This window comes from Enorma timonensis, assembly GCF_000321165.1.
Classification (GTDB): Bacteria; Actinomycetota; Coriobacteriia; order Coriobacteriales; family Coriobacteriaceae; genus Enorma.
In genome coordinates this window covers 1-52,933 of the sequence record NZ_CAPF01000053.1, presented here as the reverse complement: position 1 = coordinate 52,933, position 52,933 = coordinate 1, and the positions used below count along the sequence as shown (strand labels likewise).

The 52,933-nt window shown below is 66.8% G+C and carries 36 protein-coding genes and 1 tRNA gene; 30 read left to right on the top strand and 7 right to left on the bottom strand.

What is annotated here, in order from left to right; all coding sequences use genetic code 11:
• Window positions 1–85: 85 nt before the first annotated feature.
• Window positions 86–1,024, bottom strand: a complete 939-nt coding sequence (locus BN423_RS06365) for an alpha/beta hydrolase (protein ID WP_019239427.1) — start codon at window positions 1,022–1,024, stop codon at window positions 86–88.
• 2 nt (window positions 1,025–1,026) lie between these two features.
• On the bottom strand, window positions 1,027–2,622 hold the full coding sequence (locus BN423_RS06360; protein WP_019239426.1) for a PucR family transcriptional regulator: 1,596 nt from the start codon (window positions 2,620–2,622) through the stop codon (window positions 1,027–1,029).
• A 354-nt stretch (window positions 2,623–2,976) separates the two neighbouring features.
• On the opposite strand from BN423_RS06360, the gene fdrA reads away from it, so the two are divergent.
• From fdrA to BN423_RS11420, 10 genes are all read left to right on the top strand, one after another.
• Window positions 2,977–5,982, top strand: coding sequence for a bifunctional FdrA/YlbE family protein (gene fdrA, locus BN423_RS11220; RefSeq protein WP_019239425.1), 3,006 nt, complete (start codon window positions 2,977–2,979; stop codon window positions 5,980–5,982).
• Between the two features lie 18 nt (window positions 5,983–6,000).
• Window positions 6,001–6,891: a DUF2877 domain-containing protein gene (locus BN423_RS06345; protein WP_019239424.1), complete on the top strand. Its 891-nt coding sequence runs from the start codon at window positions 6,001–6,003 to the stop codon at window positions 6,889–6,891.
• A 30-nt stretch (window positions 6,892–6,921) separates the two neighbouring features.
• Window positions 6,922–8,193 (top strand): dicarboxylate/amino acid:cation symporter, encoded by a 1,272-nt coding sequence (locus BN423_RS06340; RefSeq protein WP_019239423.1) that lies wholly within the window; start codon window positions 6,922–6,924, stop codon window positions 8,191–8,193.
• Between the two features lie 264 nt (window positions 8,194–8,457).
• Window positions 8,458–9,738 carry a dicarboxylate/amino acid:cation symporter gene (locus BN423_RS06335; protein WP_019239422.1) on the top strand — a complete coding sequence of 427 codons (1,281 nt, stop codon included), beginning with the start codon at window positions 8,458–8,460 and terminating at the stop codon, window positions 9,736–9,738.
• 30 nt (window positions 9,739–9,768) lie between these two features.
• Complete coding sequence (gene allD / locus BN423_RS06330; RefSeq protein WP_019239421.1) at window positions 9,769–10,821, top strand: ureidoglycolate dehydrogenase; 1,053 nt, start codon at window positions 9,769–9,771, stop codon at window positions 10,819–10,821.
• Between the two features lie 78 nt (window positions 10,822–10,899).
• Window positions 10,900–11,862 (top strand): carbamate kinase, encoded by a 963-nt coding sequence (gene arcC, locus BN423_RS06325; RefSeq protein ID WP_019239420.1) that lies wholly within the window; start codon window positions 10,900–10,902, stop codon window positions 11,860–11,862.
• 457 nt (window positions 11,863–12,319) lie between these two features.
• Window positions 12,320–13,285, top strand: a complete 966-nt coding sequence (arcC, locus tag BN423_RS06320; RefSeq protein ID WP_019239419.1) for a carbamate kinase — start codon at window positions 12,320–12,322, stop codon at window positions 13,283–13,285.
• Between the two features lie 422 nt (window positions 13,286–13,707).
• Window positions 13,708–14,511: a zinc-ribbon domain-containing protein gene (locus BN423_RS06315; protein ID WP_019239418.1), complete on the top strand. Its 804-nt coding sequence runs from the start codon at window positions 13,708–13,710 to the stop codon at window positions 14,509–14,511.
• Between the two features lie 6 nt (window positions 14,512–14,517).
• The gene (locus tag BN423_RS06310) at window positions 14,518–17,925 is read left to right on the top strand and encodes a VWA domain-containing protein (RefSeq protein WP_019239417.1); all 3,408 of its coding nucleotides are present in this window, start codon (window positions 14,518–14,520) and stop codon (window positions 17,923–17,925) included.
• A 163-nt stretch (window positions 17,926–18,088) separates the two neighbouring features.
• On the top strand, window positions 18,089–19,006 hold the full coding sequence (locus tag BN423_RS11420; protein ID WP_187367785.1) for a zinc ribbon domain-containing protein: 918 nt from the start codon (window positions 18,089–18,091) through the stop codon (window positions 19,004–19,006).
• Window positions 19,007–19,249: 243 nt separating this feature from the next.
• On the opposite strand, the gene BN423_RS06295 is transcribed toward BN423_RS11420, so the two are convergent.
• Window positions 19,250–20,098 (bottom strand): C39 family peptidase, encoded by an 849-nt coding sequence (locus BN423_RS06295; RefSeq protein ID WP_019239414.1) that lies wholly within the window; start codon window positions 20,096–20,098, stop codon window positions 19,250–19,252.
• A 587-nt stretch (window positions 20,099–20,685) separates the two neighbouring features.
• Here BN423_RS06295 and BN423_RS06290 point away from each other — a divergent pair.
• From BN423_RS06290 to BN423_RS06220, 14 genes are all read left to right on the top strand, one after another.
• Window positions 20,686–21,630, top strand: a complete 945-nt coding sequence (locus BN423_RS06290) for a zinc dependent phospholipase C family protein (RefSeq protein ID WP_019239413.1) — start codon at window positions 20,686–20,688, stop codon at window positions 21,628–21,630.
• Between the two features lie 195 nt (window positions 21,631–21,825).
• Window positions 21,826–23,769 carry a hypothetical protein gene (locus BN423_RS11685; RefSeq protein WP_187367784.1) on the top strand — a complete coding sequence of 648 codons (1,944 nt, stop codon included), beginning with the start codon at window positions 21,826–21,828 and terminating at the stop codon, window positions 23,767–23,769.
• Between the two features lie 118 nt (window positions 23,770–23,887).
• Window positions 23,888–25,138, top strand: coding sequence for an MFS transporter (locus tag BN423_RS06280; RefSeq protein ID WP_019239412.1), 1,251 nt, complete (start codon window positions 23,888–23,890; stop codon window positions 25,136–25,138).
• Window positions 25,139–25,320: 182 nt separating this feature from the next.
• Window positions 25,321–25,914 carry a QueT transporter family protein gene (locus BN423_RS06275; RefSeq protein ID WP_019239411.1) on the top strand — a complete coding sequence of 198 codons (594 nt, stop codon included), beginning with the start codon at window positions 25,321–25,323 and terminating at the stop codon, window positions 25,912–25,914.
• Between the two features lie 89 nt (window positions 25,915–26,003).
• Entirely contained in the window at window positions 26,004–27,200 is a 1,197-nt protein-coding gene (locus tag BN423_RS06270; protein WP_019239410.1) for a glycosyltransferase, read from the top strand.
• Window positions 27,197–28,540 (top strand): histidine kinase, encoded by a 1,344-nt coding sequence (locus tag BN423_RS06265; RefSeq protein ID WP_019239409.1) that lies wholly within the window; start codon window positions 27,197–27,199, stop codon window positions 28,538–28,540. Before BN423_RS06270 ends, BN423_RS06265 begins: the two co-directional genes overlap by 4 nt.
• A 120-nt stretch (window positions 28,541–28,660) precedes the next feature.
• Entirely contained in the window at window positions 28,661–29,377 is a 717-nt protein-coding gene (locus BN423_RS06260; RefSeq protein ID WP_026089025.1) for a LytR/AlgR family response regulator transcription factor, read from the top strand.
• An 8-nt stretch (window positions 29,378–29,385) separates the two neighbouring features.
• On the top strand, window positions 29,386–29,844 hold the full coding sequence (locus tag BN423_RS06255) for a metallophosphoesterase family protein (protein WP_019239407.1): 459 nt from the start codon (window positions 29,386–29,388) through the stop codon (window positions 29,842–29,844).
• Between the two features lie 200 nt (window positions 29,845–30,044).
• Window positions 30,045–30,803 (top strand): SDR family NAD(P)-dependent oxidoreductase, encoded by a 759-nt coding sequence (locus BN423_RS06250; RefSeq protein WP_019239406.1) that lies wholly within the window; start codon window positions 30,045–30,047, stop codon window positions 30,801–30,803.
• A gap of 134 nt (window positions 30,804–30,937) precedes the next feature.
• Window positions 30,938–31,015 (top strand) — tRNA-Asp (locus tag BN423_RS06245).
• A 228-nt stretch (window positions 31,016–31,243) separates the two neighbouring features.
• Entirely contained in the window at window positions 31,244–31,735 is a 492-nt protein-coding gene (locus tag BN423_RS06240) for an RrF2 family transcriptional regulator (RefSeq protein WP_019239405.1), read from the top strand.
• A gap of 47 nt (window positions 31,736–31,782) precedes the next feature.
• The gene (locus BN423_RS06235; RefSeq protein ID WP_019239404.1) at window positions 31,783–32,745 is read left to right on the top strand and encodes an HhH-GPD family protein; all 963 of its coding nucleotides are present in this window, start codon (window positions 31,783–31,785) and stop codon (window positions 32,743–32,745) included.
• A 235-nt stretch (window positions 32,746–32,980) separates the two neighbouring features.
• Window positions 32,981–33,520, top strand: coding sequence for a rubrerythrin (gene rbr, locus BN423_RS06225; RefSeq protein ID WP_019239403.1), 540 nt, complete (start codon window positions 32,981–32,983; stop codon window positions 33,518–33,520).
• Window positions 33,521–33,871: 351 nt separating this feature from the next.
• The gene (locus tag BN423_RS06220; protein ID WP_019239402.1) at window positions 33,872–34,384 is read left to right on the top strand and encodes a hypothetical protein; all 513 of its coding nucleotides are present in this window, start codon (window positions 33,872–33,874) and stop codon (window positions 34,382–34,384) included.
• Between the two features lies 1 nt (window position 34,385).
• Here BN423_RS06220 and nth read toward each other — a convergent pair whose 3' ends face one another.
• A complete protein-coding gene (gene nth / locus BN423_RS06215; RefSeq protein WP_019239401.1) occupies window positions 34,386–35,048 on the bottom strand; it encodes an endonuclease III in 663 nt (220 codons plus the stop codon).
• Window positions 35,049–35,579: 531 nt separating this feature from the next.
• On the opposite strand from nth, the gene mfd reads away from it, so the two are divergent.
• Window positions 35,580–39,275: a transcription-repair coupling factor gene (mfd, locus tag BN423_RS06210; RefSeq protein ID WP_019239400.1), complete on the top strand. Its 3,696-nt coding sequence runs from the start codon at window positions 35,580–35,582 to the stop codon at window positions 39,273–39,275.
• A gap of 226 nt (window positions 39,276–39,501) precedes the next feature.
• On the opposite strand, the gene BN423_RS06205 is transcribed toward mfd, so the two are convergent.
• On the bottom strand, window positions 39,502–40,500 hold the full coding sequence (locus BN423_RS06205; RefSeq protein WP_019239399.1) for a YitT family protein: 999 nt from the start codon (window positions 40,498–40,500) through the stop codon (window positions 39,502–39,504).
• Window positions 40,501–40,675: 175 nt separating this feature from the next.
• On the opposite strand from BN423_RS06205, the gene BN423_RS06200 reads away from it, so the two are divergent.
• The 4 genes from BN423_RS06200 (at window position 40,676) to BN423_RS06185 (ending at window position 46,564) form a co-directional block, all read left to right on the top strand.
• A complete protein-coding gene (locus tag BN423_RS06200) occupies window positions 40,676–42,736 on the top strand; it encodes a RecQ family ATP-dependent DNA helicase (RefSeq protein WP_187367786.1) in 2,061 nt (686 codons plus the stop codon).
• Between the two features lie 82 nt (window positions 42,737–42,818).
• Window positions 42,819–43,943, top strand: a complete 1,125-nt coding sequence (locus tag BN423_RS06195; RefSeq protein WP_019239397.1) for a Gfo/Idh/MocA family protein — start codon at window positions 42,819–42,821, stop codon at window positions 43,941–43,943.
• Window positions 43,944–44,103: 160 nt separating this feature from the next.
• Window positions 44,104–45,051 (top strand): homoserine O-acetyltransferase MetA, encoded by a 948-nt coding sequence (metA, locus tag BN423_RS06190; RefSeq protein ID WP_019239396.1) that lies wholly within the window; start codon window positions 44,104–44,106, stop codon window positions 45,049–45,051.
• 163 nt (window positions 45,052–45,214) lie between these two features.
• Window positions 45,215–46,564, top strand: coding sequence for an ATP-binding protein (locus BN423_RS06185; protein WP_019239395.1), 1,350 nt, complete (start codon window positions 45,215–45,217; stop codon window positions 46,562–46,564).
• 94 nt (window positions 46,565–46,658) lie between these two features.
• Here BN423_RS06185 and BN423_RS06180 read toward each other — a convergent pair whose 3' ends face one another.
• The gene (locus BN423_RS06180) at window positions 46,659–49,721 is read right to left on the bottom strand and encodes an insulinase family protein (protein WP_019239394.1); all 3,063 of its coding nucleotides are present in this window, start codon (window positions 49,719–49,721) and stop codon (window positions 46,659–46,661) included.
• A 513-nt stretch (window positions 49,722–50,234) separates the two neighbouring features.
• Between BN423_RS06180 and BN423_RS06175 the strand changes: the two genes are divergently transcribed.
• Window positions 50,235–51,227 carry a DMT family transporter gene (locus tag BN423_RS06175; RefSeq protein WP_019239393.1) on the top strand — a complete coding sequence of 331 codons (993 nt, stop codon included), beginning with the start codon at window positions 50,235–50,237 and terminating at the stop codon, window positions 51,225–51,227.
• 220 nt (window positions 51,228–51,447) lie between these two features.
• Here the strand turns inward: BN423_RS06175 and BN423_RS06170 are convergent, their stop codons facing one another.
• Window positions 51,448–52,698, bottom strand: coding sequence for a Fic family protein (locus BN423_RS06170; RefSeq protein WP_019239392.1), 1,251 nt, complete (start codon window positions 52,696–52,698; stop codon window positions 51,448–51,450).
• Window positions 52,699–52,933: the final 235 nt, after the last annotated feature.

Here is a 52,933-nt window from a genome sequence, read left to right as displayed (position 1 = left end):
TTTCGCTCACTTTGGGCTTGAGGGGCTTAAACGGCTTGCGAATGGGTTGGTTGGGGACGTGTTCCTTTCAACCCATCTAAGGCGTTTAAGAAAAATGGGTTGAAAGGAACACGTCCCCAACCAACCCATCCATCCAGGAGAGGGCGGAGCGGTAGGCTTCCATGCCGGCGGGGTTGGTGAGGTCGCGGTCGAAATCGTGCGGCAGGTAGTACACCGTCTTCATGGTCGCGCGCGGCGCGGTGCGCGCGAGGGTCTTTGAGGCGCGCAGCGGCACATCCTCGTCGCCCGTGCTCGCCGCGATGAAGAGCGGGGGCAGCTGGGCGATGTCCTCGGCGGAAAGCGACCAGGCCTCCGCCGTACGCTCGGCCGCGCTCCCGTCGAGGCCCATGAGCTCGAGCCAGGCACCCTCGTGCTGGCGGGCGTACACGTAGAGGCTGTAGCGCAGCGGCTTCGGGCCCGAGGTGAGTGGCGCGGGCCGCACCATGGCCTCCGCCGTCGCGCGCGTGACCTCGGGCAGCGCGGTATAGGCGCGCGCGGGCTCGCGAAACGCGCGGTCAGTGAGGTCGTAATACCCATAGAAGTCGAGGATGCCGAGGGGTTGCGGCAGCGCGCGGACATTGGGGGCGCCGTCGTCGCCCGTCCCGCGCTCAATCCCACCCCGGCGCAGCTCGCGCGCGAGCACGAGCGAGAGGTACGCCCCCGCGGACCGGCCGAAGAGGAAGTACCCCGTAAGCTCGCCCGCCTCGACGCGCCTGCCCACGGCCTCGTACCAGGTGCGCGCGATCGCATCGACCACCTCGGGCAACGCGGCCTCGGGGCAGAGCGGGTAGTCGGCGCACACGAGGGTGTAGCCTGCGTCGGTGATCGCGCGGACGTACGGCGCGGGGAGGTCGTCGCGCTCGCCGTAGAGGAGCCCGCCGCCGTGCAGGTAGAAGACCGCGATATGGCGGTCGCGCCCTGCGGCGGGTTCGTGGATGGTGACGAGGTCCGCGAGCGTGCTCGCGGCGTCTGCGGCCGTGGCCATGGCTACCCCTTCCGGCTCAGCGCGATGATCTTGTCCGCGAGGATCACCTGCAGGAAATCGTCGGAGTTGCGCACGTCGACGCCGTAGACCTCGCGGACGCGGTCGATGCGGTAGCGCACGGTCTTGGGATGCAGGAAGAGCTCCTCGGCGGTCTCGTGGAAGTTCAGGCTGTGCTCGCAGAGCGTCACGGCGGTGCGGAAGAGGTCCGGGTTCTCGTCGTGCAGCCGCTGCAGCCGCGGGTCGATGAGGCCGTTCAGGCGCGAGGGGTCGTCCGCCGCGAGCAGCAGCTTGTAGATGCCCAGGTCATCGAAGCGCAGCGTCACGTTCTCGAAGCTCGAGTCATCGAAGAACCGGTAGGCGTTCATGATCTCGTTGTTGGTCACGGGGAGGTTGTAGCGGTCCACCGTGCTCGAGAGCACCGCGAAGTGCTTGAAGAGCGGCAGCGTGGAAGAGGCGTGCAGGTCCTCGAGGATGCGCTGCACCTCGTTCACGTCGATGCCCGAGAGCTCGCTGCGGAAGTTGTGCAGGATCACGAGGCGGTCGCCGTTGACGTACCACACGATGCCGGGGTAGGCCGAGCGCAGCCGCCGGCGGATCGCCTGGTGCAGCTCGTCTTGGCGGTCGGTGTCGCTCGGGTCCTCGAGCATGGCGCGCACGAGCAGCAGCTGGTAGCAGGGGCAACGGTCGACGCCGAGCAGCGTGAGGGCGCTGTCGATGCGCTCGCGCGTGGTGAAGCGTCCCAGCAGCAGGTCGTGCACCGTGTTGTTGTTCTGGTAGAACAGCTTCTGCTTCACGGCGTTCTGCTTCAGGATCTCGATCTGCAGAAGGCTCACGATGTTCTCGACGAACATGGTGTCGACGAGCGAGAGCTGCGAGGCGCTGCCGTGGATGATGAGGTAGTAGTCCACCCCGTCCGAGCTGGGGATGCGGATGGCGAGCGCGTCGCGGGTCTCCTCGGTATACAGGAGCTTCGCGTCGAAGTAGGCGTGCGTCTGGTAGGGGCTCGGGTCGCGCCGCGTGAACGAGTAACCCGTGAACTCCGCGAGCGCGGCGTCCGTGCCGATGCGCCGGTCGCGCCGGGCGTCGAGGTAGGTGGCCTCGGTGTGCAGCGAGTTCTTGATGGTGTTCAGGATGTAGGGGATGGACGGCTGCTTGAGCGCGAGCGCCATGACGTGCTGGTGCGATTCGTAGAAGCGGTTGAGCAGCGTGAGGTTCGAATCGAGCACGTGCCCGAGCACGTCTGAGAGGATCGCCTCGTACTTCACGGAGGGCGAGAGCCGTATGAGCGGCAGGTCGAAGTCGTCGCAGAGCTCCACGATCTTGTGCGGCACCTCGTCAACGGCGCGGCCCGGCTTGATGGCGAAGGCGCCGATGCCGATGGTGCTCATGGTGCGGAAGAACTTCCCCAAGCCGTTCTCGTCGAGGTTCATGAGGGCGAAGTAGCTCGAGATGATGAGCTGGCCGCGCTTGCCCCAGTTCTGGATGTCGGCGCCCTCGAGGATCATGGCGCTCGAGATCTCGTTATCGAGATAGCCCTCGCCGGCTAAGACATCGGAGCCGGCGAACGAGGGAAGCGTGAGCATCTCCTTGACGTTCACCGGAGCCTCCTGTCATGCACGCGTGCGGTCGGGTCAACGGTATCCAGCCTAGCGGGAGCGCGCGGCGCCCGGCGAGCCGTCGCGTTTCGAAACGCGATAGATGCCGGCCGGTTACCGCGAGGATACCGTCTCGTTATCCATTCGATACATAAATAAGTATATCGACGCCGTTGACGTGCTCATTTCCCGTTTGGACAAAGTGTTCCGACAAATCCTAGCCTGCCAGCGCATTATGCCCCGCCGACAGAATGGTTCAATTCGAGGCAATCGCACGGTGCGGCTGCGTCCCGGGATCGCCGCACGAGCGCCCCGCAGCGGCGTGTCTGTATCCAACGCACGAACAGGAGGAACGCGATGCTGCAAACGGTAATCAAGCCGAATTCCTACCAGGATTCCATCAACTTGATGCTCCTCACCAACAAGATCAACACCCTCGACGGCGTCATCCAGAGCCAGATCATGATGGGCACGGATGCCAACAAGGACATCTACAAGGCGGCCGGCCTCCTCACCGACGAGGCCGCGGCCGCGAACCCGTCCGACATGGTCATCGTCGTGGAGAGCGACGACGCGGCCATCCTGGACACCGTTCTCGCCGAGACCGAGGCCTTCCTCGCGGACCTCTCGGTGAAGAAGGAGGCCGCCGGCGGCCCCGCCGAGGCCACGAGCTGGGAAGAGGCCATCGCGCAGCTCCCCGACGCCAACATGGCGCTCTTCTCCATCCCCGGCGAGTACGCCGCACCCGAGCTCGAGCGCGCCCTCGATCTGGGCCTCAACGTCTTCTCCTTCACGGATAACGTGCCGCTCGAGGACGAGGTGCGCCTGAAGCAGAAGGCGCACGAGAAGGGCCTCCTCTTCATGGGCCCGGACTGCGGCACCGGCGTCATCTCGAGCGTGCCCATCGCCTTCACGAACGTCATCAACCCCGGCAACATCGGCATCGTGGGCGCCTCCGGCACGGGCATCCAGGAGGTCACGTGCATGATCGACCGCCTGGGCGGCGGCTGCGTGCACGCCATCGGCACCGGCGGCCGCGACCTCAACGAGAAGGTCGGCGCCGTGACGGTGAAGGACGCCATCGTGGCGCTCGAGAACCATGAGCCCACCGACGTCATCTGCGTCATCTCCAAGCCGCCCGCGCCCGAGGTCCGCGACGAGGTCGTCGACCTGCTCGAGAAGTGCACCAAGCCCGTCGTCGCCATCTTCATCGGCGAGAAGCCCGAGGCGCACCAGGGCAAGGTCTACCTCGCGCACACGCTCGAGGAGACCGCGCGCATCGCCGTCGACCTCGCGAACGGCAACCCCGTCAAGAAGAACTACCTCGAGCCGCTCGACTTCACCTGCGACGAGCCGCTGCCCGAGGACAAGACCGTCATCGGCCTGTACTCCGGCGGCACGCTGGCCGGCGAGGCCGCGATGATGATCACCGAGGCGCTCAACCTCGGCTCCATCATCAAGGAGGACGGCTACATGCTGCGCCACGGCGGCTACGACGTCATCGACCTCGGTGACGACGTGTACACCCAGGGCCGCCCGCACCCCATGATCGACCCGGAGGTCCGCATCAAGATGATGCGCGACTACTGCGACATGGACACCACCGGCGTCATCGTGTTCGACTGCGTGCTCGGCTACGGCTGCCATCCCGACATGGCCTCCGCGCTCGCGCCCGTCATCGCCGAGTGCAAGGCGAAGGCTGCCGCCGAGGGCCGCACGATCCAGTTCGTGGGCACCGTCGTGGGCACGAGCCACGACCCGCAGGACTACGAGCGCTCCATCAAGATCCTCGAGGACGCCGGCGCCATCATGGAGCCGTCAAACGCCATGGCCGTGCGCGCCGCGCTCGAGTTCAAGGGCGTCCACTTCACCGAGGAGGACCGCAAGGCCGTGCCGTACGAGGTGAAGGACACCTCGCCCCTGCCCGAGCCGAGCGAGGCCGTCATGGAGCTCCTCACCACCAAGCCGCGCGTGATCAACGTGGGCGTCGAGAGCTTCAACGACCCACTGCGCGCCTACGGCGCCGAGAGCGTCCAGTACACCTGGAAGCCCATGGCCGGCGGTAACAAGCGCATGATCCACCTGCTCACCGAGCTCGCCAAGGTCGAGGGCATCGACGAGGCCAACGAGCGCATCTGCCAGCGCTTCAAGGAGAGCCAGCCGCAGCTCGTGGACGTCGTGGTGGCCAAGGACGTCATCCCCGAGCTCAACCGCGAGAAGAAGACCCTCCTGCATGCCGGCCCGCCCATCACCTGGGAGAACATGCAGGGCCCCATGCGCGGCTCGTGCATCGGCGCGGCGCTCTTCGAGGGCTGGGCTGAGACGGAGGAAGAGGCCGTCAAGATGCTCGAGGCCGGCGAGGTCGAGTTCATCCCCTGCCACCACTGCCACGCCGTGGGCCCCATGGGCGGCATCACCTCGGCGAACATGGCCGTGCTCAAGGTCGTGAACCAGGCCGACGGCACCACCGCCTACTGCACCATGAACGAGGGCATCGGCAAGGTGCTGCGCTTCGGCGCCTACAGCCAGGAGGTCGTCGACCGCCTGCACTGGATGGCCGACGAGCTCGGCCCGGTGCTCTCCAAGGCGCTCAAGCTCTCCGACGGCGGCATCAACCTCAACGTGCTCATCGCGCGCGCCATCACCCAGGGCGACGAGTTCCACCAGCGCAACATGGCCGCAACGCTCAACTTCCTGAAGGAGGTCGCGCCGCTCATCGTGAAGACCGACGTGCCCGAGGACGCCAAGGAGCGCGTGATCCAGTTCCTCGCCGACACCGACCAGTTCTTCCTGAACATCATGATGGCCATGGGCAAGTCCATCGTGGACTACGTGCGCAAGGACGAGGAGGGCTGCGTGGTCTCCACCATGACCCGCAACGGCTACGAGTTCGGCGTGCGCGTCACGGGTCTCGGCGACCAGTGGTTCTGCGCGCCCGTGAACACGCCCATCGGCCTGTACTTCACCGGCTTCACCGCCGAGGACGGCTGCCCGGACAACGGCGACTCCGCGATCTGCGAGACCGTGGGCGTGGGCGGCATGGCCATGGTGGCCGCACCCGGCGTGACCCGCTTCGTGGGCGCCGGCGGCTTCGAGGACGCGCTCAACATCTCCAACGAGATGGAGAAGATCTGCGTCGAGCACAACCCCAACTGGTCCATCCCCACGTGGGACTTCAAGGGCACGTGCCTGGGCATCGACATCCGCAAGGTCGTCGCCACGGGCATCACCCCGCTCATCAACACCGGCATCGCGCACAAGAACGCCGGCGTGGGCCAGGTGGGCGCCGGCACCGTCCGCGCACCGCTCGCCTGCTTCGAGCAGGCGCTCGAGGCCTACTGCGCCAAGCTCGGCATCGAGTAGGAAGCGGGGCGTGACCGCATGAACGTCTCCTCCGTCAGCGACTATGCGCTCAAGCTCCTGGGCGAGCGCGCCCAGGGGGGCGTGCACAGCGTCTTTGCCACGAGCTTCAACGTGGAGCTCGCGGGCGAGCTGATCCACATCGGCTCCGAGGACGCGCCGCTCTCGTGCCTGGGCGCCACGGTCGCGGCGGGGGAGGCTTCGCTTGCCGTGCGCGCGATCGAGGCGGGCGATTCCGCGGAGTGGGACGGCCGGAGCCTCGTGGTGCACGGCCGCGCCCGCACGCTCGCGTTCGACCTCGCGCACGCGCCGCGGCGCGGCATGCGCGTCCCGCACGCGCTCGCGGCGGAGGGCATGGGCCTCGACGCCGAGCTCTACCGCGCGCTCGACAGCCTGCACCTGGCGGAGCGCATCGGGCTGCCCTGGGAGGGGGAGGAGCGCTCGCACACGGCGCTCATGAGCCTCGCCCGGTTCTCCTCGATGTGCCTCGCCCACGCGCTGGGCTACGAGAACCCCGTGCGCGTCGAGGCGGCGAGCCGCGCCATGAGCGGGGCCGTGGGCTACCTCGTGGGACGGGGGCTCGGCCTCACGCCCTCGGGGGACGACGTGCTCTGCGGCTTCGGCTGCGGCCTGCGCTTCCTCTACGGGGTGGACCCGCTCGCGCAGCGCTTCTTCGACGACGTGGCCGCCGCGGTGCTCGGTCGGGGGAAGACCACGGCGGTCTCGGAGGCCTACCTCGCGGCGATATGCGAGGGGTATGCCAACGCGGACTACCTCGAGCTCTGCGAGACCCTGCGAAGCCATGAGGTGGCGATGCTGCCCACCCGGCTTTCCCGCGTGCTCGAGGTCGGCCACACCTCGGGCGCGGACGGGCTCTTCGGGTTCGCGGCGGCATTCTGCTGCCTTATGTAATGTCCCAGAACACAGAAAGGAAAAGGGCACATGGCAACTGCTGAAGTAACAAAGAAGAAGGGGCCGGATATTACCATCCTGCTGCTCGTCTCGATGGTGCTCGCCGTCATCGTCGGCCTCATCGCCGGCCCCGTGATGTCGAACATCCAGTTCATCGGCGACATCTTCTTCGCGCTCATCCAGATGTGCATCCCGGTCTTCGTGCTGTGCACCGTGGTGAAGTCGGTGGGCGGCCTCACGCCGCAGATGCTCACGGGCATCGGCCTCAAGGGCCTCGTCGTCTTCATGGTGACCACCGGCCTCGCCGCCGCGCTGGGCATCTCGCTCGGCGTGCTGCTCCAGCCGGGCGCCGGCCTCGAGGGCTCCTCGATCGTGGCGAACGCCACCTACGAGGGCGAGGCCACGGCCATGATGAGCATCACCGAGACCATCAAGGGCTTCTTCGGCACGAACATCATGAACTCGCTCGCCAACGGCACCATGATCCAGATCATCATCTTCGCCGTGGCGTTCGGCCTGGTCATCAGCTACTGGCGCCACAGCCACAACGGTGAGTGCCTCGTCTACGACGTGTGCTGCGAGGTCTCCGAGCTGCTGCTCAACATCATCCGCGGCGTCATGCAGATCGCGCCCATCGGCATCTTCTGCTACGTTTCCGCCATGGTGGGCACCCTCGGCATCCCCGTGCTCGTGCCGCTGGCCAAGTACTTCGGCGTCATGATCCTCGGCATGGTCATCATGTTCGTGGCGTACTTCATCGTGTGCGGCGCGTACTGCCGCGTGAGCCCCTTCAAGCTCGCCGCCAAGCTCGCCCGCACGTTCGTGACCGCCTTCACCACCATCTCCTCTGCGGTGACGCTGCCCACCGCCATGGAGGACGCCAAGGGCAAGATCGGCATCCGCGAGGACGTCGTGGACGTGCTCCTGCCGCTCGGCATGCCGCTCAACTCCAACGGCGTGGCCATCCACATGACCGTCGACGCCCTGTGCATCTCCCAGATGTTCGGCGTGCACTTCGGCATGAACGAGCTGCTCACCGTGTGGGTCATCTGCACCATGATCTCGTTCGTGAACGCCGCCACCCCGGGCGCCTCGCTCGTGTCCCTCACCATGATGGTCCCGGCGCTCGGCCTGCCCATGTCCGCCATCGGCATCTTCGGCGGCCTCGAGTATCCCACCGGCGCCTCCCGCACCCCGCTCAACGTGTGCGGTGACGTGTTCGCGGCCATGCTCGTCGCAGGCCCCAACGGCATCGACCACGACATCTTCGACGGTAAGAAGCAATACCAGGAAGCTGTCTAACCGCATGGCGCGGGCCGTGCGCCCGTCGCCGTAGCATCTCCCTTCGGGAGCCGCCGCTTGCAACCATCTGTCTCCTCTTGGGCGGCGGCTCCCCTCATATCGCGAGCTCGCGCTCGCAACCAGTTCGCTCTCAGGCGGGTCCCCACTCGGACCTAAAAGCCTTGTGCTGCGCGCCCACGGGCCGCAGCCGCCCCGCCGCGCGGGGTGTGTCTCATCCACCTACGAGGGGAAGAGTGGTTTCCCCGGGGGAATCAGTGATCAATCATGAGCAATGAAGGTACGCTACGCACCCGTAAGTTCACGTACAACGCGACGCTCGCCATCGTGATCGCGATGGTGGCAGGCTATATCGTCGGCGCCATCGGCGGCAAGCCGCTCGCCCAGATCCAGTTCATCGGCGACATCTTCTTCCGCCTGGTGCAGATGGGCATCGTGCCCTTCGTGATGTGCACCATCATCGAGGCCGTGGGCGGGCTCACGGCGCGCGACCTCTCGGGCATCGGGCTCAAGGGCATCGCCTGGTTCGCGGGCTCGTCGGTCCTGGCCTCGGCCTGCGGCGTCGCGGCGGCGACGATCTTCCAGCCGGGCGCCGGCCTTGCGGGGACCGCCCTCGTCCAGGAGGCCGCCTACGACGCCACCGGGACCACGGCCGTGACCGTCCAGGACACGCTCACCAACTTCTTCAGCAGCAACATCGTCTCGTCCATGGCGGCGGGCGCCATGGTGCCCTGCATCGTGTTCTCCATCGCGCTCGGCCTGGCCATCAGCTTCTGGCGCACCACGCACGAGGGCGAGCCCTGCCCCGTGCTCGACGTGACGAAGCATCTCGGCGAGCTGCTGCTCATCGTGATCCGCGGCGTCATGACCGTCGCGCCCATCGGCATCTTCTGCTACGTCTCGTCGATGGTGGGCCAGCTCGGCCCCGAGGTGCTCATCCCGCTCCTCAAGTACTTGCTCGTGCTCGGCGGCACGGTGTTCGCGTTCCTCGTGCTGTGGATCGTCGTGGTGTGCGTGCGCTGCGCGCTCAGCCCGATCGTGCTCATCCGGCACATCTGGCGCATGTCGTTCATGGCGATCGCGACCATCTCCTCGGCGGTGACGCTGCCCGTCGAGATGGACGACGCCAAGAACAAGATCGGCGTGCGCGACGACATCGCCGACCTCGTGCTGCCGCTCGGCATGCCGCTCAACTCCAACGGCGCATCCATCCACCTCGCCGTGACGGCCATCACGATCGCCCAGATCTACGGCATGTCGTTCGGTGGATTCGATTTCGTGTACCTGACCGTCATCTCGACGCTGCTGTCGCTGGCGAACGCGGTGGCGCCGGGCGCGGACATCGTGTCGCTCACGATGATCGTGCCCCAGCTGGGGCTGCCGCTCTCGAGCATCGGCATCTTCGCGGGGCTCACGTACCCGGTGGGCGCCATCCGCACCATCCTGAACGTGGATTCCGATGTGTTCTGCGCCATGATGGTCGCCGCGGGCGAGAAGGACGGCATCGACCGCGATGTGTTCTATGGGAAGAAGGCGCTCGACGCATAGTGCGCCGGCGCTTGGTAGAAGGAGGTTTTCATGCTCGTTTCACGTGACGAACTCAAGCAGCTCATGAAGAAGAAGTTCATGGCCGCCGGCATGCACGAGGACCATGCCGACGACATGGCCGAGGTGCTTGCCTGGTCGAGCGAGCGCGGCCTGCACAGCCACGGCGAGGTGCGCGTGGAATACTACACCGAGCGCATCTCCAAGGGCGGCATGACCATCGACCCCAAGGTCACCTGGACGCAGACCGGCCCGTGCTCCGGCATCCTCGACGCCGATAACGGCTGCGGCTACCCGTTCGCCATCCAGGGCATGCAGAAGGCTATCGACATGGCCAAGGAGAACGGCATCGGCTTCGTGGGCGTGGCGAACGTCTCGCACACGGGCGCCATCGGCTACTACACCGAGATGGCGGCCAAGCAGGGCATGATCGGCCTCTCCTGCACCCAGTCCGACCCCATGGTCATCCCCTACGGCGGCGCCGAGCCCTTCTACGGCACGAACCCCATCGCGCTCGCCGCGCCCACGGCCGACGGCCGCATCGTGAGCTTCGACATGGCCACGACCGTGCAGGCCTGGGGCAAGATCCTCGACGCGAAGAGCGCCGGCCGCTCCATCCCCGAGGGCTGGGCGGTCGACGAGGAGGGGCGTCCCGTCACCGACCCGCACAAGGTGAACGCGCTCGTGGCCATCGCCGGCCCCAAGGGCTACGGCCTCATGATGATGGTCGACATCCTCTCCGGCGTGCTGCTAGGCGTGCCCGCGGGCAAGCATGTGTCCTCCATGTACCACGACCTCTCCGAGGGCCGTCGCCTGGGGCACCTGAACGTGGCCATTAACCCCGAGTTCTTCTGCGGCGCCGACGCCTTCCGCGCGCACATGTCCGAGGTGCTCGACGAGCTCAACGCCGTGAAGCCGGGCGTTGGCTTCGATAAGGTGTACTGGCCGGGCGAGCGCGCGCAGCTGCGCATCCAGGCCTCGCGGGACGCCGGCGGCATCGAGATCGTGGACGACATCTACGACTACCTCGTCTCCGACGACCTGTATCGCAACAGCTGGGATCACAAGAACCGCTTCGCGGAGTAAGACGCGACCATCCCGCGGCGCCGTGCGCTCCGGTGCCGGCGCCGCGGACGCAAACGTATCGGAAAGGAAACCACACCCATGTCCAAGCCCCTTGGCAAGCCCGAGCGCATCGTCGTCGCGCTGGGCGGCAACGCCCTCGGCAACACCCCCGAAGAGCAGATCGAGCGCGTGAACAACGCGGCCCATGCGCTCCTCGGCCTCATCGAGCAGGGCAACGAGATCATCATCACCCACGGCAACGGCCCGCAGGTCGGCATGATCCAGAACGCGTTCGCGGCGGCGCACGACGCGATCGGGACCCCGGCGATGGACCTGCCCGAGTGCGGCGCCATGAGCCAGGGCTACATCGGCTACCACCTGCAGCAGGGAATCGGCCGCGAGATGCACAAGCGCTACAAGCGCTGGCACGTCGCCACCGTGGTGACCCAGATCGAGGTCGACCCGGACGACCCGAGCTTCCAGAACCCCACGAAGCCCATCGGGTCGTTCTACACCGAGGAGCAGGCCAAGGAGATCATGGCCGCCGAGCCCGACAAGGTGTTCGTGGACGATTCCGGCCGCGGCTGGCGTCGCGTGGTGGCGAGCCCCGAGCCCAAGAAGATCGTCGAGGCGCCCTCGATCCTGAACCTGCTCGACAACGAGTTCATCGTCATCGCCTGCGGCGGCGGCGGGATCCCCGTGGTGCGCGACTATGACGACAAGGGTTGCTACAAGGGCGTCGCTGCCGTGATCGACAAGGACGCCGGCGGCGAGCTTCTGGCCGAGGACTGCCAGGCGGACGTGCTGTTCCTGCTCACCGCGGTGGAGCACGTGGCCATCAACTTCGGCAAGCCCGACCAGAAGGATCTCGAGGAGATCACCGCCGACGAGGCCGAGCGCCTGGCCGACGAGGGCCAGTTCGGCAAGGGCTCCATGGAGCCGAAGGTGCGCGCCGCCATCAAGTTCGCCCGCAGCCGCAAGGGCCGCGTGTGCATCATCGGCGCGCTCGACAAGGCGGCCGAGACCATGGCCGGCCTCTCCGGCACGCGCATCCACTGCTAGGGCGTCCGTGCGCCGAAGCGGCGGAACGGAGATGAACGCGGAAGGGGTTTCGGGCACAGCCCGGAGCCCCTTCTCACTCAAATGGGTTGGTTGGGGACGTGTTCCTTTCAACCCATTTGCAGCGCTCCGGAAAATGGGTTGAAAGGAACACGTCCCCAACGAACCCATTGCTCAAATTGCATAAATCGTTTTGTGATGTTCTATTATTTGCATGAGGGCAGCCCGACGGCGAATTGCCGGGCGAGCGTGGCTACTTTACCGCGATGACGTGCGATACAAGAAACATTCACAGTGCATCGCGCTGGGCGGCGAGAATCGACCGTTCGCCCGATTAGCCGAAATCCACGGGCTAAAAATGAATGAAATCGCCTTAATAGAGAATATAATCACTAGCCTACTCACGCGATGGCGCGTGGGAAGCTTCCAGTTTCCGCACCAGATATAGAAAGGAACCGCCATGTCCAAGCCCCTTGGCAAGCCCGACCGCATCGTCGTCGCCCTGGGCGGCAACGCCCTCGGCAACACCCCCGAAGAGCAGATCGAGCGCGTGAACAACACCGCGAAGGCGCTCCTCGGCCTCATCGAGCAGGGCAACGAGATCATCATCACCCACGGCAACGGCCCGCAGGTCGGCATGATCCAGAACGCGTTCGCCGCCGCCCACGAGGCCATCGGCACCCCCGCCATGGACCTGCCCGAGTGCGGCGCCATGAGCCAGGGCTACATCGGCTACCACCTGCAGCAGGGCATCGGCCGCGAGATGCACCGCCGTTACAAGCGCTGGCACGCCGCCACGGTCGTGACCCAGATCGAGTGCGACCCGGACGACCCGGCGTTCCAGAACCCCACGAAGCCCATCGGCCCCTTCCTCACCAAGGAGCAGGCCGACGAGCAGAAGGCCGAGCACCCCGAGATGACCTTCGTCGAGGACTCCGGCCGCGGCTGGCGTCGCGTCGTCGCCTCGCCCGAGCCCAAGAAGATCGTCGAGGCCGACTCGATCCTGAACCTGCTCGACAACGAGTTCATCGTCATCGCCTGCGGCGGCGGCGGTATCCCGGTCGTCCGCGACTACAGCGACAAGGGTTGCTACAAGGGCGTCGCGGCCGTCATCGACAAGGACCTGGGCGGCGAGCTGCTCGCCGAGGACTGCGACGCTGACGTGCTGTTCCTGCTCACCGCCGTTGAGCACGTGGCCATCAACTTCGGCAAGCCCGATCAGAAGGACCTTGAGGAGATCACCGCCGACGAGGCCGAGAAGCTCGCCGACGAGGGCCAGTTCGGCAAGGGCTCCATGGAGCCGAAGGTGCGCGCCGCGATCAAGTTCGCCCGCAGCCGCAAGGGCCGCGTGTGCATCATCGGCGCCCTCGACAAGGCCGCCGAGACCATGGCCGGCCTCTCCGGCACGCGCATCGTCGACGCGTAAGGTTCTCGCGCAACACATTGTCTGCTGAGTAGGCGGCCCTCTGCATCCAAGGCGGAGGGTCGCCGTTTCATGTAAAAATACCCCTGGGGTAAATGTACGCGATCCCAAATGAAGCGAAACGAGCGGTTTATGAGGGGGCGCCCGAGTAGCGAGGGGTTGCGCGCTAACGAATGCGCAGGTAGCAGGGTTGCCGATTTCCCGGCTACTTTGCCTATCCCCTATAAACCGTTCGTTTCGCGCACTTTGGGATGAGGAGAGCCCCAAATCGGCCGCGGCGGGCATGCTGGATGGGGTTTGAGCCGGGCGCCGCGTTAATCTTTCGCTTACCGGAGCGTTCTTGAGGCATGCGTCCTTTCGCGATACAACAGAATAGTGCTGGTTGGCGTCATTAGGGATGGGCGCTGTCGGGGGATGGTGGTTCTATGGCTGGAGATGTGCTGTTCTGCAGGGCATGCGGCAAGCAATTGAAGCCCGATGCCGCATTCTGCCCGTACTGCGGCGAGCGCGTCGCGATGCCGACGCCCGCCGACCAGCCTCCTGCGAAAGAGGCGCCTACCGTTTCCTCGGGCACGCGCACGCGCGTGTTCGACCCGGCGCGGACGCCCGTGCGCGCGTCGCAGCGCCTCGGCTCCTCGTCGTTCGCCTCACTCGGCGTGTGGGTCGTCGCGGGCGTGGGGATTGTCTGCGCCGCCGTCGCGCTCGTCAGCTTTCTGGGCTCGCTCTCGCAAGCGGCGGCCGAGCTCTCGGTCTACGCGCTTCCGCAGGCGGCGCTCGGCGCGGGCATCTACGCCCTGGTCTCGCTCGCGCTCATCTACCTCATCGGCAGCCTGGGCACGGGGCTCCTCCGCCGCCATCTTGCGGGGCGCCCGCTCAGGTTGGGCTCATTCGTCGTCCCGCTCGTCCGCGCGGTGCTTGTCATCGCCATCATCGCTGCGGGGATGCTCCTCGTCGCGCCCGCGCTCGACGACCCCACGCTGCGGCATCCGCTCGCGGGCTTCCTCTTGGGCACCTCATCGGGTGCTGGGAAGGGCTGCTACCTGCTCGTTACCTATATGTGGCCGATACTGTCCGGCATGCTGCCGGCGCTCGCGGCCGAAGCCGCGCTGCTCATGGGGCTCCGCGTCCTCGTCGCGCGCGATCAGAAGCCGAGTGCTTCCGCCGCGCCCACGGCGCCGGCTCCTGCTACGGGCGCTTCCGCTCCCCGCCCGACCGACCCGACGAAATGAGGCCCCATGAAACGCTGCCGGAATTGCAAGGCCAAGCTCGACAAGCACGCGCGCGTGTGCCCGCAGTGCGGAACTCCTGTGCGCCGCATGCGCCTGCGCCATAAGCTGCTCATCGCGCTCGCGGCGTTCGCCCTGGTCGTGGGCGGAGCCGTGGGCGCGCTCTTCGCCATGGGGCACGGCGACCTCATCACGGGGCTGCCCGCGCGCCTCGGGCTCGTGCCGGGTAGCGAACAGGAGGACGCATCCGGCTCGGGCGGCACGCCTTCCGGCGGAGACGGCTCCGGGCAGGACGCAGACTTCCTGCTGCTCGGCAGCGCGTTCACCGACCGCACCATCACGGGCGAGGACGACGCGCGCGCCGCGGCGGCGGATGCGGCGCGCGCCCTCGGCATGGACGATCCCGCCTCCGAGCTGGGGGAATGCGCCGCAAACGAGGTGCTCGGCAACAGCTACTACCGCTTCGCCCAGCAGTACGACGGCATTCCCGTCTACGGCCGCAGCGTCGTGGTGAGCGCCGACGGCACGGGCGCCCCGCTCAGTCTCACGAGCAACTACGCCGCCGTGGGCGACATCGAGACGGAGCCTACGATCGATGCGGCGTCGGCAGAAGATGCTGCCATGGCAGAAGTCGATGGAGCGCTCTGGACGCTGCCCGAGGGGCTTACCATCTACTCACTGTACGACACTGACCCGACGACCGCGTGGCAGGTGCTCGTGGTCGCGGACGACGGGGCGTACCGCTGCTTCGTTGCTTCGGATACGGGTAAGGTTGTTGCGACCGAGACCGCGCTCAACACCGCTTCGGGCAAGGGGCTCGATGGCAAGACGTACACCTTTGAGACCACGCCGAACGTTGGTGGCGGGTATGCGATGGTCGACGAAGGCCGCAGCATCACCGTCTTCGATGCGGAAGGCGACGACCGCGCGGAGATCATCTCGCATATCGAGCTCATGGGGGACCGCGGTACGACTCTGCGCTTCATTCCGAACCCTGATAAGGACGAAGGGGGCTATGTGTGGTCTGCTGACGGAAGCACCCGGGCGGATGTGACCAACGAGGGCGCGGTGAGCTCGTGGTACATCACGCATGACGACGGCAGCACCGAGCGCATTCTGGGTTCGAATTATGGCTACTTCGATCACTTGGTTACGAGCGACGACAACGAGACATGGGACAACCGCGCAGCGGTTTCGGCCATGGATTCAGTCGTGAACGTGTACGACTACTACAACGAGGTACTGGGCTGGAAGAGCTATGACGGGGCGGGAGGCCCTGTCTACGTCGTCGCGGATTTGCCGGAGAACAACGCGTTCGCATGGGCGCCCACAGGCGAGTTCGCGCACGTAGCGGCGGGCGGATCCGAGTACTTCTCGAGCCGCGTCGTGGTCGGGCATGAGTACACGCATGCGGTGGTCAGGGCGACGTGCAACCTATCGGGCGATAAAACGGAGGACTCCGACGCCCTCAATGAGGCTGTTTCCGATCTCATGGGCATCGCGGCGACCGATATGGGTGATGATGGCCTCGCCAACAACTCGGCGACGTGGAACTTGGACGAGATCAGCCGAAACCTGGAAGACCCAGTAAAGTCGAAAAGCCCTAATCGCGTTGATGGAACCTACTGGTGGGACGAGAACCGCAGCCCGGAGAAGGACTCCGAGGGCAACGACCAGTACGACGAGCACCACAACGCGACGGTCATCGGGCACGCGGGCTACCTCATGTGCGCGGAGGGCTCCGAGGCGGCGACGGTCGACGGCGACGCGCTCAGCACCGAGGAGCTCGCGAAGCTCGTGTTCGTCTCGTTCTTCACGATGCCGAGCGACTGCACGTTCAACGAGTTCGCGACCATCATGCAGAACGTCGCGGAGACCTTCGCCTCGCAGGGCACGCTCACGGAGGCCCAGGTCGAGCGCGTGGAATCGGCATTCGTCGGCGTCGGGCTGTACGGGTACGACCGAGGGATCGACCTCACGCGCGATGCTACGCTCACGGTGCTCGACGTGAACGGCGAGCCGTACGACAACTTCACCGTCACGCTCGAGGCCGTTGTCATGCGCACGCCCGGCGACCCCGTCGCGTTCAACGAGAGCGGGGACACCATGCGCACCGCGACCTCGACGGAGCCGCTCGCGCTCGCGTTCCCCGCTGACGGCATCTACCGCATGACCGTGACCGACGCCGCGAATCCGTCGCGGTCGGAGGAGTTCAGCGTGGGCGTGTCCGACAAGGGCGATGCCACGTGCGAGATCCAGACGAACTTCGGCGGCGTCGACCAGGGTTCCGAGCAGGCGGAGCACACGCGCGTCGTGACGGGCGAGCAGGACATCTCGCTCGTGCTCGACGTGTCGAGCAGCATGAGCGGCAGCCGCATCGAGCAGCTGCGGAGCGCGGCGCAGGGCTTCGTGGACACGGCGTTCGAGGACGCGACGAGCCAGGTGCGCGTGGGCATGGTCGCCTACAACCACGAGGTGAGCGTGCGCGTGCCGCTCGCGGTGGAGCCGGGGAGCCTCGAGAGCGAGATCGCGTCGCTCGGCGCGAGCGGCAGCACGAACATCGAGCTCGCCCTGCAGACGGCGCGCTCGCAGCTCGAGACCGGGACAGCCGACCGCAAGATCATCGTGCTCATGTCCGACGGCGAGCCCACGGACGGCGCGCAGGGTGACGACCTCATCGCCATCGCGGACGAGCTCAAGGACGCCGGCTTCAAGATCTATACGGTGGGCGTCGAGCAGGGCGCGTCGGGCGAGGCGCTGCTGCGCGCCATGGCGAGCGAGGGCTGCTACTACTCGGTGGACGCCGACAGCCTGAACGCGTTCTTCGCCCAGATCGCCACCGAGATCAGCGGCGTGCCCTACATGTACGTGCGCGTGGCGTGCCCGGTCGAGGTGACGGTGAGCTACAACGGCGAGACGCTGTCGAGCGCCGGCGAGGACCCGAGCACGCTGGCATCCTTCGGCTCGCTCGCGTTCGAGGAGGTCGAGGACGCGGACGACGCGTCGGCGGCGTCGGCCGAGGAGGCGGACACCATCAAGATCCTGCGTCTGCGCGAGGGTGTGCCGTACACGGTCGAGATCGAGGGCACCGGGTCGGGCACGATGGACTACACCATCGCCTTCGTGGACGAGCACGGCGATTACGCGGATTTCCGCACATTCAGCGGGATCGACGTCGCCGATGGCACGAAGGTCGAGACGGTGGCCGAATATGCACCCGAGACGCTGCTCGAGGTGGACGAGGACGGCGACGGCGTGGTGGACGCGGCGTACCGCGCGGGCGTGAACGAGGAGGCGAAACCCGTGGACAACGGCTGGGCGCCCCTGGCGGTGTTCGGTGCGTGCCTCGTCGCGTTCGCCGCGCTGGTCGTCCTGCGCGCCCGCTCCCTCGTGCGCGTCGCCGCGCGCCGCAGATAGGTTTCTTCTCGGGCGCTAGCGGAAATGACCCGCGTGATGTGCGCGGACGTCGCTACACTGTAGGCATCGCAGGTCGCAAGCGATTCGCGCGGCGGCGGTCGCATGGATGCCCGTCGGTTCGGGCTCTGCTTTGGCCGCGTCGAGCGAGGACGAGGAGGTTCTCATGTTTTGCCCGTATTGCGGCACCAAGTTGCCGGACGGCGCCGCCTTCTGCGGCAGTTGCGGAAGGCCGCTGACCCAGCAGCCCGCGGCGGAGCCGAAGGCCGCGGCCGATGTCTCGCCCGCGGCTACGGCTGCACCGACGACCCCGGCGCCTGCCCCGACCGCCCCGACCCCTGCGCCCGCAGCCGCCCCGACGACGCCCGCTCCTGCACCGGCGCCCGCGCCGCAGGCCACCGGTGTTCCCCCGGCGCCGCCCACCACGCCGCCGGACTTCAACCAGGCCCCGTTCGACGGGAAGCAGCCTAAGAAGCCGTTCCACGTGTCGCGCGGCATGACCATCGGCATCCTCGCCCTGGCCGTGATCGCCGTCGTGGTCATCGTGCTCTCGTTGACGGGCGTCTTCGGCGGTGGTTCCACCAACAGCCCCGAGGGCATCGCCGATCGCACCGAGACGCTGTACAACGACCTCATGAACAGCGATTTCGACGCCGATGCGTTCACCCAGTTCGGCACGGGGCTCCTCGACATGATGCCGAGCGAGGTCGTCGATGAGATGGTGGATGTCCAGGGGTACAGCAGCCGGCAGGAGCTTGCCGAGTACGTTGGAGACACCATCGGCGGGACGCTTTCCTCGTACGGCTCGATGATCTCGGCGTACCTCGACTACTTCACGATCTCGGTCGACGTCAGCCTGGGAGACCAGCTCGATTCGTCCGAGATCGATGACTTGAACAGCGAGTTCTCGTACAACGGCTTCGACCTGACCGTGACCGAGGGCTATGAGCTCGACGGCTCGGTCACCGTCACGCTGAACGAGGACATCGCGGGTTACAGCGCGGGCGAGGAGATCAGCCAGGATATGGGCTCGCTGGGCATGTACGCCGTCAAGATCGGCAACAGCTGGTACATCTGGGGCTAGCGGCACCATTTGATAAAAGCCAGACAGGCTGGTTTTTTATCATTTCGCGGCGGGGTGGGGACGCGTTCCCTGCCCCGCTTTCGCGTGCTGTGTCCTCGTTCGCGTGCAAACCCGTCAGTTTTATGCACGAAGGCTCTTCTGAAGACGCCTTCGCGTGTAAATCCGTCAACTCTATGCTCGAACGTGCGCCCCTATCAGCGCAGGCGGCATGTGATAAAAACCAGCCTGTCTGCTTTTTATCATTTAGAGGCTGAACGTCCAGCACACGGCGGTCTGGCTGAGCACGCGTTGCAGGCCCCACTTCTGCGCGCTGCGATAGCTGCTGTTGGGGTCGTGGACGGAGACCATGTTTGCATCGTCGATGCCGTAGAGGATGATGAAGTGGCCGTTGGGGGTGAAGTCCCCGGGTCGCACAGCGCACACGACCGGTTCGCCCGCGCGCAGGGCGGATGCGACCTCGGAGGTCTGCTGCGGGTTGACGGCGGTCCCCGTGATGCCCAGGAGCGCCGCGCCGTCGGTCATGAACGCGTGCTCGGTGGCGCCCGTGGGGGCGAAGCCGTGCGCGTCGGCGAGGGCGCACATGTCTGCCGGGGTCATGTCGGTGTTGCCGGTGAGGTAGACGTAGATCATGGCGAGGCAGGTGGGGCCGCAGCCGTTGCGGGCGACGGTTCCGCCCGCGTAGGGCTCGGACGACCACGCCGGATCGGTCTGGTACAGGTACGGTAGGCTGCCTGCGTCCCATTCCTCGCACGGGGTGGAGACGGGAACCTGTCCGGCGGCTTTGACGGGCATGTTGAGCAGCGACGCTTCCGCCGCGGTCCCCACGCCGATGCCGTCCACGAAGAAGATGCTTGAGAGCAGGGTGAGCACGACGGCTCCAACCGCGGCGGTCCTGAGCACCACGGCGGGGCGCACCGCGGGTTGCAGCCCATAGCTGTGCATGCTCCCGCGCGCGCCATAGCGCGAGCGCAGGGTATAGCCCGTCCCGCGCCGGTGCCCCCGGTGCCCGGAGCGGGAGAAGACGGCGTCGTTCCGCCATCCGCCGAAGAGCCTGCCGAAGACGCCGCCGATGGCCGAGGCGATGGCGAGCACGATGGCGACGACCGCGCCCGCGATGCGCAGCGCTGCATCGGCCGCGCGCCGGGGCTTGGCCGGGCGGGTTCCCGCGGCGCCCCGTCCCGCGTGACCGTCTCGTCCGACGCTGGCTGGCCGCCCGTTCGCCGCTTGCCGCCCGCGGTCTGCCGGCGCACGGCCCGTCGGCCCTGCTGTCCCAGTCGGCGCGCTCGTCCGCCTCCTCGGATGCGGCCGGGAGGTCTCGGTTCGCGGCGCCTGCTCGCGCCGCCGGGACTGGGGTGGTGGCTCCTGCCTCGGCGCCTCCTGTCCGGGTTGCGCATGGATCGAGGCGAGCCGTGCGGAGCGCGGCACGGGCTGCCCGGCGCCGGTGTAGCTACCGCGTCCTGTGGGAGGGTTGACATAACGCCTACCCCGAGCAACGTCCTGCGATGTGCCCCACTCCCGAGCCACGACGGATCCCTTCGCCTGCATGTAGCATATTGGTATAATCCTACCGCATTTCCCTGGTGCTGACGCACGCCGCCGCGCTCGTTTCGCGGCGGATGATTCGCAGGGTGACGGTAGGGGCATAATGAACCCGGCACACGCGACGCGAAGGGAGCATCATGCCCGCTCTGATCACGCATCATCTATTCGGCGAGGAAAGCATCGACCGCCTTCCCGCAGGCATCATCGGCACCGACGAGGAGCGCACGGCGTTCCTCATCGCGAACCAAGGCCCCGACCCCTACTTCTTCCGCGTGCGCACGCCGCGCGCGGCCTCGTGCATGAGCCTGGCGCGCTCGCTGCACCGCTGCCGCATCTCCCGGCAGTTCGAGGCGCTGCGCACCGGCGTCGAGCACCTGTACCCGCGCGACGCGCACGTGGGGCGGGCGTTCGTGCTCGGCTTGTTCTCGCACTACGCGCTCGACCGCGCGGCGCATCCGTTCGTCTACGCCCAGCAGTGGGGCGCGCAGGAGGTCGACCCGAGCCTCGATGCGGCTGCGAGCCAGGTGCACGCCATCATCGAGTCCGACATCGACGTGCTCATGCTGCAGCTCAAGCGCCGCGGCGCCACGGTGGAGGACTGCCCGCCGGAGCACGAGCTCGTCACGTCGGAGCGCATCGACAAGGTCGCGGGCGCGCTCATGAGCTACGTCGGATCGAGCGTGTACGACATCGAGGTCGGCGCCCAGGAGTACGGCGGCGCCGTCGCGGACATGAAGCTCGCGTACCGCGTGATCGAGCCGGCGGACTCGCCTGCCTGCCAGCTGCTGGGCATGCTGGAGGGCGCCGTGCGCGGCAACTCCATCCTGGCCGCCCTCGCGCACCGCATGACCGCGGAACCGCCGCTGCGCGCGGGGAACATGGGGCACCTCGCCTGGAAGAACCCCTTCACGGGGGTCGAGAGCCATGAGAGCTTCCCGGAGCTGTTCGACCGCGCGCTCGATGAGTACGAGTGTGACATCGCGTGCCTGATCGCCGGTGACCCGCTCGAGCAGGCCACGCACCATCTGAACTACTCCGGCCGCCCGCTCGGCGCGGACGAGGAGCTCGACCAGGACGATTAGCCGTCCGGCGCCAAGGCGTCACGTTCATCCGAAAGGTGGCGAATGGGGACGGCTCCCGCACGTGCGGGCCGTCCGCCTTCGCGATGTCCCGTCCCCTCGCTCGGCTCCGCGCCCGCCTGCCCATCCGCTTGCACGCCGTGTGTTACAAAACGCGCTCGCCCGGGGTGGCGGGTGTAAGATGCACCCAACGAGCTTGTGTGGGCAGAGGGTGATCGCATGGCGTTCGGCGCGGATGGCGGCAAGTCGGGACGATCAGATTCGAAGACGGCTCGCGTGTGGCGAGGCCCGAGCAGCGGCACCGCGTTCCGCGCGGATGGCCCGTTCGGGTTGGTACGGCGGCCGGGTGCCTCAGCGGAGAAGCAGCCGTTCTACCATTCGTCCTTCACGGCGGGCGAGTGGGCGAAGTCCATCTTGCTGCGCGTAGGCGTTCCCGCGGCCCTCATCGCGTTTCTCCTGTATTCGTCACGGTATGAGATGGGCAGCCTGGCCTGGCTCCAGAAGATGGGCATCGCCGTGTCCCTGGCGTGCTTCGCCGCATGGTGGCTCGTCCACTGGTACTTCGCGATATGGCGAAAATCGAACGCGGACAACGACCGCAGCGCCCCCATCGTCACCGTATGCCGCGCGGCGCTCGCGCTCGCGCTGCTGTTCATCGCCTGCATCGTCGCTGTCAGCGTGTCCGGGACGAACCTTCTGTCCCCGACGGGTGATGTCGGGTCGCCCCTGGCCATCATCGCCTCGGCGTGGGGGATGTTCTGGGAGTCGGGGATGCTGCCCGCGGTGGCCCTGTTCGCCGCGGTGCGCCTAGCCTCCTGCTCTTACAAGCGCTGGGCGACCGGCTTCGAGGCCACCGAGACCCTGTGGTGGATCGACGCCGCGGCGCGGGCGTGCTCTATCACGCTGCACATCATCGCCGTTTTAGGGTTGGTGGTGGCGGCGTGCAAGTTCTCGCCGCTTCTGCTGGCGCTTGCGATGAGCGGGCTGTACGGCGGCGATGTGGTGTACTACGTAGCGCTGGAAGGCTCGTGGGCAGCCGAGCTCGCCGCTGCCCTGGGGCAGGTCGCCGCGGCCGACGCCTGGTGGGTGCTGGCGATCGCGCTGGTGGTGAACACCGTGTGGCGTCGGTTCTGCCTGTGGCGCGACGTGAGCGCCGAAGCAGAGAAGCAGCGGCTCAAACAGGAGCGGGCGAACGCGCCCGCCTCGACGGGGGCGGGGTCGGAGGAAAACGCGAAGGTTCCCGCCCTGCGTACCTACCTGCTGAGGCGCGTTTCGCTCGTCGTGGCCGTCACGGGTTGGGTCGTGCTGGCCTTTGCGGTGGTCGCGGTGTTCTTGTCGCTCGTCAACCCGGCAATGGGGCCGGGCCTCGGGCTTATCGACCCGCTGATGGTATCTGTGTTCGGGGCCGACACCGCCCTTCCCATGGTGGTCATCGCCTTCACTGTGATCCAGGCGTTGCTGGCAGTGGAGGAGCGCTGGAACGATGCGACGTGTGCGCGGCACGGCTGCCTGAACGGCCTGGCGAACCTCGTCCTGTACGCGAGCGAGGTGGGGTTTGCGGGGCTGGTGATCTACGGCATCGTGCTGGCGCAGGGACGCTATGACACGCTCGGGCTCGTGATGAGTCAGGTGACGAGCGGGTTCACAAGCCCCACCCTATGGACGTTCCTCGCGCAGGTCGTCGCCAGGACGGTGTTCATCGTCGTGGTGGCGTGCCTCGGCCTGACCCTCCTGATCTTCGTCCTCTCGGCGCTCGCCGGCGGTGGTGGCGGCAGCAGCGGCGGCGGAGGCGGCGGTGGCTACGGCGGAGGCTCCGGAGGCGGCGGTGGCGGCGCGTTCGCGGGCGGCGGCTTCGGTGGCTCGGGGTCGAAGGCGCAGACCGTCAACGATCGCTACGGGCGGCGGCTCGTCACCGTCGAGGACGAGGGCATCTTCGGCACGGCGGTGCGCGACCGCCATGGCGGCAAGATCGGCGAGGTGACGACGAACTGGGACGGCAGCACCCGCGTGCGCGTGGGCAACGACGAGTACCGGGTGCGCGACGCGGCGTTCGGCAGCGATAAGATCGTCTCGAAGGACGGCGAGGACATCGGCCGCGTGAGCGAGAGTGGCTGGGGAGACGACCGCTTCCGCGAGAGCTAGCGTCCCTGAGCCCCCCCGCGCCTTTACGAAACCATGACCCCCGTGCCGGCCGATCTGCCGTACCATTGAAGGGTATGCGCATCGCGCCCGCCCGGGCGCCGGCAGGAAGAGGTTCGGCATGAAGTACACCAAGCAGGAGCGCAACTGGGTCATGTACGACGTGGGCAATTCCGCGCTCGTGCTGTTCAATACCTCGGTCGTGCCCATCTACTTCAACGCCATCAACACGGCGGCGGATTCCGCCGAGCTCGTCACGGCATGGGCGAACGCTCAGACGGTGGCGTCGCTCGTCGTGGCGCTCCTCATGCCCATCCTGGGCTCGCTCGCCGACTTCGCCGGCAACAAGATCAAGTTCTTCCTGGGCTTCTTCCTCACGGGGCTCGTGCTGTGCTTCGCGCAGGCCATCCCCATGGGGGCGATGCCCTTCCTCGTGGTGTACGTCGTCTGCACCATCGGTCTCAACTCGTCCATGACGTTCTACGACGCCATGCTGCCCGATGTCACCACCGACGAGCGCATGGACACCGTCTCGAGTTCGGGGTACGCCTGGGGCTACATCGGCTCGTGTCTCCCGTTCATCGTGTGCATCGCGCTCATCCTGGGCGGCCCCGCGGCGCTCGGCCTCGACATGCTGCTGTGCGTGCGCGTCTCGTTCGTCATCATCGGCGTCTGGTGGCTCGCGTTCACGGTGCCGCTCGTGCGCACCTACAAGCAGCGCTACGCCAAGGCGCTCGCGCCCGGCGAGACCATGGGCGGCGAGATCGTCAAGACCATCCGCGGCCTCGGCGAGACCATGCGCCGCATCGCGCACGACAGGGCCATCCTCCTCTACATGGTCGCCTTCTTCTTCTACATCGACGGCGTGCACACGGTCATCTCCATGGCGACGACCTACGGCACCTCGCTCGGGCTCGATTCCACCGCGCTCATCCTGGCGCTGCTCGTCACACAGTTCGTGGCCTTCCCCTCGGCCATCGCGTACGGTCGGCTCGCCGGCAAGTACGGGACGCTCCGCATGATCATCATTGCGGTGGTGGCCTACGTGTGCATCGTGCTCTTCGCCGCGTTCTACCTCAAGACGGAGGTGGAGTTCTGGATCCTCGCCGTGGCGGTGGGGCTGTTCCAGGGCGGCATCCAGGCGCTCAGCCGCAGCTACTTCGGCAAGCTCATCCCCAAGGAGCGCGCGAATGAGTACTACGGCTTCTTCGACATCTTCGGCCGCTACGCATCCGTCATGGGAACTCTGCTAGTATCTGTCGTGACATCGCTCACGGGGGATGCTTCTTTAGGAGTGCTTTCCATCGGGATCCTGCTCATCGTGGGCCTTGTTATGCTCATCAGGCTTTCCCGCATCAAGGGCATGGCATAGGCGGCCGGGCGCGACGGCCGGCTCATGGCAGGTCGGTGCTGGTGATAATCTGGTGTCAGTCACCTTTTTATCACACGCCTCGCGGTGATAAAAAGGTGACTGACACCAGATTATCACCAGGCCAGCAACGCCTTCGGGAGGGCGGATGGGCATGAAGTAAAGCCCTCCAAACAAGAAGGTGTATGCTCATGAAATCGAATGAAATCGCCCAGGTGGGCGTCATCGCCGCGGTGTACGCGGCGTGCACGCTCATCGCCATCCTCTTCCTGGGGAGCCTCGCATGGGGCCCCATCCAGTTTCGCGTCTCCGAGGCGCTTTGCGCGATCGCCCTGTTCACGCCGGCGGCCATCCCGGGCCTCACACTCGGCTGCGCGATCGCCAACATCGCCAACATCGTCCTTTCGGGCACGGGCGCGCTCGGCCTGCTCGACGTGGTGTTCGGCTCGCTCGCCACATGCCTGGGCGCGGCGTTCACCTGGAAGATGCGCCGCCACCCGCTCGTCGCGCTCGCGGGGCCGGTGGTGGCCAACGCGCTCATCGTCCCGGCGTACCTGCCCATCCTGCTCACGGCGACGGGCTTCTACACCATCCCCTTCACCTCCATCTCGCTCGACGGGGCGTGGCCGCTCATGTATCTCTTCGGGCTCGTGACGACGGGTATCGGCGAAGCGGTTATCATGTATGTACTGGGATATCCGTTGAGCAAGTCGCTTGCCCGCACGCCGTACTTCAAGGGCTCGTCGCCCTTCAAGCGCGAGCGCGAGGCCGCGCGCTAGCCCACGCCGCGTTCTCGCGCGCGGGCGGCGCTGCCGGCATCGTCCGTGCGACGGGGCGGGCAGCGAGTGGATGATCGCGAACGAGGGGCGTGATTGGCGTGGGATCGGTCATCGTGATTCCTACGTATTGGGCAGATGAATATGCCGAGCCGCATGCGCCCGGCGTCTACGACCACTCCACGTCGCTCACGGCTCCCAAGCCCGAACTCGACCGCTGCCTCGCATCGCTCGAGCAGGTGCGCGATGTCGCGCCCATCGTCCTGCTCGTCGTGTGCCCCATCTCCGCCACCGTCGAGGTCGCGCGCCGCGTCCGCATGATCGTCGCGGCGCACGCGTCGCTCGACATCACGGTCGTCACGAACACGCAGGCCGCGCGCATCATGGAGCGCGTGGAGGAGCTCGCCCCGGGCAACGTGGGCGAGTGCGTGTCGCTGCGCGGGTACGGCGCCATCCGCAACATGGGGCTCGTGGTGGCCGCCGTCATGGGCGCGGACGAGGTGATCTTCCTCGACGACGACGAGGTCGTGCTGGGCAGCGACTTCATGGCGCGGGCGCGCTACGCGCTCGGCCAGCAGAACCGCCAGGGGCTCCCGATCCTGGCCAAGAGCGGCTACTTCTTCGATGCGAAGGGCTCCGCGCTCGCGAGCGACGCCAAACCGGGCATCACCACGCGGTGGTGGACGAAGCGCGCCGAGTTCAACGCGTGGATGCGCCCGCACCTCACCGGCTCGCGCATCTCGCGGTCGAACTACCTGTGCGGCGGCTGCTTCGCCGTGCACGCCCGCGCCTACATGCGCGTATCGTTCGATCCGTTCATCACGCGCGGCGAGGATCTCGACTACCTGTTCAACCTCCGCCTGCACGGGCTCGACGTCTGGTTCGACAACGCCTGGGCGGTGCGGCACCTCCCGCCGCCGTCCGCGCAGCGCGCGCCGCGCTTCATGCAGGACGTGTACCGCTGGTATTATGAGCGGGCGAAGCTCATGTTCGCGAACCGCCGCAACGACCTCGTCTCGGTGACCGCCGCCTCGCTTATGCCCTATCCCGGCCCGTGGATCTCGAGCGAGCTCGACGGCCGCGTGGGCAAGACCGCGCTCGCCCGCGCCCTGTTCACGCACGAGCACCGCGCGTACTGGACCATCTGGCGCCACGGACGCTCGCGCGCCCAGCGCTACGCCGACGAGCACCGCGACCTGTACCTGCGGTTCCAGAGCTTCTGGCCCACGGTGATGGATGGACTCTGGCGCGATGGGCGCCTTTCGAGATTGCTCAAGGAGGCTCGATGAGCTCGCGCTCCCCGCTCACGACCCGCACCGACCGCCTCTCCACCCTGTGGGGGGTCATCGTTTCCGGCGGCGTCATCGTCGCCGGCGTCCTGCTCGTCAGCCTGGCGAGCAACGCGAATCCCACGCCGCTCGCGATCGCCTGCACGCTGCTCGCGGTGTTCCTCGCCATCGCGGTGTTCCGCCTCTTCAACCCCGATAGGCTGCGCTCGCAGTACACCGAGGAGACGCTCTCGCTCGCGTCGGACATGCTCGAGGACATCAAGGGCGGCCTCACCCCGGAGAGCGCCGAGGCCATCTGCCGCCACCTCATGCCCGAGACGCACGCGAGCACCATCGCCGTGACGGACGAGACCCACGTGCTCGCATGCGTGGGCGACATGTACGACGACTTCCCACCCGGCTCGCTCATCCACACCCCCGCGACGCGCTACGTGATCGAGCACGGCATCGTGCAATCGTTCACGCAGGCCATCGAGGTCAAGGGCGAGCGCGGGTTCAAGCGCGAGATCCCCGCCGGCATCATCGCGCCGCTCAAGGTGCGCGACCGCACCGTGGGCGCGCTCAAGTTCTACTTCACGAACACGCACGAGGTGAACCGCACGCAGTACGCGCTCGTGGCGGGCTTCTCCGAGCTCATCTCCACGCAGCTGGCCATCCACGAGCTCGAGCTGCAGGAGGAGCTCACGGCCCGCGCCGAGGTGCGCGCGCTGCAGGCGCAGATCAACCCGCACTTCCTGTTCAACACGCTCAACACCATCGCCTCGTTCACCCGGACCGATCCGACGCGTGCGCGCGAGCTCCTGCGCGAGTTCTCGTCGTTCTACCGCTCCACGCTCGACAACTCCGGCTCGCTCATCCCCGTGATGCGCGAGGTCCAGCAGACGAAGCGCTACCTCACCTTCGAGCAGGCGCGCTTCGGGGACGACCGCATCGATGCGGAGTTCGCCGTCGACGAGGACGTGCAGGATGCGCCCGTGCCGGCGTTCATCATCCAGCCGCTCGTCGAGAACGCGGTGCGCCACGCGATGCGCGACGAGGGCACGCTGCACATCCGGGTCTCGGTGCGGGCGGCGGACGAGAACGCGCTCGCCATCGAGGTGTCGGACGACGGCGTGGGCATGGACAAGGCCACGGCGGCGCGGCTCTTCAGCGAGACGGCGCTCGCGGGGGTTTCCGCGCCCCAGGGCGGCGGCGCGGGGGTCGCCATGCACAACATCTCGGAGCGCATCAAGCGCTTCTACGGGCCGCGGTCGTTCGCGCATGTGGAATCCGCCCCGGGGAAGGGCACGACCATAACCTTGCATCTAGATTTATTGGGAAGTATCTTCGTTGACGGTTAAAATAGACGCGACGGCTCCATGGGGCGTTCCGGGCAGGTTCGTCGCCGCGGGGTGCCAATCGCTTCTGCGCGGCCGCTTCGGCCGATCGATTCTGTGTAGGGACGAAGGGAACACAAGGATATGCTACGTGCGATGATCGTTGACGACGAGGCGCCCGCCCGATCCGAGTTGCGATTCTTGCTCGAGCAGACGGGCAAGATCTCGTCGATCTCCGAGGCGTCGAGCGTGCGGGTCGCCATCGAGATGCTCATGGAGAACCGTGTCGACGTGGTGTTCCTCGACATCTCGATGCCGGGCGCGTCCGGCCTCCAGCTCGCCGAGGCGCTCCATAAGCTCAAGAACCCGCCCGCCATCGTGTTCGTGACGGCCTACAGCGACCATGCGGTCGAGGCGTTCGACGTGGACGCCGTCGACTACCTGCTCAAGCCCGTGGAGGAGGCGCGGCTCGACCGCGCCATCGAGAAGGTGCTCGCGCGCACGAAGCCGCAGGCCGAGAGCAAGGTGGCCATCGAGCGCATCCCCGTGGAGAAGGGCGGCCGCAAGGTGCTCATCCCCGTGGACCAGATTCGCTACATCATGGCGAAGGACGACTATTCCTGCATCTTCACCGACGACGACCGGTTCCTCTCCACCACGTCGCTCGCGCAGTTCGAGGCGAAGCTCTGCGATTTCGGCTTCTTCCGCGTGCATCGCCGCTATATCGTGAACCTGGCGTGCGTGGAGGACGTCGAGACCATTCCCTCCGGCGCGATCCAGCTGGGCATCGCCGGCATGGAGGACCGCGTGCCGGTTTCGCGCCGCCGCGTCGTGCCGCTCAAGAAGGCCCTGAGCCTGTAGGGGTTGCCATGGCGAAGCGCGTAGACATCATCTCTGATACGCACGGCTGGCTCTCGGACGCGCTGCTCGCGCAGCTCGAGGGGGCGGACCTCATCATCCACGCCGGGGATATCACCTCGGAGACGGATTTCGAGCACCTGAAGACCATCGCGCCGGTGCGGGCGGTGCTGGGCAACAACGACTACTATCGCGATTACGGGCGCGACGTGGGGCGCATCCTGCGCTTCACGTACGAGGGCCTGCGCTTCGTGGTGGCGCACTACCACTCCGACCTGCTGCTCGACGAGGCCGATGTGGCCGTGTGCGGGCACACGCACCGCGCGCAGATCATCGAGGAGGCGGACTGCCTCGTGGTGAACCCGGGCTCGCCCACGTTTCCGCGCGGGTCGCGCGGCGCGACGATGGCGCGGCTGATGGTCGATGAGGGTCGCGTGCTCTCGGCGGAGATCCTCGATCTGGAGCGATGAGAAATTCAGATTGATAAAATCCAGACAGGCTGGTTTTTATCATGTTCGGCCGGGTTTGCCGGGCATGGCTGCCATTCACCGAAACAATTGACGCAATCGACCGGTTTGTGCAACGCCGTCGTTTCAAATGCTCCCTGCGTGGGAACATCTTGGGAAGCGGCGCTCATGCCGCAAGGTCCAGCGCGTTGATTGGAGTGCATATGTTCGATTTGACGGGACGCGTCGTCGTGGTGTCCGGGGCCTCTTCGGGCCTGGGATCGCAGATGGCGCGCGGATTCGCCGGCCAGGGGGCCGATCTGGTCATCATGGCACGGCGCATGGAGCGCCTGGAAGCGCTCGCGGAGGAGCTGCGCGGCATGGGCGTTCGCGTGCTGCCGGTTAAGTGCGACGTGACCGACCATGCGCAGGTCGACGCCGCCGCCGAGGCCGCCGAGCAGGAGTTCGGCAAGGTGGACGTGCTCGTGAACTGCGCCGGCTCGGCCGAGAACGCGGGCGTGCTCGATATGACCGACGAGCAGTGGGACTTCACCATCGCCACGGACATGACGAGCGTGTTCTACGTCACCCGCGCCTTCGGCAACATCATGCGGAAGAACAACTACGGGCGCATCATCAACATCGCGTCCATGTACGGCCTGGTGGGCAACACCGCCATGGACACCGTGGCCTACCACACCTCGAAGGGCGGCGTGGTGAACTTCACGCGCGCCGTCGCCGCCGAGCTCGCGAAGTACAACATCACGTGCAACGCCATCTGCCCGGGCTACTTCGAGACGGAGCTGACGACGGATACGCTGAACACCGAGGCGTTCACGCAGTACATGCAGGCCACCGTGCCGCTCGGCCGCTATGGCCACGAGGGTGAGCTCAACGCCGGCGCGATCTTCCTGGCGAGCGACGAGGCCTCGTACGTGACGGGCGTCATCCTGCCCATCGACGGCGGCTACACCTGCGTGTAGCTGGGGAATGATAAAATCCAGACAGGCTGGTTTTTATCATGTTTGGACGGAACCGGCGGAGAACGCCTTTTTTGAAAATTGTTCTTGCGCGCTCCGTCCGGTCTTGGTACACTAGCTACCGCAGCATTTGCTGAGGGGAGTTAGCTCAGTTTGGTTAGAGCGCCGGCCTGTCACGTCGGAGGTCGCGGGTTCGAGCCCCGTACTTCCCGCCATTGCTACGCAACGGCTCATCCGCTTCGCGGGTGGGCTGTTTTGCTTTGTATGGGGTTTGAGGCACGCTGGGTTCCCGCCTGAAAATCCCTTGCACCCCCGCAGGTTTCCTTCGGTCGCCCTTGCTTGTGAAATGCTACTGGGTTTACGTGATTTCGTGTGCACCCGGGCGGGAACATGCGTAGCATAGGGGGATGAATCGGCCGGACAATTGGTAACAAGGTGGATCCATGGACATCTCCCGCAAGACAGACTACGCACTGCGCATTCTCTCGATGCTCGTGGAGGAGGGCGACGATCTGCTCTCGGTGCGCATCGCGGCCGAGCGCGTGGGCGTGCCCTATTCGTTCGCCCGTTCCATCCAGCATGGGCTCTCCCATGCGGGCATCATCGAGAGCGTGCGCGGCGTGCGGGGCGGCATGCGGCTCAAGGTCGATCCCGAGGAGATCTCGGTCTACGACGTGATCGTCGCTGTCCAGGGGCCGCTGTGCATCAACGACTGCACCGCGCCGGACGGTGCATGCGGGCGCATGGGTTCGTGCTGCTTCCATCCCCTGTGGGTGGGGACCGAGGCGCTCGTCCGCGACTACCTGAGCTCGATTTCGCTCGCCGATGCCGTGACGTACCGTCGCTTCCCCGCGGTGGATGCGCGATTCACCGACCGCGCCGCGTTCGCGGAATACGCGGACTGCTCGGCGCTCCGGGGGTCGAGGTGCGCGTGACGGCGCAGGGTGAGGCTCCCGGTTCGCCTGCTTCGGGGGCGTCCGACATGACGCCTGCCGCCTCGACGGGCATGGAGGGGTTCCGCGCGTTCGTGCGCAGAGAGGGCGAGCGGCTGTATCGCGACCTGCCGTGGCGGCGCACGCGCGACCCGTATATCGTCTGGCTTTCCGAGGTCATGCTGCAGCAGACCCAGGTCGTGCGCGTCGAGGCGCGTATGCCGGAGTGGCTCGACCGCTTCCCGAGTATCGAGGCGCTCGCCGCCGCGTCCACGGCAGATGTCCTGGCGGCCTGGCAGGGCATGGGTTACAACCGGCGGGCGCTGGCGCTTCAGGCGGCCGCGCGCGAGATCGTGGAACGCCACGGCGGCGTCTTCCCGCGCGACACGCGCTCGCTCGTGGCGCTGCCCGGCATCGGCCCCGCCACCGCGCAGGGGATCCGCGCGTTCGCCTTCGACCTGCCCGGCGTCTACCTCGAGACGAACGTGCGCACCGTCTTCCTGCATCACTTCTTCCCCGACGTTCCCGGCGTGCCGGATCGCGAGCTCGTACCGCTCGTGCGCACCGCGTGCCCGTGCGCCCCCGCCGGCGCAGGGGAGCGCGCGGAGGCTGAAGAGGACGAGCGGCTGCGGTACGCGCTTCCCGCCGACGAGCGCGACACCCCGCGCTCCTGGTACTACGCGCTGCTCGACTACGGCGCGCAGCTCAAGAAGGAGATCCCCAACCCGTCGCGCCGTTCGGCCGGCTACGCCAGGCAGTCGCGCTTCGAGGGGTCGCGCCGGCAGAAGCGGGCGCAGATCGTGCGCATCCTGCTCGGCGCGGGGGAGCGCGGCGAGGGCGCGCTGACGAGCGCTGCCGTGCATGCGGCGCTCGACGAGGCAGAGCGCGCCGCCGGTCGGCCGCCTGTGGAGCTCGGGCTCGTGGAGGACATCCTGGCGGATCTTGAGCGCGAGGGCTTCTGCGCGCGCCTTGATGCCTCCGAGGGCGACGGGGAGCGTTGGGCGATTCGGTAAGGCGGCGCAGCTGAGGGACTGCGGCGCGGCGCTCGATGATGTGGGCTCTGATGTGGGCTCTCAGCAGGGTGATGCTCGTTCGGGGCTTTTTCTCCGCGATTGTGCAGTTCGCTTCTTATTGAAAATAATTCTCAATAAGGATGATTGCGATGCAAGCACCCGGGTATAATTGATACGCCTAGCTCCGTTTTGCTGGGCACCGTGTCGTTCGCACTGAAGAGAAAGGGACGCGACCATGGATTTCGAGACCTCTCAGACTAAGAAGAACCTTGAGACCGCGTTTGCCGGCGAGTCGCAGGCGCACACCAAGTACCGCTATTACTCCTCCAAGGCCAAGAAGGACGGCTACGTGCAGATCTCCAACATCTTCATGGAGACCGCGCTGAACGAGTCCGAGCACGCCAAGCTCTGGTTCAAGTACCTCCATGGCGGCGAGATCCCCGGCACCCTCGACAACCTGAAGGACGCGGCCGCCGGTGAGAACTACGAGTGGACGACCATGTACGCGGACTTCGCGAAGACCGCCGAGGAGGAGGGCTTCAAGGAGATCGCCGCGAAGTTCAAGGGCGTCGGCGCGGTCGAGAAGGCGCACGAGGAGCGCTACCTCAAGCTCGCCGAGCGCGTCGAGAAGGGCGAGGTTTTCACGCGCGAGGGCGTGAAGGTGTGGAAGTGCCTCAACTGCGGTCACCTGCATGTCGGCCCCACCGCTCCGCAGATGTGCCCCGTCTGCAACCATCCGCAGAGCTACTTCGAGGAGCAGGTCGTCAACTACTAGGTTGAGCCGAACCTTTCGGTACGTGTGAAACGCACCATATGGAGCCGGGTCCTTCGGGGCTCGGCTCTTTTTGTGTCTGGGCGGCGCGCGGGGGCTTGCTGCCGGGCGTGCTCGGCGCCGGGCGGGTGCTGCACGCCGGGGCGGATGCTGTACGCCGGGGCGAGTACTGCACGCCGCCGAATGTTTCGAAACGTCGCATTTTCGCGCCGCGCCGGGTGCGAACGACCGCTCGCGGGCGGTTCCGTGCGCTCTGGAGCCCTTTATCGAAAATGCCTTGCAATCGTTTGGTCCCGGCTGCCCCCGCTGCCACACTGATGCTCATACGCAGGGCGCAGGGAGTGGAGGGCCGGTATGGATCTGTTCATCGAGACGCCTCGGCAGGTTTCCGAGCGCAGAGAACGCGAGCTACGGGCGCAGGGCGATAGGCGTGACGCGCTGCAGGGGGTGCCCGATGTTGCCAGCGCGTCGTCGGGTTGCGGGGCGGCATCGATCTCGGCGGGTGGGCGCGTCGGCGGCGAGGCCTGCGCTTGTCAGGATGCCGCGGCTGCTGCCGGGCGCGCGCAGGGATTCCAGGCGGTCGCTCCCCATGGCGCTGGGCATGCGGGTAACGAGCCGTACTCCGTCGCGCAGGAGGCGTATCGGGAGGAGCTCGCGTTCGACAAGCGACGGACGTGCCGTCGAAAACGGCTCGCGGTGCTGCGTGTCGTGCGTCTCATTATCGGCATCCCGTTGCTGCTCGCCGTGGTGTTCGTGGGCTCGTACGTCTGCACGTGCATCCTGAACGGCGCCACCCCGGAGGAGGTGGCTGAGCTGCTGGGCGAGATGGCGGGGCACGTCACGAGCTTCTTCGCGCAACTGGGATAGCTCAGCCCATCTTCGCGCTGGGACAGATGTCCGCGAGCGGGCACTCACCGCAGCGGGGCTTGCGCGCATCGCAGATCTCGCGACCGAGCATGATCCACTGGTGGTTCACGTCGTTCCAATACTCTTTCGGCAAGATCTTCAGGAGGTCCTGCTCGGTCTTGAGGGGCTCCTTCGCATGCGTCTTGGGGGAGAGCCCCAGGCGATGGGCGATGCGGTTCACGTGGGTGTCGACGGCGATGCCCTCGACGATGCCGAACCCGACGTTGAGCACGATGTTCGCCGTCTTGCGACCCACGCCGGGGAGCTTGACGAGCTCCTTCATGTCCGTCGGCACCTTGCCGCCGTAGTCCGCGACGATCATCTGAGCGCATTCCACGGCGTGCTTCGCCTTCGTCTTGTAGAAACCGAGCGACTTGATGACCTCGGCGACCTCGGCAGGCGTGGCGCTCGCCATGGCCTCGGGTGTGGGCCAGCGGCGGAAGAGTTCGGGCGTGACCTTGTTGACCTGCGCATCGGTGGTCTGCGCGGAAAGAAGGACGGAGATGACGAGACGGAAGGGGTTGGCGTGGTCGAGGAAGCACTCGACCGGGCCGTAGCGCTCGTTGAGGCGACGGCACACTTCGATGGCGCGCTCGCGCTTGGCGGCATTGGTTTCACGTGGCATGGGCGCCTCTTTCTCTCGAACGGGCACGCTCATTATACCGAGGACACGGCTGCGGGACGTGGGCGGGCGGCGAGTACGACGAGGACGCGGTGGCTGCGGGGCGCAGGCGGGCTTTGACGCGGTGGCTGCGGGGGGTGGGCAGGCCGCGGGCTTTGACGCGGTGGCTGTGGGGGTGGGCAGGCCGCGAGTGCGATAAGGGCCAAAACCGTGCATCGGCGGCGCAGCCGGTTTGTTAGGGGCCAAAACCGTGCAAGTTTTCCGCGCAAAACGTCCCCATTTTGGCTCCTTTGACCAGCTGGAGGGGTGGGGTGGGGCTCCCCGGGTGAGGCCAGCGCCCCCGGAGCCCGGGTGAGGCCAGCGCCCCTGGGAGCCGCCCGGGCGCCCATGGCGCCGCGCACAGTGTCGTGTGCAGCGCCGCGCGAGACGGTGCGTCATCTGGGCTGCGGTACAATGCATCGGTGAAATCATCGAAGGGCGGGCGCGCCGCATGCGCGGCCGAGACCGCCCGGTTTGTCAGATTCGGGATGCTCCATGCTCATTCATCGTATCGCTGCACAGCTGTATACCGCCGAAGGGCCGCAGGCCATCGAGGAGGCGCTCGCCGCGGGCAAGGACGCCACGCTCGCCGTGTCGCAGTCCGGCCGCGTGCTTGTGCTCGCAGCGCAGTTCGCTCGGCACCCGCGGCCCATGGTGTACCTCGTCTCGGGCGAGGACGCGGCCGAGCGGGCGGCGCGGGGGCTGTCAGCGTACCTGGGGCCGGAGCACGTCGCGCGCTTCCCGGAGCGCACGGACTACCCCTGGCTCGACAAGCAGCCCGACGACGCGGTAGTGGCCGCTCGGTGCGCCGCCCTCGAGCGCTTGGCACAGGGCGAGGCGTGCATCATGGTCGCCTCGGCGCGCTCGCTTTTGCGCTGCGTCCCGCCGGCGGAGAGCCGTTATTGGGCGAGCGTGACGTTCGGGGTAGGCGAGGAGCACCCGTTCGAGGACGTGCCGAAGACCCTGGTGGGCATGGGCTACACGCGCGCCGACGAGGCGGATGCACCCGGGCTCTTCCGCGTGCACGGCGATGCCGTCGACGTCTACCCCGCGCAGGGTACCGCGCCCGTGCGCATCGAGTTCTTCGGCGACGAGATCGACCGCATCCGCCGCATGGTGACCTCCACGGGCCAGACCATCGGCGATGACGAGCGCGTGCAGATCTTCCCCTGCCGCGAGCTCGCGCTCACCGACGACGCCGTGCACCGCCTGCACGTGGCTCTCTACCAGCCCGCGCAGAGCGACCCGGAGCTCGCCGCGCAGCTGGAGCTCGCGGACGCCCGCGTGGTGACGCCGGAGCTCGACCGGTACCTGCCGTTCATGTACGAGCGCACCGAGAGCCCGCTGGCGCACCTGGCGGCCGACGCGCTCGTGGTGCTCTCGGAGCCGCGCTCGCTCTTCGACGACTGCACGCGCGCCTACGAGGATATCGAGCGTCGTGCCGGCGAGGCAGGTGTGGCGCACCTCGATGGGCTCTACCTGCGGCCGCAGCAGCTCGATTTCGGCAAGCAGCAGCGGCTGAACCTCGTGTCGATTATCCGCGCGGGCGGCGCGGTGACGGCGGAGCTCAAGATCGAGCAGCCGGCAATCGCGGGGTCGGACACGCGCTTCATCTCGCGCGTGCGTGAGCTCGTCTCGAACCGGTTCGCCTGCGTGTTCGCCGTGCCCGACCGCGGCGCGCGCGATTCGCTCGAGCTCTCGCTCGGCGACGAGTCCATCCCGTTCGAGGAATCGCTGCAGACGGCGCCCGAGAACGCGGGCGCGGTGGGCGAGGGCGTGCACGTGACGCTGCTCAAGCGCGATGCCGACCCGCTCAATGCGAGAACCTTGGGGGCTGAGTCATTGGGGACGGGTTCAATTGACTCAGCGCGCTCGGAAGATGCCGGCGGGCGCGGCGATTCCTTCCTGCGCTCGCGTCGTGAGTCAAATGAACCCGTCCCCAATGACTCGGGCGAACCTGCCGCACCGACCGTGCCCACCATCACACGCGGACGGGTCACCTTCGTCGACCTGCCGCTGCCGGCGGGCGTTGTGGTGCCGGAGGCGCACCTCGCCGTGCTCTCGCTCGCCGACCTCAACGCGCGCATGGACGCGCGCCGCGGGCGCAAGACGCGCCGCCGCGTGGACATGACCGAGGTCACGTTCCCCTTCAAGCCGGGCGATTACGTGGTGCACGCCACGCACGGCATCGCGCACTTCACCGCCATCGTGCGCCAGGAGGTCGCCGGGCGCGAGCGCGACTACTTCCTCTTGGAATATGCCGACGGCGACAAGCTCTACGTGCCGCTCGAGCAGGTCGACCGCATCACGCGCTACGTAGGGCCGGACGGGCAGAACCCCCGGCTCACGCGGCTCAACACCGCGGACTGGGCGCGCGCTACGAACAAGGCGCGCAAGAGCGCCAAGAAGCTCGCCTTCGATCTCATCGACCTCTACACGCGGCGCTCGTCGATCACCGGCGTCGCTTGCCCGCCGGACACCCCGGAGCAGATCGAGATGGAGGAAAGCTTTCCCTACGAGCCCACGCACGACCAGCTCGACGCCATCGCTGACATCAAGGCCGATATGGAATCCGCCAAGCCCATGGACCGCCTGCTCTGCGGCGACGTGGGCTTCGGTAAGACGGAGGTGGCGCTACGCGCGGCGTTCAAATGCGTGGACAGCGGCCGGCAGGTGATGGTGCTCTGCCCCACCACGATCCTGGCGCAGCAGCACTACCAGACGTTCTTCGAGCGCTTCGCGCCCTTCGGCGTGGAGGTGGAGGTGCTCAGCCGCTTCCGCACGCCGGGCCAGCAGAAACGCGCGCTCGCGGCCTTCGCCGAGGGCAAGCTCGACGTGCTCGTGGGCACGCACCGGCTCCTCTCCTCGGACGTGAACCCGGCGAACCTCGGGCTCGTCATCATCGACGAGGAGCAGCGCTTCGGCGTGCAGCACAAAGAGCAGCTCAAGAACCTGCGCGAGCAGATCGACGTGCTCACGCTCTCGGCGACGCCCATCCCGCGCACCATGCAGATGGCCATCTCGGGCGTGCGCGACATGAGCCTCATCACCACGCCGCCCACGGGGCGCCGCCCGGTCATCGTGCACGTGGGAGAGTACGACCCGGACGTGGTGAGCTCGGCCATCCGCCTCGAGCTCTCGCGCAAGGGGCAGGTGTATTACGTGAGCAACCGCGTGAAGACGATCGACGACGCCGTCGACCGCGTGCACGAGGCCGTGCCCGAGGCGCGTGTGGGGGTGGCGCACGGGCAGATGAGCCCGCGCGAGGTCGAGGACGTGATGATCGACTTCGCCATGGGGCGCATCGACGTGCTCGTGGCGACGACCATCATCGAGAGCGGCATCGACAACCCGCACACGAACACGCTCATCATCGAGGACTCGCAGCGCCTGGGTCTCGCCCAGCTCTACCAGCTCAAAGGGCGCGTTGGCCGCAGCGCCACGCAGGCGTACGCGTACTTCATGTTCCCGGGCGAGCTGCCGCTCACCGAGGAGGCGACGGAGCGCCTGACCGCGCTCTCGGAGTTCCAGGAGCTGGGGAGCGGTATGCGCATCGCCATGCGCGACCTGGAGATCCGCGGCGCGGGCTCGCTCGTGGGCGCGGAGCAGCACGGCAACCTCTCGAGCGTGGGCTTCGACCTGTTCACGCAGATGCTGGGCCAGGCCGTGGCCGAGGCGCGCGGCGAGGTGGCAGGAGACGTCGAGGCCGCGGGCGTGGCGATCAACCTGCCGGCCGACTTCTACCTGGACGAGGAGTACATCCCCGAGGTCGACCGGCGCGTGCTCGTGTACCGTAAGCTCGCCGCGGCAGACGAGCTCTCCGCGGTGGACGAGGTGCAGCAGGAGTGCGAGGAGCGCTTCGGCGAGGCCCCGCTCGCCGCGCGGAACCTGTTCGACCGCGCGCGGCTGCGCATCCGCGCCGACCGGCTGGGGCTTGAGAGCGTGTCGTTCACGGGCGGGCGCCTTGTGTTCCAGGGGATCGATGTGCCGAAGGACGTGGCGTTCGACCTGCGCTCGCGGTTGGGGGCGACGAACTTCCCCAAGAGCCGCAAGCTCTCCGTGCCATGTCGCGCGGGTGCCGGCGCGGGCAGTGGTGTGGGGCGCGGGCTCGACGCGGGCGAGGGCAACTCGGGTGTGGTTGCCGCCGCGCTCTCCGTGCTCGCGCAGCTCGGTGCTAGCGACGACGAGTAGCTGCGCGGCCGATGCGGTGATGCGAGTGATAATTTGGTGTGAGTGATAATTTGGTGTCAGTCACCTTTTTATCACGTATGTGAGATTATCGGTCGCGGGTTCAGGCGCGCCTAAGTGATAAAAAGGTGTCTGACACCAATTTATCACCTGGGGCGTGAGTCAAACGAACCCGTCCCCATTGTCTCAGTGAGTCAATTGAACCCGTCCCCAATGACTCGGCCTCAGATTAGCGGCCGTCGTCCTGCATGAGGGAGTTGCGGCGCTGGCGGGCCGCCTCGCGCGCAGGGCGCTTCGAGGGGTCGGGTACGGCGGTGGGAACCGGCTCGTCCACATGCCCGTGCCACCAGCCGCCGATGAAGTTGTCCGTGCGGAACACGTTGATCACCGCGCCGGGGTCGACCTCGCGCACGAGGCGCACGATGTCCTCGCTCTCGTACGTCGAGACCACGGTGTGCAGCAGGTACATGCGCTCGCGGCTGTACCCGCCGATCACCTCCGCGCAGCTGATGCCGTGCTGGAAGCTCGCGATGTAGGCGTCCATGACATCGTCGGCGCGCTTCGTGGTTATCTGCAGCGTCACGCGGTCGTAGCGGTGGTAGAAGCTGTCGATGGTCTTCGTCGAGATGAACTGGAACACGATGGAGTACGCCGCGCTCTCCCAGCCGAAGATCGCGCCCGACACGAGGATGAGCGCGCAGTTACCGGCGAAGATGAAGCCCCAGATGGTCTTGCCGGTGCTGTTTGCCACGAGCAGCGAGATGAAGTCCGTGCCACCCGTGGACGCGCCCGCCTTGAGCGCGATGGCGATCGAGATGCCCGAGATGAACCCGCCGAACACCACGAGCATGATCTGGTCGTCGAGCAGCGGCTTGAAATCGCAGAAGCGCAGGAACGCCGCCGAGAGCACGACCTGCAGGCTCGAGAACAGCACGAAGCGCTTGGAGATGCGGTTCCAGCAGATGAGCGCGAGGGGGATGTTGAGCGCGAGCATGCCGAGGTCCGTGGGGATGCGCACTCCCCAGAGCGCCGTCACACGGTCGACAAGCACGGCGATGCCGGTGAAGCCGCTCGGCAGCAGGCCCGCGGGGTTCACGAAGGCTTGGATGAGGAACGCCTGCACCAGGGCGGAGACCAGGACCGCGACGCCCGTGATGATGCGTCGGATGACGGCCAGGCGCGCGAGCTCGAGCGCGCGCTCGGTGATGGTGTCGGCGGCGTGTGCCATGGTGCTCCCCTCGGGATGGTCGTGCGCCTGGGGCGCTTCGGGTGCGGTGGCCATCATTGTAGCAACCTGCGCAGCGGGTGCCCGACGCATGTTGCTACCATAGGTGCCGACACCGATTCACCATCATGCGGAGGAGGCGGACGTGAGGGAGGCGGACGTGGCAGACCGGCCGACCATGGCAGACCAGCTGGACGCGACGGGGCAGCACGAACATCCCGAGGCGCGCGCGACGCTCAAGCGCTATTTCGGATACGGCTCCTTCCGCTCGGGGCAGGAGGAGCTCATCGACGCGATCCTCGACGGCCGCGATGCGTTCGGCGTCATGCCCACCGGCGCCGGCAAGTCCATCTGCTACCAGGTCCCGGCGCTCATGCTGCCGGGGCTCACGCTCGTGGTGAGCCCGCTCGTCTCGCTCATGGCCGACCAGGTGTTCTCGCTCAAGGCCGCGGGCGCGCACCCGGCGTACCTCAATTCCACGCTCACGCCGGGGCAGCAGAACACCGTCCTCAAGCGCGCGAGCGAGGGCTGGTACCAGATCATGTACGTCGCACCGGAGCGCTTGTCGAGCCCGCAGTTCCAGGCGTTCGCGCGCGCCGCGGCAGCGCCGGGCGGGGTGGGCATCCCGCTCGTGGCGGTGGACGAGGCACATTGCGTGTCGCAGTGGGGGCAGGATTTCCGCCCGTCGTACCTTTCGATCGCGGAGTTCGTGGCGTCGCTGCCGAAGCGCCCGGTGCTCGCCGCGTTCACGGCGACGGCGACCGAGCGCGTGCGGCGGGACATCGTGCAGATGCTCGGCCTGGAGCGGCCGGCGTTCCAGGTCACGGGGTTCGACCGCCCGAACCTCTACTACGAGGTGCGTGAGCTCGGCGAGAAGGACAAGCGCGCGTGGGTCGCGCGGTACGTGCGCGAGCACGCGTCCGAGAGCGGGATCATCTACTGCGCGACGCGCCGTGCCGTGGACGAGCTCGCGACCGACCTGCAGTTCGAGCTCATGCCCGAGGGCGTGCGCGTGGGACGCTACCACGGCGGGCACGCGCCGCAGGAGCGCCACGAGAACCAAGAGGGCTTCATCCGCGACGCGATTCCCGTCATGGTGGCGACGAACGCGTTCGGTATGGGAATCGACAAGCCGAACGTCCGGTACGTGATCCATCTGAACGTGCCCGAGAGCATCGAGGCGTACTACCAGGAGGCGGGGCGCGCGGGGCGCGACGGCGACCCGGCGAGCTGCGTCCTCTTGTGGAACGGTAACGACTTTCGCCTGCGGCGCTTCCTCATCGATAGGGGCGACGCGGCGGAGGAGGCGCTCGACCCCGAGCAGCTCGAGCGCGCGCGGCGGAATCGCTACCGGCTGCTTGGGCAGATGGAGGGCTATTGCCAGACGACGGGCTGCTTGCGGGCGTACATCCTGCGGTACTTCGACGACGCCGGCGCGCTCGGCGCGGAGGGTGCGGGAGCGGAAGCTGCCGCGGGCGCCGGTGCCGCCGCGCCGCATGGCTGCGGGAACTGCTCGAACTGCCTTGCGGAGTTCGAGGCCGAGGATGTGACCGCCGCGGCGCTCGCCATCATGCGCTTCGTGGCGGCGCGGCCGGGGCGCTTCGGCAAGACCGTCATCGCGGAGGCGCTCCACGGTGCGAACAACGAGAAGCTGAGGAAGTTTCGCCTGGTAGACGCTCCAGGGTATGGCGAGCTCGCCGAGATGCCGCTCGGCCGCGTGAAGGATGTGATCGACCAGCTCGCGGGGCGGGGCTACCTGGAGGTTGCGCAGGGACAGTACCCGGTGATCGGGTTGGGGCCGCGCGCGGGCGAGGCGCTCGGCGGCGCGCCGTTCGGGGACGGCAGCGGCGAGGGTCTGCCGGACACCGCTCCGGGCTTCACCTTCACCATCAAGTGGAGGGCGTCGAAGGGCCGCTCGGGCGCGCGGGTGCGTCGGGCGGTCGACCTGCTGCGCGACGAGGCGGGCGCGCTCGCCGATGCCGGGCGCGATTGTCCGGGCGACGACGCGGAGCTCTTCGAGCGGCTGCGTGCCCTGCGTCGCTCGCTCGCGCAGGAACGCGGGGTGCCTCCGTATATCGTATGCAGCGACAAGACGCTGCGCGGGCTGTGCCGCCGCCGTCCCGCAACGCGCGAGGAGCTGCTCGACGTCCCGGGCATCGGCGAGGCCAAGGCGAGCGAGTACGGCGAGGCGTTTCTGCAGGCCATCGCTGAGTTCGAGGACGAGCAGCGCGCGGGATGAGCCGGCGGTCGCGGTCGCGTGGGTAGAATGGGAAAGTGCATGCCGAGAACGCGTGCCTGCCAAACGCTTTAGGGAGGGTTATATGTCCGTCGAGGTTTCCGCAGCTTCAATCGACTCCGCTACCGCCGCTCGCGCGGCTTGCGCCGCAGCGCAGGACAAGCCGTTCCCCCAGGACATCTTCACGGCGCCGCAGCTGCGCTGGGCGGTCGTGGGGTGCGGGGCCATCGCGAACCAGATGGCGCAGACCCTCGCGCTCGCGGGCCGGCGCATCCAGGGCGTCGCCAACCGCACCCATGAGAAGGCGGTCGCGTTCGCCGAGACCTATGGGATCCCGCGCGTGTACGCGTCGTTCGACGAGCTGTGGGCGGATACCGACATCGATGCCGTCTACATCGCCACCCCGCACAACACGCACATCACCTACCTGCGCGCGGCGCTCGCGGCGGGCAAGCACGTGCTCTGCGAGAAGGCCATCACCCTCAACGCGGCCGAGCTCGCCGAGGCGCGCGCCCTCGCGGACGCCCACGGCGTCGTCCTCATGGATGCGACCACCATCTTGCATATGCCGCTCTACCATGAGCTGCGGCGCCGCATGCTGGCGGGCGCGTTCGGCGCGTTCAACCTGGCGCAGGTGAATTTCGGCAGCTACAAGGAGTACGGCGACCTCACGAATCGTTTCTACAGCCTGCAGCTCGCGGGCGGTGCTATGCTGGACATCGGCGTGTACGCGCTTTCCATCGCGCGCCTGTTCATGGCGAGCAAGCCGGACGAGGTCGTGTCGCTCGCCAACCGCGCCGTGACGGGCGTGGACCAGACGAGCGGGTTCGTGACGCGCAATGCCGAGGGGCAGATCGGCGTCTTCTCGCTCTCGCTCCATTCGAAGCAGCCGAAGCGCGCGGTGCTGAGCTTCGACCGCTGCTACATCGAGGTGAACGAGTACCCGCGCGCCGACACGGCGACGATCGTGTGGACGGAGGGCGGTCGGCGCGAGGACGTGACGGCGGGCGAGGAGGCCTATGCGCTCGCTTACGAGGTCGCCGACCTCGAGGCTGCCGTCGCGGGCGATGCATCCAAGGCGTGGCTTCTGGAGTACGCGGCGGACGTCATGGACATCATGACGCGCCTGCGCTACGACTGGGGCGTGTACTACCCGGAGGAAGCTGAGGTCGCCGCAGCCGCGGGAGCGACGGTGGCGGGGACGGCGTAGCGGTTCAGGTGGGGCCGCGGAGCTGCCCAGCGGGGACGGCGACACCGTTCGGCGGGGCGGCGGCGCGCTTGACGTGCTCCGGCGGGCGTGAAAAGATGGAAGCTCGCGGGCGCCCGGAAAGCTGCAGCCGGGAGGTACGCCCGCTAGAGAAGGAGCCCCCATGCCCATCCGCATCCCCGACGCGCTGCCCGCGACCGCTGCCCTCGAGCGCGAGAACATCTTCGTCATGACCGAGTACCGCGCGCTGCACCAGGATATCCGTCCCCTGCGCGTGCTCATCTTGAACCTCATGCCCACGAAGATCGCCACCGAGACGCAGATTATGCGCAAGCTCTCGAACACGCCGCTGCAGATCGAGGTCGAGCTCCTGCGCACGGTGAGCCACGAGGCGACGCATGTCTCCGAGGATCACCTCGAGACGTTCTACCGCACGTTCGAGGAGGTCGAGCACGAGCACTTCGACGGCCTCATCATCACGGGCGCGCCGGTGGAGCAGCTCGACTTCGAGGATGTGGACTACTGGCCGGAGCTCCAGCGCATCATGGACTGGTCGGTCGAGAACGTGCACTCCACGCTGCATATCTGCTGGGGCGCGCAGGCGGGGCTGTACCACCATTACGGCATCAACAAGCGCGCGCTGCCCGCGAAGCTCTCCGGCGTGTACGAGCACCGGCTCGTCAAGCGCTCCTCGCCGCTCGTGCGCGGCTTCGACGACCGGTTCTACGCGGTGCATTCGCGCTACACCGAGTCGTGCCGCGAGGAGATCGAGGCGTGCCGCGAGCTCGAGGTGGTCGCGGAGTCCGACGAGGCGGGGCTGTATATCGTGAAGAGCGCGGACAGCCGGCAGTTCTTCGTGTTCGGGCACCCCGAGTACGACACGGACACTCTGCGCTTGGAGTACGAGCGCGACGTGGCACGCGGCATCGACCCCGATGTCCCGGCGCACTACTTCCCCGACGACGACCCGGCGCGCGAGCCGCTCAATATCTGGTGCAGCCAGGCGCAGCTGCTCTACACGAACTGGCTGAACTACTACGTCTACCAGACCACGCCGTATGACATCCGGCTCGCAGGCCGTCTCGCCCGCCGCCGCGCCGGCCTCGTGTGAGTCATTGGGGACGGGTTCATTTGACTCACTGACCGCAAGTACCCCAGGGGCTATGTAAAATAACCCCTGGGGTATTTTTACATCCCATTTCGTGTACAGCTTGTACACGAAATTATATAATTTCGTGTACAGCTTGTACGCGAAATTGGTTTAGGTGATGTGTATGCCGAGTCTGGTGCTCGAAAGGAAAATCGAGCAGGCCATCGAGCGATGGTTCTCGAGCGGCGACAGCAAGCCCTTGCTCATCCAGGGTGCCCGGCGGACGGGCAAGACCTTTACCATCGAGCACGTGGGGCGACGGCTCGCGGGCGATTGCTTCGTGAAGCTCGACTTCCAAACCGACCTCGCGGCTATTGAGCGCATATTCTCGGGGGCAAGCGACGACGTCGACGCGATCGTGGCGCGCATCGCCGAGTACAAGCGCGCCGACCTTGCGCCCGGGGATTCCCTGATCTTTTTCGATGAGGTGCAGCTGCACGAGAAGGCTCTCAACGCCCTCCGCTTCTTCTCGGACTCCCGGTGGCGCATCATCGCGAGCGGCAGCTTGCTCGGCGTCACGACGAAGAAACGCTCGCTGCCGTTCCCTTCCGGCGTGCGCCAGCTCACGATGACCCCGCTCGATTTCGAGGAGTTCCTTTGGGCGCAAGGGGAGCGCCGCATGGCCGATGACATTCGAGCCCATGTCGAGACGCTCGAGCCCTACATGCTCCACGAGCAGGCGCTCGGCTGGTATCGGAGGTACCTGGTGGTCGGCGGCATGCCGCTGCCCGTCCGCCGTTGGTGCGAAACGCGGAGCATGGAGGCGGTTGCAGAGGAGCAGCGCGAGATCGACGCTACGTACACGGCGGACATGACCGACCCCCAGAACGGCATCTCGGGCATCTCTGCCAAGCGAATCTGGGAGAGCCTGCCGCGCCAGCTGCTGCGCGCTTCGACCAAAAAGTTCAAGTACGCCGACGTCGTGCGCGGTGGAAGGCGCGCCCGCTTGCTTGAGCCACTCGAATGGCTGGCGGCGGCGGGCATCGTTTCCATCCACGAGCGGACGTCCGACACCCAGGCCCCGCTCACGCCGTACAACGACGAGGAAGGCAGCTTCTTCAAGGTGTATGTGGCGGACACGGGCATCATGTTCCAGAAATTTGGCATCGACCCCGCGCTCGTGCTCGATGTGGATGCGCGCGGAGCCATATCTCCGGAGTTTCGCGGCGCGCTCGCGGAAAACGCTGTCATGCAGGCGCTGCGCGCGCGTGGCATCGCGAGCTACTATTGGATGCCCGAGGGATCTGGCGCGCAAGGTGAGGTTGATTTCGTTTACCAGACCCCTCAGGCGGAAGTCATCCCCGTCGAGGTGAAGTCGGCACGGAACGTGACGGCGAAGAGCCTGCGGCGCTTGATGCGCGAGGGGAGTTCCCCGTATGCGATACGCCTATCCGAGCAGGAGTTCGGACGGACGGTCGACGCGGACGGCAACGAGCTGCGCAGCATTCCGCTCTACGCTGCCCACTGCATGTAAAATTACCCCAGGGGTATTTTTACATGACCCCTGGGGTTTCTCTACACGCAGTACGCTGTATCAATGTAAAAATACCCCTGGGGTAATTTTACATTCAGGCGAGGAGATCGACGACGTTCCAGTCGGCGTCGCTCGCCTCGATGATGCCGCGGCCGCCGAAGACGCACGCGGGCGCCTGCTCGGCGACGAGCTCGACGGCGTCGCCGAGCTCGCGCAGGCGCTCGGGCGTGGTCGCGAGCATGTCCGCGCGCAGCTGCTCGCGCCAGCCCGCCGGCCTGCCGGAGAAGTACGCCCCGTTGCGGCGCTTCGTGAGCGCGTACGGCTTCACGGGCGCGTCCTGGCCGGCGACGGTGCTCACGATGAAGCCCTCGAACGTCTCGCGGTCCGCGTCGAGTCCGCGCAGCCAGGCTCCGCTGCGCGCGATGCGCTCGATCGACGGGTCGATGGCCGGGTCGCGATAGGTGTAGAACGAGAGCTGGCGGTCGGGGATGGCGCGGAACCCGCAGCCGTACGCGCCGCCCTTCACGCGGATCTCGTTCCACAGGAAGCCGTAGGAGAGCGCGTTGGCAGCGACGCCCCAGCTGCCGTCGGTGGCCAGGCCGAGCACGCGCGGGTCGGTCGCCTTGCCCAGGTAGTACACGTCGCTCGGGATGATGAAGGCCTCGCGCCGCGGCTCGGGCATGGGCACGAAGAGCTCCTTGGCGCGCGCGGTGCGCGGCTCGAGCCCCAGGGTGCCCGCGGCCTCCCAGTAGCGCCGGTAGTCCTCGTCCGAGCCGGTGAAGCTCGCGATGGTGCCGCTCGAGGTGAAGATGCGATCGCGCAGGTCGCGCAGGGCGTCGCAAAGGGCGCCCGCGCGCTCGTCGAAGTGGTCGAGCAGGTCGCGCAGGAAGCGGTAGAAGTCCACGCCGCCCAGCTGCTCGGAGATGACCGCGGCGGGCGAGACGTAGGAAAGCGCGCGCCCGAGCGCAGCCTGGTGTCCGGCGGTGATGAAGGTTTGCTCCATGGCGATGCGCATCTGTGTGAGCACGTCGCGCATGCGCTCGGTGTCCTCGAACAGCGTCTCCGCCCACACCTCGCGCGGGATGGTCGCGAGCGCATCGATCTTCTCGGAGAGCGCGCCGGCGGAAACGAGGAGCACGGGGCGGGCGAGGCGCCAGTCCTCCTGCTGGTAGACCTCGGTGGTGAACGAGAGGAAGCCGAGGTTGGAGCCGATGTAGCTATCGAGCTCCGCGGCGGTGCGGCGCGCGGTGGGGAGCTGCTGCATCAGGCGGCAGAGCACCTTCACGTAGGGCAGCTCGACGTAGCTCACGTGGCTCAGGTCGAAGTACGTGAGCGCGTACGCCAGGCGATGCGTGGGGATGTCGTGCCGCAGGCATGGGATGGGCGCGGACTCGTCGAGCTCGGCGGGCTCGTCGGGGCGCGCGGGGCCGATGTCCGCGACGCGCAGGCGCGGCAGCTTCGCACGGTCTTCGGGCGCATCCTCCGCCTCCTGCTGGCGGCGCAGCTCCGCCACGCCATCGAGCACCTGCTGTAGGTCGGCGTCGGACATGCCCTCCTTGCGGGCGGCGAGCTCGGCGGCCTCGCCGGGGTCGGTCACGGCGTCCCCGGCGGCGGCGTCCGCGGCGTCGGCCTCGGTGGGCACGAGCTCCACGAGGGCGGCGTGGTCGGTCTCGAGCACGAGCTCGCGCAGGAGGGTCTCGAAGAAATCGCCCTCGAGCGCGTCGCGCAGCTCGGCGTAGATGTCGCCGCACGTGAGCGCGGACGTGGCGGCCTCGTCGTCGTAGAGCCACGTGGAGAGCGCGTCGCAGGCGAGCGCCACGCCGTCGGCCACGCCGTAATCGCGCTGGCGCAGGGCGTACTCGTTGTTCGAGATCACCGCTTCCAGGCGGTCGCGCGGCACGCCCTGCTCCACGAGCTCGCGGCAGGTGTCCTCGATGACGCCGCGGAACGCGCGCGCGACCTCGGGTTTGGCGTTCTGCAGGATGATCATCTCGTAGGGCTGCTGGCAGGCGGTTGAGGTGTAGCTCACCACGTTGCCGCCGAGCCCCGCCTCGATGATGGCCTTCTTCACCGGCGCCTCGTTGGACCCCAGGATCGCCTCGAAGAGCACGTCGGCGGCGATGACGCGGAACGTGTCGAGCGCCTGGCCGATGACGTAGCCCATGCCCACGAGCGCGTTCTCGGGCGTCGTGTCCATGGCGACGCGGCGGTACGCGCAGACCGTGGGCTCCTGCATGGGGAGCGGGTTCGGCGCGAGGGCTTCCGCGGGCGCTCCGGCCGCGCGCTGCTGCTCGATGCGCTCCGTGGCGGCGTACGGCTGCGAGAGGTAGCGCTCGTCCAGGAACGCGAGCTCGCGGCGGACGTCCGCGAAGTCGCCGTACAGCGTGATGTAGCTGTTGGCGAGGTTGTAGTGGCGCGCGTGCGTGTCCAGGAACTCCTCGTAGGTGAGCTGCGGGATCGCGCGCGGGTCGCCGCCCGATTCGAACGCGTAGGGGGTTTCCGGGAAGAGCGCCGCGTTCACCGCATCATCGAGCACGTTCATGGGGTCGGAGAGCGCGCCCTTCATCTCGTTGAACACCACGCCGTTGTAGCGCAGCGCGCCGTCGCGCAGGCTCCCGCCCTCGGGCACGTCGAGCTCGTAGTGCCAGCCCTCCTGTTGGAAGATGGTCGGCTTGGTGTAGATGGCCGGGTTGAGCACGGCGTCCATGTAGACGTCCATGAGGTTGAGCAGGTCCTGCTCGTTGGTGGACGCTACCGGGTAGATGGTCTTGTCCGGGTAGGTCATGGCGTTCAGGAACGTTTGCATGGAGCTCTTGATGAGGTCGACGAACGGCTCCTTCACGGGGAATTTCGCGCTGCCGCAGAGCACTGAGTGCTCGAGGATGTGGAACACGCCCGTGCTGTTCGCCGGGGGTGTCTTGAAGGCGATGGCGAAGGCCTTGTTCTCGTCCTCGCAGGCGAGGTAGAGCAGGCGCGCCCCCGAGGCCTCGTGGCGCAGCACGTAGGCGTCGGCGTCGAGCTCGTCGATGGTTTGCGTGCGCTCGACGGCGAACCCGCAGGTGGTGCTTCCGGGGACGAGCGCCTCGCGGGCGCTTGCGCGGGCGGACGGCGTGGAGGGGGCGGACGGTGCGGCTTCGGGCGCGCGGGTGGTGCTCATACGGCTCCTTTTCGTTGGGCGGATAGTCTGAGCCTTGTTATACCCGCTTGTCCGTGGCCGGGGTGCGGGAATCTGTGGGGGTGTTGGCGGCACGGGCGGAGGGGGGATGGTCGGGCGCGCCGGGGGTGCGACTGTGATGCTTCAGGGGTGCGCCGGGGGCGTGGCCGGGGAGCTTCAGGGGCGCGCTGGGGGAGCGCCGGATCGCGGCTGAAGCGCACCGGGGACTCCGCCGCCGGAACCCGCCCGCCGCACCGCGCCGCCGCTGCCGGAACCCGCCCGCCGCACCGCGCCCGCCGCGAAAGTGTGGTGAGATTGTGAGCCGACGCCCGCCCGCCGCAGCGGCGAGCGCCGCGCGCGTCCGTTTCCCAAGGGCGTGCTCCGGCGGGATAAAGCGCAGGGCGAAACGCGCGCCAATCTTTCAAAATCAGCCTTTCTACCTGCTGCTTCATACGGTACCGTGAGAACAGGCCGACACGCGTGCAGGTGTCGGAGGCATGTGGAAGGGGGCGCGCCGTGGCGCTTGAGGCAGATCACATTCTCGACCGCGAACTCGTGGAGACGGGGTACGGGGCCGACGCCATGTCGCGTCTGAGGCGCCGCCGCAAGCGCGAGCGCGCGAACGCCGCGGGCGAGCGCCGGGCCGTGTCGGGCGTGCTCGCAACGCTCTTCGGCGGGCTCTTCTGGGGCTTCTCGGGCACGTGCGCGGACTTCCTCTTCGAGAACTACGCGGTCGACACGCTGTGGCTCGCGTGCATGCGCCAGCTCGTGTCGGGCGGCATCTTCCTCGTGGTGATCCTGCTCACCCAGCGCAAGCAGCTGTTCGCGCTGCTGCGCAACCCCCACGATATGCTTGTGCTCGCGATGTTCGCGGCGTCGGGCGTGCTGCTCAACCAGCTCGGCTACCTCATGACGATCCGCCTCACCAACGCGGGCACGGCGACCGTCCTGCAGTGCCTGCAGCTCATCATCATCATGGTGTACGCGTGCCTGACGACGCATCGCGCCCCGCGCCGCCGCGAGCTTATGGGCGTGGTGCTCGCGCTCGTGGGAACCTATCTGCTCGCGACGGGTGGCAACCCCTCTAACCTGGCAATTCCCTTCGAGGGGCTCGTCGTGGGCCTGCTCTCCGCGGTGGGAGCCGCGTGCATGTCCATCATCCCCGCGCGCCTGCTGCGCGAGTACGGCGCGTCGGTGGTCACCGGCATGGGCATGCTGCTCTCGGGCATCGTGACGAGCGCGTTCATCCAGCCGTGGGCGCACATGCCCGCGCTCGACGGCCTGGGATGGGGCGCGTTCATCGTGCTCGCGGCCGTGGGTTCGTGTTTGGCGTACTCGCTGTACATGCAGGGCGTGAAGGACATCGGCTCCATGCGCGCGAGCCTCATCGGTACCATCGAGCCGGTCTCCGCTGCTGTGACGAGCGCGCTCGTGCTGGGCACGGTCTTCACCGGCACCGACATCGCCGGCTTCGTCGCGATCATCGTGATGGTGTTCCTCACGGTGTAGGAACAAAGTGAGCGAAACGAGCGTTTTATAGGCACCCCCGGAAGTAGCACGGGGTCACCTGCCAACAAAAGCGCAGGTAACAGCGCCGCCACTTCGTCGGCTACTTGACCTACCCCCTATAAACCGTTCATTTCGTTCACTTTGTTCTGCAAGTATCCAGTTGCCCGTCAAACGCAGCCACGGTGAGCCAGAGCTTTGCAGTTTGCGCTGCGTTTCGCGCCTACGCTCCCGCAAGACCCAGCTCTTCGAGGCCCTTCTGCGTAAGCTTGTAAATCGGCGGTCGCTGTGACACCCGCCCCATAAGGCCGTGAGCATCGCTCAAGGAGGTGAGGGCTTTCCTCGCCGTAGGTGTCGATACGCCCAGGTAGCTGGTAAGATCGGCGAGCTTGGTCTCTTGGAACGCACTGTAGAGCTGCATCTGCGCCGCGTAGTACAAGGTACTGCATTCGCGAGATGAAAGTTTGCCCTCGAGTATGTTGAGCCGCTCGTTGAGGGTGTCGAGTGCGCTGCGCTTTTCCTCCAAATCTGCGATGAGCTGCTCCTGCGCGGACTCAACGAGGTCGAGCAAGGCTAGGACGAAATGCGTTCCTTCGGCATGGTTGAGCCTGCGCTCGGTTACGTCGAACGCCTTGTAATATGCGGCTTTGTTCTCGGCTATGACGCGCGAAAGCGAGAGCACGGTGGGTTGTGACAGCGGGCTGCTGAGATGCAATGCGAGCAGGTACCTGCCGGTCCTTCCATTGCCGTCGTAGAAGGGATGTATGTATCCGAAGAGGAAGTGACAAAGCAGGGCGCTATACAACTCGGGCATCTCCTCGTCGCGCGCGAGCTTAAGCCACTGGGTCATCATTCGCTCGATTTCCGATTCGGGCGTCACACCGCGATGTATGGTTCGGCCGCGCTCGTCCTCAATCACGACAGACCCGGTACGGAATAGGGTCGCGCCCGGCAGGTCGGCAGGATCGATGGCATCTGCAACGACGGAGTCGTAGATGGCGCGAATGTCCTCAAGCGTACTCGGTGAGGCGGCATCATCGGTAAGGTTTAGATAGAGACGGGCCATCTCGACGAACGGCGTATGCGCGGTTTTCCGCCCTGCTTTCTGTGTGTGCGCGCCAGTTTGGGCGCGATCGAGGGCAATCTCGATTTCTCGTCGCGTGCTGTGGACGCCCTCCATCTCGTTGCTGTATACGACCTCGTCGAGGATGAGCGCGCGAATGTAAGCGCCGAGCGCGATGGGGGGAAGGGCGCGCCACAGCGCCGATACCCTGCGCTCGCGGCGAAGCGTCCGCTCGGTTGCGTGCGAAAGCTCTCGGGGAACGGCGAGGAATAGTTCACCGTGTTCGAGTTGAATACCCGTGCGGAACGTCGATTCGTTCTGCAGGCGGGTTTGGTAACGCTGCTCGTGAGTTGAGAAGCGGTCTGAAGAGGAGTCTGCGTAGAAGAGCTTCTCCAGTGTCGGATACGACATAGCATCCTCCAGAAAAAAGAGCCAGTTTTTTTACAGCGCTTTGAATGCTATCAGGTATTAGAAAAATAAGTGCTTATCTTTTCGATAAGAAACTTGAATACTTATTAAAAGAAAAAATCAGCGATATTTTATTGATAATTGAAGCCAGGCATGTGTATCAGAAAGAAACAGTTCAATGCAGTTGGGCTCCGCTGCGATCGCCATCGCGGCGCTTCCGAACACAAACGAAGCGAAA

What these genes read in the sequence shown, in the direction of transcription:
- BN423_RS06265 (WP_019239409.1), top strand. Translation starts at nt 27,197, where the DNA reads ATGAGCTCGCGCTCCCCGCTCACGACCCGCACCGACCGCCTCTCCACC.
- rbr (WP_019239403.1), top strand. Translation starts at nt 32,981, where the DNA reads ATGGATTTCGAGACCTCTCAGACTAAGAAGAACCTTGAGACCGCGTTT.
- BN423_RS06205 (WP_019239399.1), bottom strand. Translation starts at nt 40,500, where the DNA reads ATGGCACACGCCGCCGACACCATCACCGAGCGCGCGCTCGAGCTCGCG.
- BN423_RS06260 (WP_026089025.1), top strand. Translation starts at nt 28,661, where the DNA reads ATGCTACGTGCGATGATCGTTGACGACGAGGCGCCCGCCCGATCCGAG.
- metA (WP_019239396.1), top strand. Translation starts at nt 44,104, where the DNA reads ATGCCCATCCGCATCCCCGACGCGCTGCCCGCGACCGCTGCCCTCGAG.
- BN423_RS06335 (WP_019239422.1), top strand. Translation starts at nt 8,458, where the DNA reads ATGAGCAATGAAGGTACGCTACGCACCCGTAAGTTCACGTACAACGCG.
- BN423_RS06235 (WP_019239404.1), top strand. Translation starts at nt 31,783, where the DNA reads ATGACGCCTGCCGCCTCGACGGGCATGGAGGGGTTCCGCGCGTTCGTG.
- BN423_RS06240 (WP_019239405.1), top strand. Translation starts at nt 31,244, where the DNA reads ATGGACATCTCCCGCAAGACAGACTACGCACTGCGCATTCTCTCGATG.
- BN423_RS06185 (WP_019239395.1), top strand. Translation starts at nt 45,215, where the DNA reads ATGCCGAGTCTGGTGCTCGAAAGGAAAATCGAGCAGGCCATCGAGCGA.
- BN423_RS06340 (WP_019239423.1), top strand. Translation starts at nt 6,922, where the DNA reads ATGGCAACTGCTGAAGTAACAAAGAAGAAGGGGCCGGATATTACCATC.
- BN423_RS06195 (WP_019239397.1), top strand. Translation starts at nt 42,819, where the DNA reads ATGTCCGTCGAGGTTTCCGCAGCTTCAATCGACTCCGCTACCGCCGCT.
- BN423_RS06275 (WP_019239411.1), top strand. Translation starts at nt 25,321, where the DNA reads ATGCTCATGAAATCGAATGAAATCGCCCAGGTGGGCGTCATCGCCGCG.
- BN423_RS06345 (WP_019239424.1), top strand. Translation starts at nt 6,001, where the DNA reads ATGAACGTCTCCTCCGTCAGCGACTATGCGCTCAAGCTCCTGGGCGAG.
- arcC (WP_019239420.1), top strand. Translation starts at nt 10,900, where the DNA reads ATGTCCAAGCCCCTTGGCAAGCCCGAGCGCATCGTCGTCGCGCTGGGC.
- allD (WP_019239421.1), top strand. Translation starts at nt 9,769, where the DNA reads ATGCTCGTTTCACGTGACGAACTCAAGCAGCTCATGAAGAAGAAGTTC.
- BN423_RS06250 (WP_019239406.1), top strand. Translation starts at nt 30,045, where the DNA reads ATGTTCGATTTGACGGGACGCGTCGTCGTGGTGTCCGGGGCCTCTTCG.
- BN423_RS06290 (WP_019239413.1), top strand. Translation starts at nt 20,686, where the DNA reads ATGCCCGCTCTGATCACGCATCATCTATTCGGCGAGGAAAGCATCGAC.
- BN423_RS06180 (WP_019239394.1), bottom strand. Translation starts at nt 49,721, where the DNA reads ATGAGCACCACCCGCGCGCCCGAAGCCGCACCGTCCGCCCCCTCCACG.
- BN423_RS06365 (WP_019239427.1), bottom strand. Translation starts at nt 1,024, where the DNA reads ATGGCCACGGCCGCAGACGCCGCGAGCACGCTCGCGGACCTCGTCACC.
- BN423_RS06310 (WP_019239417.1), top strand. Translation starts at nt 14,518, where the DNA reads ATGAAACGCTGCCGGAATTGCAAGGCCAAGCTCGACAAGCACGCGCGC.
- BN423_RS11420 (WP_187367785.1), top strand. Translation starts at nt 18,089, where the DNA reads ATGTTTTGCCCGTATTGCGGCACCAAGTTGCCGGACGGCGCCGCCTTC.
- BN423_RS06315 (WP_019239418.1), top strand. Translation starts at nt 13,708, where the DNA reads ATGGCTGGAGATGTGCTGTTCTGCAGGGCATGCGGCAAGCAATTGAAG.
- BN423_RS06200 (WP_187367786.1), top strand. Translation starts at nt 40,676, where the DNA reads ATGGCAGACCAGCTGGACGCGACGGGGCAGCACGAACATCCCGAGGCG.
- BN423_RS06280 (WP_019239412.1), top strand. Translation starts at nt 23,888, where the DNA reads ATGAAGTACACCAAGCAGGAGCGCAACTGGGTCATGTACGACGTGGGC.
- BN423_RS06220 (WP_019239402.1), top strand. Translation starts at nt 33,872, where the DNA reads ATGGATCTGTTCATCGAGACGCCTCGGCAGGTTTCCGAGCGCAGAGAA.
- arcC (WP_019239419.1), top strand. Translation starts at nt 12,320, where the DNA reads ATGTCCAAGCCCCTTGGCAAGCCCGACCGCATCGTCGTCGCCCTGGGC.
- mfd (WP_019239400.1), top strand. Translation starts at nt 35,580, where the DNA reads ATGCTCATTCATCGTATCGCTGCACAGCTGTATACCGCCGAAGGGCCG.
- fdrA (WP_019239425.1), top strand. Translation starts at nt 2,977, where the DNA reads ATGCTGCAAACGGTAATCAAGCCGAATTCCTACCAGGATTCCATCAAC.
- BN423_RS06255 (WP_019239407.1), top strand. Translation starts at nt 29,386, where the DNA reads ATGGCGAAGCGCGTAGACATCATCTCTGATACGCACGGCTGGCTCTCG.
- nth (WP_019239401.1), bottom strand. Translation starts at nt 35,048, where the DNA reads ATGCCACGTGAAACCAATGCCGCCAAGCGCGAGCGCGCCATCGAAGTG.
- BN423_RS06170 (WP_019239392.1), bottom strand. Translation starts at nt 52,698, where the DNA reads ATGTCGTATCCGACACTGGAGAAGCTCTTCTACGCAGACTCCTCTTCA.